The organism is Paenibacillus athensensis (assembly GCF_004514475.2).
Lineage (GTDB): Bacteria > Bacillota > Bacilli > Paenibacillales > NBRC-103111 > Paenibacillus_AL > Paenibacillus_AL athensensis.
The window spans coordinates 1-57,671 of record NZ_MYFO02000006.1 but is presented as its reverse complement, the minus strand read 5'-3'; the positions used below and the strand labels follow the sequence as shown (position 1 = coordinate 57,671).

The following is a 57,671-nucleotide window of genomic DNA, read 5'->3' as shown; positions in this document are numbered from 1 at the left end:
GCTTGAATGTCCTAATCTTTCTTGTACAATTTTAGGATGAATACCTAGCCCTAATAACAATGACGCACAAGTGTGTCTTAGATCGTGAAAGCGGATCGGTTTTAACCCTGTTTTATTGAGAAGTCTAATCCAAATATCTCGAAAGTTTTTCTTTAGGTATGGTCTGCCTTTTTTGGTACAGACTAAATAACCAAGGTCTTCATATTCGTCTCCGGCAGTATTTTTTTCTACCGCTATCCCCGCAATTCGCTGTTCAATTTCTCGGATGACAAATGGGGAGAGGGATATAGCTCGATTCCCTGCATTTGTTTTAGTCCCAATCTGCAAGTTCCGTTCTGAGTCCATAATATGTCTGACCGAAATAATTCCTCGTTCTAGGTCGATATCGGACAAGCGTAGACCGCGTATTTCTCCCATCCTCATGCCGCAGTGAATGGCAAGCATGAATATGATTCTGAGCCTGTGTGGTTGAATGGCTTTGAGGAATGTTTTGGCTTCTTCGGCTGTCCAGTATTTCATTTCTTTTTTTGCAACTTTAGGTTTCGTGACCAGTGCCGCGGGATTTCTCAGTATCAACTGTTTGCGCTCGGCGTCTTTTAATGCCTTGTGAATCATTTTAAAAATGTTTCTTTTAAAACTATCGGAATATTTCGAGGCGTGTACCTTCGTCATGAATCCTTCAACCGTCATTGCGTTAATTTCTGATAACGAGATCTGACTAATCTTATCAGGCATAATGTGATTGCGGATAATGCTGTCATAGCCGATTTTGGTCGATTTTTTAAGGTCAATTCGAGTATCAAGCCATCTAACGAGATATTCCCCCAGAGATAGCTTGGAAGGTTGGACGTAGGTTCCTTTATTAATGGCATCCTTGACGGATATTTCGGCCTTCTCGGCTTCCCTCTTAGTTCTGAATCCACGTTTTTTCTCCGTTCTTCGCTTCCCGTCTGGACTTTTGACTTCAAATGAGTAGTACCACGGATTTGTTTTTACTTTTTCATCTTTGTAGACTGGCATGTTCATTTCTCCTTTGTATAATGTTTCTGAAATGCAAATAAGCAGGAGCAACATACCCCTGCCAATTACATTTTTGTTATTACAGTTGTGATTTTTAATTTAGTCCGTTATGCCGTTTGGGGGAGATCAGGTTATCCCGTTCGTCTCGTATGAGAGCCACTTCTTTTTTAATAGCTTCTTTTCTTCCAACTGTAGTTTCCGGCTCACCGAATTCTAGGACAAGTTTTAAATGTGTTCTTATTAGTTCAAGTAGCCGTGTCTGACAACGTTCTCCTTTTTGTGCTTTTTCAATATGCCTCAATGTGGTTTCGCTCACTTTCCCGTGAAATGAAAATAAGCCGCGACAATGAATGCCGCAGCTTACCAGACTTTTGTATTACTAATTTTGTGAGAACTGTTCGATTTTCATTTTGGCACTGGCTATCACAAACTCTTGAATGCACATTTTAGGAATTCGATATGCTTTCCCTAATTTGAACGATTTTATTTGCCCAGTTTGTAATAGCTCATATGCTTTGTTACGACCAATGGCTAATATTTCACACATGTCATCTACTGAAATCACATCATCGTAATTTTCAAACATACGTTCATTCCTTTCATGGAAATTCTGGTATATAATAAAAACTCTACTAGGTCTCGAAACAGGTAGAAATACGAGGCTTTATTACCTATCAGAATGAATAGTTCCCAAGTTCCCTCGTTCCCAAGTTCCCAATAGCTAGAATTTGTTGTTTTTTTATAGTTGTATTTATAGTCTAAATGCTTATTTTAAGCATCAGTGCCATTGATTAATTCACTTTTTTAAATATTTGTTTAGACGATTATGGTTTATTATTCGTTAAATGCTACCTGATAAGAACATAGAGCGCACGTAAAGTGAAATGAAAAAGCGAGGTATTTACAATGAGCGAAGGTAAATCGTACCCGTTAGATATTTTTATGGAAAGATACGCTTCCTTTACTGACGATTTAACGACTATGGAACAGAACATTGAAAAGCTGAATCGAATCTACGCGAGGGAAAATTTCTGTATTGATCAACATGGGAATCTAGTGGTCAAAGGAGATGTGACTCAGCGTATATGTAACTTCTTTGTTTATCCTACACATAAACTTTATTTCGATCACGGCAACTTTATCGAACTTGAAGGAGTTGCAGTAGTTGCCTATACCAAGCACGAAGAAAAATACAAAAAAGTATACCTGAATCTCACTAATGACTTGATTGAAAGTGGAAGCTGGGTTAGGTCGGAGTATTTGGATACGGAATACGATTTGATGAAAGCATCCCAATACTTCTATCTCAGGTCGGCGCTAAAAATAGCTACTAGACGTATTGGCACAAACGATGTGATGATTTTCGATGGGGAGGATTGGGTAGAAGACGAAGAAGCCGCTGGTCTTTTAAAAGAATATCAAAGCTACATTAAAAATAGGCGCATTTGGGATAAAGTAAAAAATATTGACAGTTTACAAAATACAATTGGTGACTATCTAAAGGCAATGCAAACTTATATTACAGGGAATCAATTGACTACGCATGGAAATGAGCCAATTGACGAAAACACGAATAAAGGATGGGAGAACGACGAATTTTACTTCCTATGGGGTAAGGAATTTTGGAAATGGATGGAGACGAGATTTGCAAGCAAAGATATGACTTTTGACAAGGACAGGTTCATCGATTATCTGGTTGAGCAAAATGTTATCGAGGTAGAGACTGAAAAAAGAGGTAGAATCCGTGTCGAAGTCTGGGAAACGGTATATCCAAAATTTAAAAAACGCTTCTTAAAAATTAATAGGGCAAAATTAGAGCATCTACTAAAGTAGCAAAAAAAGATACACAGACACATGTTAGCGCGTCTGTGTATCTTTTTATTTATATTTCAACACCACATTAGGCTTATGTAATATCCCCCTCACCGACAATAGTCTCTCAGCGTACTAATTTTCTTGATCTGGTGGGTAAGAGTTAGGTGATGTTAGCATGACAATTGATAAGTTATATGTGTGCTATGAAATGACGAAATTAGAATTTAATACGATCTATAAGAAGTTGAATTGTTGCCTAGAAAATCGGCATCAGCTACATAAGGATAAGTACGATAAATCGGCATATGTCACGAATGGATTGTCTCATTTCGGTTTTCAGGAAGTAAGAATGCGCAAAGTCTGGCATACAGATCGTTAGAAATACGACTTCGCCCGGAAATCCTTGCTGATTTGGACGGTTCCAATTATTACGGGTTAACCAGAATCAAAGACTTCAATGAAATCGGTATGAAATTTGATTATGTTCTGAAGGATATACTTGGAATCCAAGTTCCAGTTTTTTTGATTGGCAAGTAAAGCACATCGAATATACGGTTGATCTATTTGTGGGAGAACACCTGCTTCCTATATTATTGTTCTTGTTTAAAAAAGGTAATATACCTGATTATATGTTGCAAAATGAAGTTACACAAAGATACTTTCATTCAGAAATTAACACTTATCTCCATTCAACAAATGTAACCGTTCACTGGTACAATCGATACAAAACTTTACAAGCAAAGGAACGACATGCGGGCAAAGCATTTAAAAATTATGAAATGACAAAGGGGATTTTAAGATTCGAAGTGCAATTGAAGGATTGCCAAAAGAAAGTTAAAGCTTTGTTGTCGGAGGAGCTTTGTCAGAAGCGATTATGGTATTTCTATGACCTGATTGTAGGAAAGGGCAATCATTTTACGCTGGAGAACGCAAAGCAAATTATCCAAAGCAGGGTAAGGAGCCATGTTAAGAAGACTGCGTTAACCAGATTTATCGAGTTTATTGATAGATGCGGTAGTATTTGGGCAGCTAGAGCGCAGTTTCCAAATCAATTAGAATTTAGAAGTGGTAGGCAAAGCACGGCTCAAATCATGGATATCTTTAGCAGCAGATTGCGTAAACTTCGGGAACTGGGTGTTAATCCGATTTGTCTGCCGTTCGGACTGGATATAGACAGGATCGATAATTTAGACAGCAAGATTCGGGAGTATTTTGAACGGCAGATGTAGCATGGAACGAAAGCAGAAGGGGAGATTCCCCTTCTGCTAATTGATCTTGTTAGCTACTACTGCAAGAACCTGCGTTTTTCCTCCTTGCATATTATCGTTATCAAAGATGCCGACTGGAATTGCAGCTATAGTTACAGTATCTCCATTTTTTAAGCTACCGCTTGATACAGTTAAAAGGATATCAACATCAGTCCCGTCTTCTGTACCAATCACAATTTGCGATAAAATCCCGCTTTTTTCAAAGTTGCTTCCTGGCGGATAGTCTTGTACAAATCCAATTTGACCGCTAAACGAGATTGCTTTGCCATAATAATTCCAAGGTGTTTTCATGACATCTGCTGGGGCAGCTTGTGTTGTGTTTTGAGTGACTTCATCGGTTGTTTTTAAAAGCTTTACAGCTAGAGGGATATTGCCGTTTTTCTCAGCGTAAATTTCGCTTGTGTTCCATTGTGGGTTTTTGGCTGCTTCTTCGGTAGCTTTTACTTTGGAGTCTGCGTCTTCTTTAGTTTTTGCATCTTCATTTGCGTTCTCTTTGGCTTGGTCGGTTTTCGCTGTCGCTTCTAAATTAGGTGCGGCCTTGCTGTTTAATTGTTGGGAGGAAGTCGCTGAAGGTGAAGCTACTTCAGTTGTGCCGCCATCTTTACCAGAAGTAACGATGCCGATAGTCATAAAAAGAGCCAAAAGTGCCCAAATGATTCCTACAGTCTTACTGAGCTTACCCACGTTCTTCCATCGAACAAAAATCATGATGTACGGGAAGCAGAGCCAACCTAGAAATTTTAAAAAGCCCATAGCTAATCAATACCTTTCTTTTGTTATTTTTTTAATGATTTAGCGCTTATAGTAGCTTGAAATCGCAGACTTAAGGTACATCCCTTCCTCCCCATGTTATTTTTTCCAAAATACGTCGTGATTCAAGACGATTATACTTAAAGTATCGCTCTTGGTCAACGCCTATAGTCGCTTGTAAAATTACATACTATATCATGTTGTTGGCCTCTGAGAGAACCACTATGGTTTTCATAGAGGTGATTGAAGTGAGCCAAATTTCAATGGTAGTTGGGGAGAATATAAGAGTATTGCGACAAAATCGGGGATTAAGCCAAGAAAAGTTGGCTTTGCGGGCTTCAATAAACACATCTTACATTGGACAGGTTGAACGAGGCGAAAAAAGCCCTACTATAGATACTCTTGAGAAAATTGCTACAGCCTTAGAGGTTACTGTACAAGATTTATTTAAACCAAATGAGGTTGGTTCGATCAAAGTTAATTTTGGTTTTATAGAAAAGGTTACTTATGAGATGCAAAGACGCCCAGCGTGGGAGCAAGAGGAGATATATCATTTTGTGAGAAAGCTCCTATGGTTTCGAGATAAGCAAGAATAAATTAATCAAGATAGGCTGGGAGAGCTGCGGGATTCGCGTTGCTCTACATCAGTCCTTTTTCTCTTAAACTGTAGAAACGATGCCCCGCGATCACTACATGGTCGATTACTTCAATACCGATAATTTCGCCCGCAGCGACAAGTCTGTGCGTTAACTCAATATCCTCTGGAGAAGGTGAAGGATCTCCGCTTGGATGGTTATGAGCGCAGATAATGGAGGCACTTGCACGTTTGATCGCCATGCGAAAAACCTCCCTTGGACAGACAATAGCAGCATTTAAGGAACCTTTGGATACCATTTCCGATGCTACTACATGTTTTTTAGTGTTAAGAAAAAGACATATAAAGTGCTCTTGTTGCAGGTGGCTTAGATCAGGAGCCAGAAGCTCAAATACATTTTGGGGGCTTCGGATAATGAACGGGTCACGGACGGGCTTGGTAAATGCTTTTGAAAGCTTGAGCAGTGCTAGAATTTGACGGCTTTTGCCTTTTCCTATTCCTCGTACAGTTCTAAGTTCTTGCTCAGTGGCTCCGATCAAATCAAAAGCTGAAGGGAACTTTTGAAACAGTTCCTCTATCATGTAGCTGCCTTGTTTTTCACACAAAGACTCTGCGATTAATGCCTTCAAATCATTGTTTTCATTTACGTTCAATACCGATTCCTCCCATTTTAATTTATCGCCAATTCTTACGAAAAGAACATCTCTTTTCGAGTTTAAATAAAACAGCCAAGCGGAGCGCTTGGCTGTTTTATTTAATAAGACTATCTATCAGCATAGATATCCTAAATTAATAATATAGAACTGAATTTGGGAATTTGGCGAGTTCATATTCCTATTTACAATAGTGCTTTTTACTTTTTATCTAACAATATGTATGAAGTGATCTAGTGCCTGAGGATTATAAACAATTGATTTGTTGTGGCGAAATGTGGAAAAACGTCATATAATGGAATAAATATTACGGGTAGTATAATAGTGGAGGTAATATGTCTATATCTGAAGCAAGTTGTTGTACCTCATTTATTGATATCTTAGGAATAAGTGATTTAATAGAAAGAGATCTACCGAAAGCAAGAGACAAGCTAGGATTGTTCCATGATCATATAAAAAAATTTGTTGCTAGTGATCCAAAAGGAATGAAACAATCTATTGTTTTCAGTGATTCAGTTATCATAGTTTGGAATACTGTAGAAAATGCAATTGATGGGTGTGCGGAACTGTTCTCGAATGTATTTGATTCGAACGGGTTTTTATTTGACCAGTACTACGCTGATGATTACAAGTATAGATCATTACTTTTAAGAGGAGCAATTAGTGAGGGCTCTTTAGAAATTGAAGATGAAGAAAATGGAGTAAATATTCATCAAAGATTTATAATTGGGTCAGCGTTATCACGAAGTGCGAAGGGTGAGTCGTTGCTCAAAGGATCAAGGCTGATTTTGCTGGGAGACTGGGACAGCACAACAAATCAATTTTTAGATAATATTAGTTTGAGCCCCAAGTCAAAAAAATGTCGTGAAATACTCTGGCCCAAATATATAACTAAGTTCAATAGCACGGATAGATTTAGATGGATTTTGAATCTATGCGAGCTGTATAGACAAGAACCAGTACCAGTTCTCCGACATTATAGAGACACATTGTGGCTTTTTTTAAGAAGTGCATTAAGCGATCTTGATGAGAAACACTTATTGGAAATAGTAACCCAAGTAATTGATTCAAAATTTATAGATTTAGAAAATTCTTTTTGGGCTCCAATAACCCTTGCTATAAGTGACATTTTTATAAAGTATACTAATTTACAAAATCAAGTTATTCAATCAAAAAAAATACTTGGTAGTGTGCTTAATGTAGCTGCTCTTACAATAATGGAAAATAAATGAAGAGGTAGAATATGGCTAATTTATTGACCCTTGCTTTAACGGAGACAACTCAAACAGAGTACGAAGTAGTTGCTTGGGATTTAGATAATAAAAAATGGGTTCTATTACCAAGACTGCCCTTAAACACAGCTACGGTTGATAATACTCCAGTCTGGGACTTATTTCAAGTTACCAGAGCAGAAATTATGAGAGCGAATGGGGAACAACGTTCGAATGTACACGTTATTTCGCCCCGTACACAGCCGGTTCCCGTTACCACAATTCCTAGAGAAGATCGATTAGATTGGCTGAATTATTTGTCTCATCGTAATTCAGTAGATACACCAAAAGGTACTAATAGCTTTGTAACATTAGTTGAGCCTGATAATATTACTGAAATATATATGCAGAGAAAGGAGCCTGACAATAGATTCGATGAAACTAAGCCCTTTTTTTGGGAGAATAGAATAGAGTTTTTTCATAATAATATATTATGGGAAACTTCTAGAGTGAAGGTCGGCGTTCCCTGTAAAGATCTGAGATGGAAAACATATTGGCACGAAGTTGCTTTTAATAGAGATAACTATTTTTGGACTGCAAGAGAGAAGTGGTTAAATACACTAAGGCAAAATAGAACTTTTTTTGTAATAGAATATTACAACCAACATAAAACGTATGTTATTGCAGGCATACATTCAATCAGAGTTTAGTCCAAGGAGGTTAATAAATGTCTTTATATACGATTGCAAGGCATCCGATTGAACCCAAAATTGTTTTAGTGGCGTATTTTGAAAGTGAAAACATTGAATGGGTTCCTTTACAGTCAAGTGTGCGGATTGACAACGAGTATAGTAATGATTTCAAAGAGATTATCTCTAATTTCAGTGATTCAAGCAAGATAGAAAACTTTATTTGGAATAATAAAAATAAATTATTTGAATCTGTAAAATTTTTTGTAGTGAATCCGAGATCTAAATATACAATTGATCAGGGAAACAAATGGGAACTCAACATTAATAATCGTTATGTTGGTATTTTCACTGATACACCCGGTAATCGTGAGATAGATAGAATTAAAGTAATTACAAAAAATGGAGGAGTTATTTTAGTAGATGCAACTAATCCGAAAGAACCTTGGATAGTAAGGACGTTCAACAAACCTAACGTGTACCAAGATCTATTTGAAAATGAAGCTGCATCAAGGGGAAGGGGTACCACTTATAAGGCTAAAATTGAAGAAACTAATTTTAGTAAAGATTATAAAGACTCAAAAGATGTTAAGGAATCAAAAGATGCTAGAGAGATGAAGGAGACTGTAAAGGATTTGAAAGAACATGCTTCTCTTGAGAGTTATTTGATGAATATGATGGAGAAGCCTGTAGGACCATTAAAGGAAACTTTAGAAAGAATTGATAGGAAAACTAACGAAATTTCTATGGTTAAGGAATTAGTACAGAAGCTTGAAATGAGAGTTAGAAATGCTTTGATAAATCCGTATAATTCCAATCCTCAAACAAGTGGTAATGGTGGTGTTTCCCAGTCTCAACTTGAGTTTCTTCAAGAAAATAATGAAAAATTAAAAAGGGATTTAGAAGAATATCGGCTTCATATAAGTAGTTTAGAAGTATCATTAAACGATACTAAACACAGACTAGCGACTACTACTTCAAGAGTAGAGGAGCAAATTAAGTCTAAGTTTTTAGAGTCATTTTTACATTTGCAAGCTTATTTGGAACCTGTCAATTTTAATCTTGACGAAGAAGTAAGAGTGACCGTTATTGATTACTTAAAAAGGGAAAATATTAAAGATACTGAAAAGATACTTGAAATATTAGATCCTTATTTTGAAAGATATATGCATCAACTGTTTACCTTGAAGATGGTGGTTCAAGTTTTTAAAGAACTTGAATGGCTGAAAAAGAGGTGACTAACAAATGACTGGACTAATTGCACTTGGAATTGATTTGGGTACTACCAATTCGGTTGCGTCCACTATGATTTTAAAATCAAAGGATGATTGGCAACCTAAACTTCTCTCTAATCCAGCTGGTAAAGATTTAACTCCTTCTGTTGTTTTTTTTGATTCGAACGACCAAAGTGTTGTAGTAGGAAACGATGCAGTGCAGCTTTGGAGGGAAGATCCTCACAACGTTGTCAGGTGGGTTAAAAGGAAAATGGGAGATGTTGAGGCTGTATACAAGATTACTGGACCGAATAAAATGGAATACTTTACCCCTCAACAAATATCATCTATCATACTCAATTTTGTAATAAATTATGCCCAACAAAGAGCGCCAGAACTTGAACTAAAAGTGGTAGTAGTTACAATCCCAGCTTTCTTTGGAGATAACGAAAGACAAGCGACAATTGATGCAGCAAAATTATTAAACTTAAATGTAGTACTTATAGAAGAACCTACTGCCGCGATACTTGACTATTTACATGAAAAAATAAATGAAAATTTAATTACCCCAGTACAAGGAAATAGATATTATGCTGTATTTGATTTGGGTGGAGGTACATTTGATATTTCCATCGCTCAACTAACATGGAATAATGGTAATCCAGAGATAAAAATCATTGCAACTGAAGGGCATCGTAAACTGGGAGGTTTTGATTTTGATTTAGATCTCACTGAAGTGACGCTAAAAAAAATTAAAGAAAAGAATGTTAAATACAAAGAAACAGTTGCTAAACTGCTTATTGCTTTAGAAGAACTTAGATGGACAGGTCAGGTTACAGATGTCGAATCGTGGGATGTTCTTGTAGGACTAATTGATAGTGTTGAATCTGCCAAAAAACAACTTAGTGGGCAACTGAATTCAAGAAAAGTCTATGCTCCCCATTCAAGTATGTTTCCAGAACCACTATACATTGAATTAAATAAAACTGATATTACAAAAGTTTTAGAACCAAGGTTATCGGATATTGAAGAACGAGTTAATAGAGCTCTGGTAACAGCTACAGGTAACACAAATGGGGCATTTGATTCTTGGTCAAAATTGGATCGTGTTATTATGGTAGGTGGGTCAACGAGAATTCCAGTAATACGCGACCTAGTAATTCGGCTTTTTGGTCAAGAGCCTTCATTAGATGGACATGAGGATCTTGCTGTGGCGAGAGGTGCAGCAATTTATGCGGGAATTATTGCTGGTATTAATGTAAAAGGTAAATTCCAAAGAAAAACTGTTCATAGCTACGGACTAATGGATGGAAAAACTTTTAAATCGATTATTGATAGGGGAACAGAATATCCACCAGCACAATCAGAAATTGATCACCCTATTTCTTTTGTTTTAAGTCCAAAAGCCAATTTGAAATTTGTTCAGGAAATAAAAGAAAGCAATAATCAAGAAATTTACGAAACTGTAAAAGAAGTAGCCTTTTACCATCCGATTCTTTACACTGGGGACACGATAAAAATTACAATGCAAATCGATGTAAATGGACTTTTGCAGATAAGAGCTGAAGATTACTCTGGTGAGAGGGTTGAAGAAAAAATTCAAAGTATAGCTCTGTCAGACGTTCAACATGAAATTCAAAAGGGGAGCCTAGATAATTGGCCATTAAAGCCTCTTGTATAATGTATTAAAATAAGTACAACTTAAATGGTAGGATTTCTGGTAGGGAACGAGAGATTCGACTTTCTGCGTTGTATTGAAATAAAATTCCTTCATTTTCATAAAACCTCTCAAACTCTTGATATACAAGGCTTTACACTTTAGTTTTCTTTATCGCTTAATCTCTAAAAATTCACCAAAATCCCCGAACCCACGCCCCGTTGGCTGGGTTCCTTTTTTTGTGTTTATTTTTATAAAAGCCCATCCCAAGCCAAGAGGATTCTCATTAAATACCCTATCCACCATGAATACATAAAGCAGATTTGATCGGTTATACCAAAAGCATCTTGACAAAGCAAATCTTTATTAAATCCTACAACGCTGGTATTGCCAAGTTAGAGTATTGAAGTGTTTGCTGGGAATGCAATCGGGCCAGATTTTGATGTAAAGCATCAATAAAAGCTGCGGAAGGTAATGATTCCAATGTATCCACTTTGACATAGGTGGGTAGCCAAATTCGCTGAAGAGGGTGGAGCCAGGACTCCAACGAGTCATTGTACTGATCATCGTTCCATTGTTCATTGTGATAAATGAATTTTTTAAGTAAAGTTACAAAAGTTTCTGCGGGTGAATCAAAATTGACGGACAAGTGATGATCGTTATGGCTTCAACCCCGTCTCTACGAGGCATTCCTGGAGCTGGGATTTCAATAATTGTAAAATCAAGCTTTTTCAAATCGATATTCACCCAAATTCGGGTAAATGCTTGGACATCGTTTACGATGCTTGTGATCTCGGCTAGCATATGGTTTACCTGCTTTGTTTTTTTGGTATTATATCATTTTTTGTACGATTAAGTTTACTGAAGTTTATTGCTGTCGTCCGTGATCACGATATCTTTTTCTAAACCGCTCGGAGACGACGCCGACGTCTGCTGTGTAGAACAGCTTGTTACGATAGCGTGCGTATACGGCCTCGTGTGGGCGCTGCGCGGCGGAAGAGATCTGGGCCGATCGGCCGGGTTCTTTTTGAACGGAGCGGGGCTGGAAATTTTGGTGAATGATTTTATTTTCTTCAAGGACTTGATGAGCGGTGTAGAATTTAGGTAAAATATTGGAAAGGGCATGGCGGATGTTCTGGGCGTAAAGTTTGGGGTCGGCGTTTGATGAAGGTGAATTTGCGACAGGATTGTCGTATATAATTTAAGGGGCGAGTGGAAGACTTGCGTAAGACTTAATCGTATATTGTGGGGGGTAAATAATGGGGATGATAACATGACGAGTTATAGTTCAATAAAGACATCTATTATGCAGGATTTCGTGCAGTACATGGAGGATGGTTTAAATGTAGCACAGGTTTCAGCCAAAACCTTGGAAGAAGACTGGAAAGTAGTAAATCATAGCTTGTTTAGCCAAACCCTATATTTTGTTTCTATCGCCATAGAGAGTTTAAAGCAGAAAGAAATCGCAGATTTTATATATTCTAGATCAGACAGCTATATGCAGAACACTGAATTTGATCAAAATACAGCTGCTGATGATATCCAGAAATTGCTGCAGGATATTTATTGCTGCAAGCAGATGCTTGAACAAAACGAATATAAAGTCAGAGAAACAAGCGATTCTACAAAATCCAGAATAGACTATATTTTGAGTCTCGCTGTTGATTGAAGCTGGCATGAGAGTACGGTAGCAATATTACAAAGGAGAAAATAATGAAAAAAGTAATAGCAACAATAGCCGCGGCAGTCGTGCTGGCAAGCGGAAGCTTGGTGTTTAACGGGGTGCAAGCAGCCACGGAAAATGAAGGACAAATCATGGTCCCAGTTATCGTTAACGGTCATAAGGTCAAGTTTCCCGATACGGAGCCGTATGTCGACAGCAATGGCCGGACAATGGTTCCCGTGCGTTTTGTAAGTGAAAAGCTGGGCGGCAAGGTAGACTGGAATGCTACGACGAAAACGGTCACAATCGCAACGCAGGGTAAAAACATTTCATTAACAATTGGCTCAAAAACGCCAACGGTAAACGGCAATTCAGTCGAACTCGATACGGCAGCGGCAATGGTGGACGGTCGGACGATGGTGCCTCTTCGTTTTGTGAGCGAGGCGTTGGAATCGAAGGTGACTTGGGATGAGGGAGCGCATGCTGTGCAGATTACCGATGCTGCTTATCAGGCAAAGATTGATAACGGAACGGTTAAGTTGGATGCGTGGGGCCGTGAGCTGAGCGGTGAGGAAGACGAGCGGTGGAATAAGCTTGCGGACTTGCCGGAGTTTGTTTATGGGTTGGAAACTAACAGCACATTTTCAAATAAAGAATTTATGAATAAATTCGGTTCAACTTGGGCGGACAAGTCTCACATCGATCTTTGGGCAAGCAAAGTGCGTAACTACTATCAAGCCCAATTGAATGTGGACTATAGGACTATTGATGCGGACAAATTTAGCGAAACACTTATAACGAATATGGGAATTAGTAAGTCTTCCATACCGAGGTTGACGGAGATAGTACATCAATATGTCTCGTGGGTAAAAGCGAATCACGTCGTCGCTAAAGGATATGCAGATCCTGAAAATTCTTTAGTACGTTTGAGTTCCACAGGACCCATATTCTTGACTCATTTTAAATTTATGATCTTGCAAGCAGATGATCCCGCTCAAACCTTTATGGATAATACTCAAGTATCACAATGGTCAGATTCATATAAATTAAAAAAGAATGTTTGGTATGACGGTTATGCGAGTGTGAATATGGGAAGCAGATTTGCTAATTATCAAGAAGAGCACTTTGGTTTAATTGCCAACGAAAACATGTTTGAGAAAGGGACGTATAAATACGAGGAGATGGAGTAGTTAACATCCTCTAGGATGTTTGCATTGACTAATCAAACTGGATGAGAAACAAAGGTTTAAGCAGCAAATAAAATATACTTGGAGGAAAAGATAATGAAAAAAGTAATCGCAACCGTAACAGCGGCAGTCGCACTACTGGCCAGCGGAAGCTTGGCATACAACGGGGTGCAAGCGGCAACGGAAAATGAAGGGCAAATCATGGTCCCGGTTATCGTTAACGGTCATAAGGTCAAGTTTCCCGATACGGAGCCGTATGTCGACAGCAATGGCCGGACAATGGTTCCCGTGCGTTTTGTCAGTGAAAAGCTGGGCGGTAAGGTGGACTGGAATGCTGCGACGAGAACGGTCACAATTGCAACGCAAGGTAAAAGCATTTCATTAACAATTGGCTCCAAAGCGCCAACGGTAAACGGTCATTCGGTTGAACTTGATACGGCAGCTGCGATGGTGGACGGTCGGACGATGGTGCCTCTTCGTTTTGTGAGCGAGGCGTTGGAATCGAAGGTGACTTGGGATGAGGGAGCGCATGCTGTACAGATCACTGACGCTGCTTACCAGGCAAAGATTGATAACGGAACGGTTAAGTTAGATGCATGGGGCCGTGAACTGAGCGGTGAGGCTGACGAGCGATGGAATAAGCTTGCGGACGTGCCGGAGTTTGTTTATGAACTGGCTGCGCCTGCGGATTTAAACAACAAATCATTTATTGCGAAATATGGTTCCTCGTGGGCTGATAAAGCGCATGTCGATAAATGGGCTGATCATGTGCGGGAATATTACAAAGCACAACTGAATGTGGACTATCGTAATATTGATACTGAAAGTTTTACAGAAGCTATTGTTACGAACATGGGGTTGGATGGTTTTGCAACTTCAGAGGCTCGGCAGGAAATGCCAAACTATATTGCGTGGCTAAAACAAAATCATGTGATTTTAAGAGGCTATGCAGATCCAGAAAATTCTTTGGTTCGCTATGCTAGAAGTGGTCCTATTTTTCGGACTCATTTTAAGTTCATGATTGTTGAAGCAGACGATACTACTCAAACAGTAATGGATAATTGGAATGCGTCAGTTTTTTCAGATTCTTTCGAGATGAAAAAAGGAGTTTGGTACGATGGTTATGCTGATGTGTCCTTGACCACTAATTTTGGAAATAACCAAGAAGAACACTATGCATTGCGATATACTGAGAACATGTTTTTAAAAGAACGCTATAAATATGAAGAAAATAAATAAACTAAAATTAGTGTAGAAGGAGGTGGAAGGTCATTAGGGCGAATCTTTGTTATAAATGTTTTGTTTTATTAACTATCTCAATAATACTCTGTACGCTTTTACCGAGTTTAAACACACAAGCAGCACTAGGAAACATTTCTCCAGGGAGCGATGGAGGAAACAAAGTGTATTTCGATAAAGATACTCATGATTTGTTGACAGAAACAGATAGTAAAGCAGCCACCTCCAGCATCAGATATACAACGGTATCTTGGATTGTTAGGCGAGGTGTAACTTGCTCTGACTCAAATGCAAAGAATACTTCACCGAGTGTCCAATGTACGCCTCTAAAAGAAGATGGCAACAAAGATCCAAGTTTTATAGAGTTGAAAATTGGTTCTGATTTTACTACTGAAAGAGATGCAAACACAGTTAAATGTAGTGCAACAGAAGTTACAAACTGTTACTACTATGACAAAGATGGGATTAAAAGATTAAAAAATTTATTTGTCATGAAAGCAGATAAATTAGCTAATAAATTTGGTTTAAATGAGAATTTTAAAAGTGTAGTCCGGGGGACTACGTTATTCTTTAGTGCAGTTTTTCAAGTGCTCGGTGATCCTTCAAAAGAAGGAAAAAGATTTACAACCCTACAAGACATTCGTTTTGCAGAGTCTTGGGCCAAACCAGAAGATTTTCGACAATATTATGATCGGGATGCCGATTTTGAAGGTCTGAACTACCCCCTCAAAGTCGAATCCCGCTTTGAACCCAACAACTGGACGTTGGCTCCCCAGGTGCCGGATGTGACGATCGACAACCCGGGCAAGGCTGACAAGCTCTGGCCGACTGGCCCCTATACGAAAGAGGTCGTGCTGCCTAACACGGTCACCTACAGCGGGAAAATACTCGAATTGTCCTGCTCCTATCAGCAGCCGATCGACGATAAAACCAATGTTCCCTGTAACGGAGATGCGGTGAAGGCTGATGGCACGGTGGTGAAAAAAGGGGACGGTCCGTATTTTGTGCGAGACGGAATCGGCAATGATTTTACCCGCAAGCCCGGCATGGCCATCGGCGGAGAACGCGTCGTTGCTAAATACAACACGGTGGATTGCAAATGCAGCCAAACCGTATCGATTCCCAACATGAGCAGTATTGGCGGTAAGGTGACAGGCAGTAAAATCGGCAAAATCGTGCCGCTGCAAATGAATATGCAGGAGTCGGCGCTTTCGGTGCAGCATTGGGACACCTATCTGTCGGCTAGAAGCAACATTCAGGTGAAGGTGATTTTGTGGCGAACCGATACGGGACCGAATAATACGGGGGCAGCGCCTGTATGGTCGAAGGTGGCCGGGCCTGATTTTACTGTCGGCAGCGGAGCGGAAGTGGTCAATTCGTATACCAAGGAAAAGGTGCTCGATTTGCTTAAAGGCAATGTCGTGCCGTTGTATAACGACAGTCTGCAAAATTATCCGATTCCGGAGGGCGGTAAGGTCAGTTTTCGTTATAATGCTTCCCTGAACATCACCTCCACGGCCTCGGACGGCACGGTCGAAACGAAATCCTGCCCGATGGGCGTTTCGGTGGATGCTCCGCCATTTTACAGACCGCCGGATTTAACGGAATACGGTTCGTTTACGTCGGAGCCACAGTATTGGTCAGAAATCAAGCAAGGCTATCCGCAAATGGCGGGTACGGGCTCCGATGAAACGTTTGAAGCGATGGCGGGGACGCCGACAACGGAGCAGTTGTATTTTTCGTCTGGCGGCTCGGAGTTTATGGTCGATGTGGTGGTGCAATACATGCCCCAAACGACAGCGAATCGTCATTATAAATCGCATTTTACCGGGGTGGTCAACGGCTGGGCGATGGACCCGATTATTGGCGGTTATCAGCGCGATAGCGCTCCCCCTGCGCCGACGGCTCGCACCCGAACGGACGCCTGCGGCGTTCCCAAAACAGAATCGGTGACTTCAAAAAGCCGCTCGTATATTAAAGGCTACACGACAGGAGAGCACCCGACTCCGATTTACGGTACGGAATACGGCTGGGATCAATCCGGCTTGGATTCCCATATCGTCGGCGATTACACCGATGAGTGGGATACAACGGTCACTTTCGATTATATGCGGATCGTTAAAGCAGAGGTGTGGAAGCTGCAAAGCTCCAGAGTCAACGGCATGACGAAAATTATCGGGACGGATGAGATTCAGACTGAGATTAAGCAAGGCGACCCGACCTATTTTGCTCATATTGCTGCTAAAAATACAAGTAAGGACGGCAGGCTCCGTTATAGTCTGGAACCGTATCAATACGACAACGTGGTATGGGAAGAGGGAAATTCCGATAACTGTTTGACCAACAGCAAGGACAGCGGGCCGGTCAACGAGCAAAAGAAGTTCACCGAACGGCGTAATCTGTCCAATCAGGCAACGGCGATATCGGATGTGCTGATTTTGCAAACGTCGACGGGCGACCAGTCGGTAATGTATTTCGAGAAAAAGTCGCAAACCGCAAAAGCTACGGAAAATTTGACGGTTCCGACCTCGGATTTTGCTACGATGTGGACGAATAACCCGTTGAGCGCGGCCAAATGGGACGTTCATCAGATTCATATCGGCGGTTACAACGGCCAATATGCGACGCCGACGATGAAATATTCAGGAGGCAGCCAAGGTACGGTGGCGACGGTTTTTGATACCCCATCTGACGATGTGGATCGCCCGGATCACCCTGCTCCGTATTTTCGCTTGCTGAATAAAGACAAGCTCCAGCCCTTGAACATTGTGAACGGCGAGTATAAGACCGGCACTTCGACCGTGTTTTATCAGCATGTGTATCATTACAATCCGAATAATTGGCCGACGCCGTATGCGACGGGCATCGATCCGCTCTATCAGGCTGTCGGACAATCGTTTATCAGCACGTATTCGAACGCGCACGCCAAGGTGAACGATATTGTCATTCATGATCCTGTTTCCGTCGAGGATGCGCTGGTTGTATCCTTGCCAAGCAGTCTGGATCAACGTACACCGGCTTCACAAAGCATTGGCGGCAATTTACAAAAGCCGGATAAGGAATATGAGCTGCAGCTTAATCCGGATTATAGGCAAAATATTCTCACCAACGGCGATGCAGAGCTGCTGAACGAAGACGGTACGGTCGCTGGTTGGCAAACCTGGACGGCGACGCCGGGTTCGAATGTAAGCTTTACGAGCAGAACCGGCGATTCCTGGGTGATAGCGGGCTCGCATACGTTTGAGATTCATACGACGAGCAATCCCGGTGGTACGGGAACGAACTACATCGGCGTATATTACAAGGATGTGCCGATCAAGCCCAATACGAATTACACGTTTGACGGCAAAATCAGCTGCCACCGTTGTGAAGGTTATTTTTACCTCGATGTTTACAATGGAGATGGCTCGGTGTATCAAAGCGGTATCACGAACGGGACGGTAAAAAGTACGGGAACCCCGGTGACGACGACGATTTCCTTTAAAAGCGGCCCGAGTGTCAATCGCGTGCGCCTTCATATTGTCAAGGGTGCGGGCATGCCCGACTCTTCGTCCGCCATGCCTGAGTATGTATTTGCCGATAGCTTGCGGCTGCGCAATATGGATGCCCAGGAATTTATCGCGACCGATCCGGTATACGTCACCAAGCAGGTGCCGAATCCCGACTACGTTGCATCATCCACGGCAGAGGCGGTTTCCAAGACATTCAATTATACCGGCGATGTGCAGGAGTTTACCGCTGAGGCTGACGGTACGTACACGTTGGAGGTTTGGGGCGCGCAAGGAGGCAAATCCGCGCACAGCGCCAGCTCGGCCAATACGGGCGGCTACGCGAAGGGAAATATCGTGCTGACGAAAAATCAAAAGATCTGGATTTATGTCGGCGGCGCGGGTAGTTCAGGCGCAACGGGAGGCTGGAATGGCGGCGGCAGCGGCTATAACAGCGGCACCGACAGCGCCGGCGGCGGCGGTGCTACCGATATTCGCGTAGGCGGTACGGAGCTGAAGGATCGGGTGATTGTGGCCGGCGGCGGAGGCGGCAACGGTTGTTCGAATGATGTCGGCGGCGTGGGCGGCGGTACGACAGGCGGCGACGGCTCGGGCACCAGTTACTTGACGCCCGGTAAGGGGGGCGGTCAAACCGAAGGAGGAGCTTCCGGCGGCGGCTCGGCCAAACCGGGGACTTTAGGTTACGGCGGTGAAGTTACTGGCGGGTACGGTGCCGGCGGCGGAGGCGGTGGCTACTTTGGCGGCGGGGCAGGCGGCAGCGAAAGCGGCGGCGGCAATGCCGGCGGCGGCGGCTCCAGCTACATCGGCGGCGTAACCGGCGGCGTGACGACGGCCGGTGGCAACACAGGCAACGGCAAAGTTTTGATAACGGCGCCGGCCCATGTCATTCCGGCCAAAGGCACGCCAACCATTGCCGTACAAGTTGTCGCCGCTGGCGGTTCGGCTGCGATTCCTGCCGACGCTTATGTCAAGAAAGAGAAGGAAATCAATTCGAATAACGGAGCGGGCGGGTATATGCCGGGCCATTTTATTTTGCTGGATTACGGTTTTCAGGTGTATTTCCCGAATGTCGGCAACTTTGACCAAGGCGGAGCGAGCGGTATTTCAGCCACGACCTCGATTCGCGGCAAAGGGTTTACGGACCATATGGATACGACGAAGTGGACCAAGACGAAATATGTCAAATTTCAATTCGATGTCATTTATAACAAGATCATGTATAAAGCGGATACGTGGATTGAATTGCCTTTGAAGACAGATAAAGGCGATTACAATTATGATTTTTACGTGCCGCTGGAGAACAAGGAACGCGTCAGTGCGCTGGTGCAGTGGAAAAGCATTGCGATTAATGCGCCTTATGAAGACAATGACGCGCCGACGAACCGGGTTCGCTATGATAATTTGGCGGCGCGGCATAGCGCGTTCAAGCAATTTAATGTGGACGTAGTCGGACGTATCGGCAATGCCGTAATTGAGGATACTGGAGATTTTCGGTTTTCCAATTTATTTAAAGAAGATGCGAATCCCGTGGAATGGTTGATTCCTCAGGTCGTGCGCAAGGTCGATCCCAGTAGGCAAAAAAACATCATGGGCGCAACTGAAGATATTTACGGCAATGTCGCTTCCAGCAACGCCAATCGTTTGGATACATGGGGCTTGCTGTCGCATATGCGCAAAGACCCCGTCTCCTGGCCGTTGTCTCCGGAGAAAAATAACATCGCTGCGCTGCAAAATCAGCCGCTACGCATCGGCTACAATGTCTTGACCGATATTCAGACGACAGGCAATTACTACAGCAGCATGCAAATCATTCCATATTATTACGCCTTGAATTTGTCCAACGGGGATATACAGCCCGTCGATATTTATATGAATGTCGGAGGCGTGTACAAGCCGATCAATAAATTTGGCGCAGCCGTTCCAGGCTGGGACCCGACAAAGATTTATGCCAATGTGGTCAGCATGAATTGGGACGCGGAGGCTGCTCGCCGCAATTATTCGGTGGATGAGCAGATCAATACGGAGGCAGTGATGAATTACGCCGACGGTGCGGGAGCCAATACGGTTGACGGCAAGGCGGCGGGACCAAGCGGTAGCTACTATGTCTACGGGACGAGCCAGATTATGAATTTGACGGGCAAAAACCGTACTTACATCGGACAAACGAGCACTTATGGTGTCAATAGAAATCCCGGCAATACGATTCCGTCACTTCGTTACGCGCAGCAGGCTCAAAGATGGCATTATCATCTCGGACTGCCGTCATCGGCCAAGGCATTGCCCAAGGACGCCAAACCGACACAGGAGAATTTTGACAAGCTGGACAAAAGCAATTACGTGCTGCTGATGGCTGTTGACATCAAAGCCGTGGGGGATACCTACGTATTGCAATACAAGATGCCTAATGGCCGCGTTCACATTGCCGGAACCGATTGGTCGCTGGAGAGTGTACCGTATCCTGTCATTGCCGTATCGTCAGCCAATCGCTCTTCAGCCGACGATTTGAGTGTGTCGGGGACTCACTAAATTGCCGACTCGCTTATGAAGGAGACGAATGTAGGATGAACAAAAGAAAAATCGCAGCAGCGGCGTTGGCCGCCGGCCTGCTTGGAGTTGTTGGCTCTGAGCTTCCGGCATTCCTGCCGACGGTGCCAGCCGTCGCCGCTTCGGCACCGTCCGTTGCGCTCAACAAGGGGGAGACGGTGGACGCCAACGGCGTCATCACGCCGCAAGCTCCGCCCGATATCGGCCTCACCCCTCAGGAGGCGCTGCGCCCACGGCCGGAGGCTGCAATGGATACGACCGTATCATCATGGGCCCGGCAGGATGTTGCCTGGATGATCGGCAAGGGACTGGTGCCCGAGGTGCTGGAAGGCGACTACCGCACGAATATCACGCGGGAGCAATACGCCCGGCTGGTGTACAACACGATCAACTATTTCGTGCGCAAGATAAAGGGCGATAACTACTGGTTTATTTTACCGCGAGACAATCGATTCACCGACGCTGATACACCTTACATCAATACGGCTTATGCGCTTGGGATCGTGAATGGGGTGACGGATTCCGAGTTTCAGCCGGATCAAGCGATTACGCGCGAGCAGGCAGCCGTGATGATGGCGAATATGCTGGGCGCGATTTCGCAACCCGGCTTGTCGACGGCCGATTATGGCTTTGTCGACCGGCTGTCGATTGCCGGGTGGGCGCTGGACAGCGTTAATATATGCGGCAATGCGTCTATTTTCTCCGGAACGGATCAGGGCTTCCGGCCGTCGGATCATTACACCCGCGAGCAGGCTATCGTTACCGTCAAGCGGCTGATTGATGCGGCTGGCGATTCGGTAAGCAGCCTGAGGATTCGTCATCAATTCGAAATCCCGATCAGCCGTTTGATCGGCGGCATCAGCGTCGGGGGGGATTATTTCAACGTCATTGCGCCAGATAACGACGATGACGGCACGTATGCGGAGCTGATCGAAGGCCTGCGCGGACCTTTGTCAGCGGCGACGGTGGAACGCTTGAAGGCCGGGGCGCCGAGCGAAACGCTGCAGGACGGCCCCTACACGATTACGCCCCTGAAAGGCGACTATTTGTTTCGGGTATCGTGGCGGTCGGCTACATGACGGTGAGGTTTATTTCGTACTGCGGGTGATACGCGGCCAGCGAGGCTGCGCTTAGAGCTGCAAGGATGCTTGGCGTGCTGCCGGCATCCTTGCTGTATTTTGCCCACTAGCGATCTCGGGCTTTGTTTCGTCACGCTATTAATGATATATTCGTAATGTAGCGTTTTGCACGGTGTTAGCGTGAATGCCGGGAATTTCGAGATGGAGATGGAAACGATGAAGAGAAAAGCGGTAGTCGTGTTCAGCGGCGGCCAGGATAGTACGACCTGTTTATTTTGGGCCCAGCAGCAGTTCGATGAAGTAGAGGCAGTGACGTTTAACTACGGGCAGCGGCATAAGCTGGAGCTGGAATGCGCCGCCGATATTGCCCGCGATCTGGGCGTCAAGCATCATGTGCTGGACATGTCCCTATTGAATCAGCTTGCGCCCAATGCGCTGACGCGCGACGATATCGCCATTGAAGCTGAAGAGGGCAAGCTGCCCACGACGTTCGTCGATGGCCGTAATTTATTGTTTTTGTCGTTTGCGGCTGTTCTGGCCAAGCAAGTGGGAGCGAAGCATGTGGTCACCGGGGTGTGCGAGACGGATTTCAGCGGCTATCCGGATTGCCGAGATGTGTTTATCAAATCGTTGAACGTTACGCTCAATTTGGCGATGGATTATCAGTTCGTGATCGATACGCCGCTCATGTGGCTGGATAAATCGCAAACCTGGGAGCTGGCCGACCAGTTGGGGGCTTTTGAATACGTTCGGACCCGTACGTTGACTTGTTATAACGGCATCATGGCCGATGGCTGCGGCGAATGTCCGGCTTGCCGGCTGCGCGCTAACGGTTTGCACCAATATTTGAGCCGAAAAGGGGTTGTGGAAGCATGATTCAGCAAATCTATCCGTCCGTTTCACATGCTTACAGCTATGAGCTGAATAAGGATTTGCAATTTGCGGCGGCGCACTATGTGCCAAGCGAGGCTGCGGGTAAATGCCAGCGGGTGCACGGGCACACGTATTTTGCCAATATTACGGTAGCGGGCGACGAGTTGGATGAATGCGGGTTTCTGGTTAACTTTTCGTTGATCAAAAAGCTGGTTCACGATCGGTTCGATCACACGCTGCTTAACGACGATAATGAGAGCTTTGACAGCAGCGACCCGAATCGCTTTCCGACGACAGAGGTCGTTGCGCGGACGATTGCCGAAATCGTCCAGAAGCAGCTTGATACGCAGCCGAATCGACCGACCTGCGTGCAGGTCTTTTTACGGGAGACGCCTACGAGTTATGTGGTGTACCGGCCCAAAGCGGCAAAGGAGTAAGCTGTTGGCCTGCTCGGCTTGAGTCCAGCGGTTTGCTTATAGGGATGATAGCGAAGAGGAAAAAAGCAGCGCTTGCCGGGCGGCGGTCCGACAGGCGCTTGTTTTTTAAAGGAAGCCCTAAGCGTTGATGCGACGTTCGATCGGGCAGGCGTGCCGGCGGGCGTGCAGGATTTTGCGGGATGAACCGCGAATACGATAAAGGTTATTTTCCAGTTTCGGCCAATAGCCGGTTAAGGTGAGCATACGATTTTACCAAATAAATAGAGGTGGTTACGCGCATGTCGAATTTTGATCAGATTCCTTTTGCTGCCGAATTTGCAGAAAATCCGGAGCCGCGTTGTCCGTGCATTTTGCTGCTGGATACGTCGTATTCGATGAATGGCAATCCGATTCAAGAGCTGAATAGCGGCTTGGCGAGCTTCAAGGAGGAGCTGATGTCCGATGCAATGGCGCTCAAGCGTGTGGAGCTGGCGATTGTCAGCTTTGGTCCGGTGAAGGTGCAGACGGAATTTCAGACGGCCGATATGTTCGTGCCTCCGCTGCTGCAAGCCAGCGGCAATACGCCGATGGGCGAAGCGGTGGAGCGCGCGGTCGATTTGCTGAAGGCGCGCAAGGAAATGTACAAAAACAACGGCGTGTCGTACTATCGGCCGTGGATTTTCCTGATTACCGACGGCGCACCGACAGACAGCTGGAGCCGGGCGGCGACGCTGGTGCGACAAGGCGAAGAGACGAAGTCGTTTATGTTTTTTGCTGTCGGGGTGGAGGGGGCGGATATGGGCGTGCTCAAATCGCTGGCGACGCGCGATCCGTTGAAGCTGAAGGGTCTGCGGTTCCGTGATTTGTTCTCGTGGCTGTCCAATTCGCTGCGCTCGGTATCGCAGTCGAATCCGGGCGATCAGGTGCAGCTGCAAAATCCGGCGGCCCCGGACGGCTGGGGGACGATCGGATGACTTCCCCACGCTGGCGGTATGCGTATGGCTCGGTCAAGGGGACGTCCCATGAGCGGGACGGCAAGCCGTGTCAGGACCATTCGGCCTGTGCGCTGCTGACCGACGGAGCGGGGCGCGACGTGCTCGTGGCTGTTGCTTCGGACGGAGCGGGCAGCGCGGCTTGCTCGGAAGCAGGCTCGGCGCTGGTGTGCGCGATGTTTGTGGAAGCGATCCGGTCGTTTTTGAGCGAGGAAGGCGAGATAGGGGGCCTGTCGGACGACTTTTTCCGAGCATGGATCGGACAGGTCCAAGAGGCGCTGCGCCTGATGGCCGATGCTGCGGGCGTCGCGGTTCGCGAATACGCTTGTACGTTTCTGGCTGCTGTCGTTGGCGAGGAGCATGCCGCGTTTGCGCAAATCGGCGACGGGGCAATTGTCGTCGGCTCGACGGAGGAACCGGACACCTACAGCTGGGAGTTCTGGCCGCAGCAGGGCGAATATGAGAATACGACGTATTTCATTACAGAGTCGAAGGCCGCGGACAAGCTGCAGATCAGCTTGCGTGCCGGAGGCGGGGGCGACGAGGTCGCGCTGTTTTCCGACGGCTTGCAGCGGTTGGCGCTGCATTATCAAAGCCAGAGCGCGCACAGCCCGTTTTTCCGGCCGTTTTTCGCGGCGCTGCGCGAGGAAACGGAGCTGCCTTGTTCGGACAAATATACGCGTTCGCTGATAGCATTCCTGAATTCGCGGCAGGTCAACGAGCGGACGGATGACGATAAAACCTTGATTGTCGCCACTCGCCGGCCTGCGGCTCGCACGGCTTTGTCATGAGCGCCCCGACGATGCGGACAATCACCAGCGTCATTGACAGCAAGGGCAAGCTTGTGCAGCTTGGGCGCGAGCTGGGACGGGGCGGCGAAGGCAGCGTTTATGAAGTGGGGGCTGGAGGCGGCCGCACGGTGGCGAAGATCTACCACCAAACCCCGGACCCGCTCAAGCAAAAAAAGATCGCGACGATGGTCGGCCTGCGCACCGAGGCGTTGCTGCGCTTTGCGACTTGGCCGCTGGAGGAGCTGCGGCACCCGGTCACGCGCGATATCGTCGGATTCCTGATGCCGCGGCTCGTCGGCAAGGAAATCCACAAGCTGTACGGCCCCAAAACGCGCCTGCGCGAATTTCCCGCCGCCTCATATCCGTTTTTGGTGCATACGGCGGCGAATTTGGCGCGCGCATTTGCAGCCGTACACGAAAGCGGACACCGGATCGGCGACGTCAATCACGGCAATTTCTATGTTAGCTCGCAAGCGACAGTGATGCTGGTCGATTGCGACAGCTTCCAGATTGCCGCCAAGCGCAGCCAATTCCGCTGCGAGGTGGGCGTGCCGATGTATCAGCCGCCGGAGCTGCAGGAAATCCGCTCGTTCCGCGACGTGATACGCACAGAAAATCACGATAATTTTGGCTTGGCGGTGTTCATTTTCCTGCTGCTGTTCATGGGACGGCACCCGTTCTCGGGACGGTTCGCCGGCAGCGGCGACATGCCGATCGAGCGGGCGATTAAGGAATGCCGCTTTGTCTACGGCAGCGCCGCCGCTTCGCTGCAGATGCAGCCGCCGCCCGCCACGTTGCCGCTGTCGACGGTGCCTGCGTCCGTGGCCGCTTTGTTCGAGCGTGCCTTCTCGCGGCAGAGCGCAGCGAAAGGGCAGCGTCCGCAGGCCCGCGAATGGGTGCAGGCGCTCGATGCGCTGGCCGGCCGCTTGAGCCGCTGCCCGCAGAAGGAGGGGCACCGCTTTGCCGATCATCTGCAGGCGTGCCCGTGGTGCGAGCTCGAGCGCAAATTCCGGCTCGTGCTGTTCCCGTCTGCGCCTGCAGCCGCACCTGCGCCAGCTTCGGCGGCAGCGCCGTCCGCGCAAGCATCCAGCTTCAACCTGGCCGCGGTCTGGGCGCAGGTGCTGGCGATTCCCGCGCCAGGAACCGCCCCCGAGCTGCCGGCTGCCGGGTACCTGGTGCTGCCGCCGTCCGCGCAGGTGTTCGGCCAGCTCAAGCGGACGCGGTACTTGAAGCTGCTGGCGCTGCTCCCGGCGCTGCTTGGCATTGGCGCGGTCACGCTTTTTCCCGCCGGCTGGCTGCCGATCGGTTTGGTCACGCTGATTGCGGCTTGCGGCGTCTATTATTACTTCCATTTCCGGCTCAAGCTTGCCTTGCTCAAGACGCGCAGGCAGGCCCGCGCCAAATGGGAGACGCTACGCCAGCGCTGGTCGAAGGATGGCGGCGCCGAGCCGTTCGCCAACAAGCTCAAGCAGCTGGAGGCCTGCCGCGAGGAGCATCAGCGCTTTGCCGGCTTCCGCCGCGACCGGATTCGCGAGCTTGAACAGCAGCAGCAACAGCGCCAGCTTCTGATGTACTTGCAGCCGATCCGCATTGAAGACGCCAAAATCGACGGCATCGGCCAAAGCCGCAAAGCGACGCTCGCCTCCTACGGCATCGAAACGGCCGCTGACGTGATGGAGAGCGCGTTGCGCCAAGTGCCGGGCTTTGGCCCCTCGTCGACGAAAAAGCTGCTCGCCTGGCGTCAGTCGCTCGAAGCGGGCTTCCGCGCCCCTGCTGCGCAAAGCGTACCGCCTGCCGAATTGGCGGCGCTGGAGCGCGAGCTGGCCGCTCGGCTGAGACAGCTGGAGCAGGAGCTTGCCGACGGTCCGGGCGTGCTGCGCCGGCTGGCGCAGCAGGTGCGGGACGCCCGCGGCGCGCTGCGGCTGGAAGCCGACGACTGCATTCGCACGCTGGCTCAGGTTGAAGCCGACTTGAAGGCGTTATAGCGCTATGCGCGGGCAGTTGGGCCCGCCGGAGCGCATCGCCGCTGCGCGAGCTCAGCCGTATTTCGCCGTGTGCAGCCGATGGCAGCACAGTCTGCCATACGCCGGTCGCGGCGCCGATACCGAGCCAAGCAGTCGCGGTGCGCGTTCATCGCGCACATCCGGCGAAGCTTCGCTGTATGCCTGCCCGGCATGCAAATCAGCCTGCATCCCTTCACAACTTCAGACGGCCCCGGCATACGGGGTTTTTTTGGCATGAAAAAAGCAGGAACCGATATACAAGCTGTAGAACAATTGCATATTATTAGCAGGTTGATCTCTTTTTTGCAGGCTCGGGTTGAACATCGCAGAAAGTGGGAAAGAGGGTGGGGGCGTAATATGTGTTGATCAGCGCGGGCAGCGTCTGTAATTTTGAAAGCGCTACCGCAATGGCTTTTTTCTATATCCCACGCAAGAAATTTCGATTGACGCCGCTGTGCCGTCGACAGATTGACGGATGCGGAGCTTGTTGCCGCCTTCAACATCGCACAAGGGAGATGTCGACTTATGAACCTGACCATCCGCACCAAGCTGACGGCATGCTTTGTCGTCTTGATTGTTTTATTGGCCGCCGTATCCGCCGTCACCTACATCAACCTGAACGGAATATCCAACAAATCGCAGGAGGTCGCCGAGGTCTGGATCGTCGGCATTCTGAAGCTGAATGAAATTAAAGAAAACACCGTGAATATTCACAGCGCTCATTTGAGTCTGCTGGCCGATGGAACGAGCGCGGATACGGAAAAGCAAATTGCCGCTATTTCCGGCGATGTGGCCGAGATGCAAAGCGATCTGCAAGCCTACGAGAAGACCATTATTTCGCAAGAAGACCGCGATCTGTTTGCCGGCTTTACCGCCATCTGGAACGAATACGCTGCGATGCTTCCGGCGATCACGAAAGCTGCCGATGCGGGCCAAACAGATACCGCCAAGCGTCTGATTCGCGAGCTGGACCCGCAATATGAGAAGCTGTCCGGGCAGATCGGCGCGATTCTCAGCCTGAACGACCGCGGGGCGTCCGAGGCGACGAAGCAATCGGAGAGCTTGGCTAAGGTCAGCCGGACCACCGTGCTCGTGGTCAGCCTTGCAGCGCTGCTTGTTGCCGTGGTGCTGTTCGCGGTCATTCATCGCATTATCGCCGATTTGCGCCGTATGGTCGTGAATGTTACGCAAAACGCGCATTCGCTTGCGGCCAGCTCCGAGGAAATTTCTGTCAGCGCCAACGAAGTCGCCTCCGGCAGCATGCAGCAGGCCGAATCGACGGTGTTTACTGCGGAAATGGTTAAGGAGATGACGAAAGCCGTTCAATCGGTGGCGCAAAATTCCGGGCACGCCTCCGAGCTGTCCGACGACGCGGTGAAAATGGCTGCGATTGGTGAAAAAGCGCTGCACGAAGCAATGGAAGGGATGCAGACGATCAGCGATAAAATCAATGAGCTGGCCGGCAAGTCGGCGCAAATTGGCGAAATCATCGACGTGATCGACGATATTGCCGATCAGACGAATCTGCTGGCGCTCAACGCCGCAATTGAAGCGGCGCGCGCCGGAGACGCTGGCAAGGGCTTCGCCGTCGTCGCCGACGAGGTGCGCAAGCTGGCCGAGCGCAGCGGCAAAGCGACCAAGGAAATCGGGCAGCTGATCAAAACGATTCAGCACAATACGCAGCAGTCGGTGGAAGCCGTGCATACCGGCAACGACAAAGCCGAGCATGCCGGACTGGCATTCAATGAAATTACGCAAGCGATCAGAGCTTCTTCAGCCCGTATTTCGGAAATCGCCGCCGCTTGCGAGGAATTGTCCGCCCAGTCTACCGACATTCAAAATTCGGTGCAGACGATTTCCAGCCTCACCCAGCAGGCCTCTGCAGCGATGGAGGAGACGGCTTCGGCTTCGGGCGATATCGCCAAAATGGCCGAAAGCTTGAGCGGGGCCATTGCCAATATCCATGTATAACAAGCCGCTCCCTTTTTGAACACAATTGGAACATGGCTGTTACGCCTACATCCTGCTTTGGACCTGAGCCGATTCGCGGCCGGGTCTTTTTTTTTCGGATCAGGCTCCTGATTGCCGCTATAACAAGGAGATTGATGGGATTTTACCCATTTGCGGAGCTCTACCTGAAAAATATACAAAAAAGAACACAAAAACAGACAAGTTGCTCGGTGCAATACCCAAAAAGTTGACTGCATGAACCGCGAAACTCCAAAAAGTAGTATAAAAATAAACAACATTATCTGAAAAACCGTGCCTAACAATTCCGGTCAGGCTCACATACAATTGGTTATGGTAAGACGACGACCTTGTAATCAAAGGAAAATCAAAAAGGAGGGCACGGTGGAAACATGGCAAGCAGGTGCAAGCATCAAACGCATCTGTCAGCTTTGACGAACACAATGGCAAAAGAGGATGTGTGTGTCGCCCGTCCTAAGGTCTTGGCTTAACATGGCGCTCCGGTAGTGAGCGAGGTGCGGAGAGCTGCAGACGCTAGCGGCGATATCGGGAAGACTTATTTTGGAAGCGCTTTCACAAAAGTCGAACGCCCACAGATTTTTGCAATGCCATGTTAGTCTTGCGCTGGTTCAGCGCCTATTGTTCAGGATATAGGAGGATATTCATGAAAACGTGGAAACATCAAATCAGTTTGCTGTTAGCAGTTTTTTTGCTCCATTCTTCGTTGTTCGGTTTGACTGTATGGGCTAGCGACAGCCAGCCTTCCGCTCCCGCCGCTTATTGGAATAGCGCCAAACCCGTGGAGGAGCGCGTAGCGGATTTGCTTTCGAGAATGACGCTGGAGGAGAAGGTCGGACAGCTGGTGCAAGCCGAACGCGCTTCGGTAACGCCTGAGGAGGTGCAGCAGTATTTCCTCGGCTCCGTGTTTAGCGGGGGCGGATCGTTCCCGAACGGCAAGCAAGCGGACAGCACGCAGGGGAAATGGGCGTCGCTCGTTGACTCTTATCAGTCCGGCGCTTTGTCAACCCGCTTGGGCATTCCGATCCTGTACGGCGTTGACGCCATTCATGGTCACAACAACCTGGTCGGCGCAACGTTATTTCCGCACAACATCGGATTAGGTGCATCGCGCGACACGGCACTGGTCGAGCAAATCGGTCAAGCGACGGCCCAAGAAATCAGAGCGGCGGGAACGAACTGGGCATTCAGTCCGACGATTGCCGATCCGCAAAATGCGATGTGGGGCCGTACCTACGAGGGCTTCAGCGACAATCAGCAATTGGTTGGCGAAATGGGCGAAGCGCTCGTTAAGGGGCTGCAGGGCGAGACGCGCGGACAGTTGAAAAACGGAGATCGCGTCGTGGCCACAGCCAAGCATTTTTTTGGCGAAGGGATGACGGAAAACGGGCTCAACCAAGGCAATGTAACGGGCATGTCCGAAAGCGACATTGTTGAGCTGGATCTGCCGATGTATCGGGCAGCGGTGGAAGCCGGCGTCCGCACGGTGATGGCTTCCTACAACAGCATTCAAGGAATCAAGATGCATGCCAACAAGCGCATGCTGACTGATGTGCTGAAGGGAACGGGCGAAGGGCAGCTCGGTTTCACGGGCTTTGTGGTCTCCGACTACAATGCCGTGCAGCAAATTACGAAGGACTGGAACAACAATCCGGTAAGCGGCTTGAAGGATCAGCTTCGCGTAGCGATCAACGCCGGCGTCGATATGCTGATGATGACGTCGGACTGGAAAGCGTCCATTACGAATTTGAAGGATTTGGTAAATAACGGCGACATTCCGATGGAGCGCTTGAACGATGCGGTCACGCGGATCCTTCGCGTCAAATTTGAAGCCGGTGTTTTCGAGCATCCGATGACGGACAGCAGTCTTGCGTCGGCATTCGGTTCCACCGAGCATCGCGAGCTGGCGCGCAAGGCGGTCAGCGAGTCGCTGGTGCTTTTGAAGAACGATACCGTCAACGGTCAGCCGATCATGTCGCAATTGTCGGGCGCGGGCATGAACCGCATCTTCGTGGCAGGCAAAAGCGCCGATGACATCGGTCTGCAGGCCGGCGGCTGGTCGATCACCTGGCAGGGGGCCAAAGGTCCTACCACGACGGGAACAACGCTCCTTCAAGGCATCAGGAATGTCGTCGGCAGCAGTAAAACCGTCACGTACAACAAGCACGGCCGGGGAGCGGCGGGCAACGATGTCGCGATCGTATTCATCGGCGAAACGCCTTATGCCGAAACGAACGGGGATAACCTGAACAAGCTGAAGCTGGACGCAGAGGATCTGGCCACGCTGGATAATGTGAAAGCTTCCGGCGTTCCGACGATTGTCGTGCTCGTGTCCGGCCGTCCGTTGATGATTGCGGATCGGTTGAATGACTGGGCAGGGCTGGTCGAAGCCTGGCTGCCGGGTACAGAAGGTCAAGGGGTTGCCGATGTGCTGTTCGGAAACCGCGATTTCACCGGAAAGCTGCCGATTCGCTGGCCATTTTATACCGAAGCCTACACCAATCCGGAGCTGGGCCAATCCAATCTGGAGGAACAATATATTCTGTTCAACTACGGGTACGGTTTGACCAAAGCCGAAGAAACGCCGACGCTGCCGGCGATGCCCGATAAGCCGGGGCCGGTGGACCCTTATGTCAAAGTTGAAGCAGAGAGCTACACGAACAAATCGGACGGATTAAAATCGGAAAGCTCGTCTGATGCGGGCGGCGGTCTCGATATGGGATATACAAGCACGGGCGCTTGGCTGGAATATATGATTGATGTTCCCGTTACGGGCACCTACGATGTAGACGTTCGTTATGCGGGCGGCGATTCCAGCATCACCGACTCGGGCATTCAGTTTTTCAATGCCGGCGGTTCGCAAATCGGCGAGCTCAGCGGGATCGGCAACACCGGCGGCTGGCAAACCTGGAAAACAGCCACAGCCCACAATATCGCTTTAACGGCCGGCGTGCAAAAAATCAAGCTGCAATTCATCAAAGGCGGTTTGAATTTCAACTGGTTCGGCTCCACAGGCTTTTCTCCTGTTCCTCCGCAAAGCGGCAATAACGGCGGGGCCGATATCCTTCCGCAGCCAGCGGTTGAGGGTGGCGAAGCGGCTGTAGAAAGCTGGGTGTCGAGCGAGCGCAACAGCCAGAGCATGCAGTGGTATTATGCGCCGCAATGGCAGGCCGGAGATGGTGCCAGACAGCTTACGCAGCAAAGCAGTCTCGATCTTACAGCCATTGGCAACGACCCGGATGCCACGACCATCGCGATCAACCCGGGCAAGAAATATCAGAGCATCATGGGGATGGGTTCATCGCTGGAAGAGTCGACAATCTTCAATTTGACTAAAATGTCGGACAGCAAGCAGCAGGAGCTGCTGACCCGCTTGGCCAGTCCTGACAACGGCATTGGCATCAGCATGACGCGTGTCACCATCGGCACCGCCGATTTTACAGCGAGAAAGTTCTACAGCTACGACGACATGCCCGCCGGTCAAACCGACCCGGAGCTGCAGCATTTTTCGATCCAAAATGATATCGATTTCGGTATTATTCCCACTTTACAAAAGCTGGTGGCCATCCATCCGGACATGAAGTTTTTTGCTTCTCCGTGGAGCCCTCCCGGCTGGATGAAGACAACGGACAGCATGATCAAAGGCGAGGTTAAAGACGAATACTTGCCAATTCTGGCCAAGTATTACGTCAAATTTATTCAAGCCTACCAAGCGCAAGGCATTCACATTTCGGCCATGACGCTACAAAACGAGCCGCTGTTGGAAATTGAATATCCAAGCACCAAAATGTCCTGGCAGCAGGAAGCCAAGCTGGCGACCTTGCTGCATCAAGAGCTTGAAAACGCCGGACTGGATGTCAAGCTGTGGATTTTTGACCACAATTTCAATGACACGATGAACTATCCGGCTCCGCTTTTGGCCGACGCGGCCAATCGGGCGGCTGTCGACGGTACGGCCTTCCATGATTACAGCGGCGATCCTTCGATGATGTCGCAATTGCACGACCTGTATCCGGACGAAAATATTTATTTGACCGAACGCGCAGTTTGGGGAACCGCGGGCGCTGACCGGATGGCGCAATATTTCCGCAACTGGGCCAAGAGCTACAACTCCTGGGTGACGATGCTCGACAGCGACATTTCGACCCATCAATGGGTAGGAACGCCTGATCCGACAATGATCATTCAGGATTCCGGCCACCCGGACGAATACTGGTTGACGCCGGAATATTACATGCTGGGCAACTACTCGAAATTCGTCAAACCGGACTATATCCGCATTGACAGCGATTACGGCTCCAAGGAGCATGTTACCAACGTGTCCTTCATGAGCCCGGATGAAAAAACGATCGTCTCGATCGTGGTCAATCAAACCGATACGGCGCAAAAATTTAAAATGGTCAGCGACGGCACGCAAATAGCCGCGGAAATTCCGGCCAAGTCCGTGGTCACTTACAAATGGGACCGGATTGTATTGGCGACCGAAGAACCGCTGACGCTTACTGTTACGCCAAATTCCCTGCCCTACAATGTCCATCAGCAAGAGCTGAACCTGACGGTAACGGGGCTGACCTATGGTGCGGCGTTGGGGGCGATCAGCCTGAATCCGGAAGCGGCCGGTATGGGCATATCGCTTGGCGACATCACCTATGAGAACGCTGCGCAGGCCAACGTACAATTGCTGTGGGATTCGTCCAAAGCTTATTATGTGAACGCACCGTTGACGGTGACCGCAGCGACTTATTCGGAAACAGGCGCCGGCCAGACGCTGTCGGCCAAGGTCATGCTGACAGGCACCGACCACAAGCCTGCAGGAACGGACATCGGCAGCTCGCTCACGGCCAATGACTACAATCGCTTGCAGGGAGTCGCCATTACCGATGCCGATACTGCGGGAGCCAAGCTTACGGGCTTCAACGTCGGCGATTGGGCCGATTTCCAAATGAGCGTGCCGGCGACCGGCAAATACGCAGTCACGTTAAGTGTAAACTCTCCGAATGGCGGCGGGTTCCTGCTGCAAAATGAAAACGGCGAAACGCTGGGTTCCTATACGATTCCGAATTTATACGGTTCGACTGGCTGGATGGGAGCCAGACTATCCGTGCAACTGCCGCAAGGTACACACACGCTTCGCGTATTGGGAAGCAGCGGCAGCTTTGATCTGCAGCGTATCGCGTTTGAGCCGGTCGCAGCAGCAAACGTCGGAGACGGAGCGGTGAAGATCGAAGCTGAGCAATATACAGCTGCCGGCCAGCAAGTGATTCAGTACGATTCCAATTTCACCAATCTGGGTTACACAGCGGGTGGATCGACATTCGATTATTTGGTGAATGTGGCGCAACCGGGGTACTACAAGGTACAGCTGCATTACGCAACTCCCCAAGGCGGCGTCAGCGCGTCGGTGCTTGCCGACGGTGCGGCCAAAGGCTCTGTGGCGCTGCCATCCACAGGCGGATGGGGCAATTATCAGAACGCTTCCGTTGGCGTTACGCTGAACGCAGGCATGCAGACGCTGCGCATAGTCGACAATGGAGACGGATTTAACTTCGACTATTTGACGATAGAGCCAAGCGTACCGGAAGTCGTCAAGCAAAAAGCGCCAGCGCCTGTCATCACTGCCAATGCGCAATTTGCCACCTTGACCACTCCTGTGCAGGGGGCAGCTATTCACTATACGACAGACGGCTCCTTGCCGACGGCCGACAGCCCGGTATATACGGCGCCGATCAGCTTGGCAGGCGTGCAGGTTATTCGGGCCATAACGAGCAAGGACGATATGCAGACCAGCTTTGTGGCGTTCTTGTCTGCATCTGTCACCTATGTGCCGGTGGCGGGAATCTCCATTAGCCCTGGCGAATTGACGCTGGCTGCCGGAGCCTCGCATCTGCTCAAGGTGACCCTGCAGCCGGAATATGTAAGCAATGATGCCGTGACCTGGGTTTCCAGCAATACCGCGATTGCTACGGTGAACAGCGTGGGCAAAGTAACCGCGATCAAGCCGGGCCAAGCGACAATGACAGCGACAACCGTCGATGGAGGCAAGCAAGCGACTGCTGTCGTAACGGTCATCAGAAACACGGGAGGCAGTCAGACAGGCGGACAGCCTGCCGGTACGCCGGCTACGAAGGCAACAACAGGTCCGGGTAAAGTGCAGCTGCAACCGGCAAGCGACGTCAACGGCCTGGCCCAAGTCAAGGTCCAAGCAGATGACATCCAGGCTGCATTGGCAGCAGCGACAGAGCACAAGCTTTCATTTGTCGTCGCACCAGCTGCAGGAACGAAGCAGGTCAAGCTCGACATCCCGGTGCAAGCGATTTTGACGGACAACCGCATTCAATCTATTGAGCTGAATACCGGCTTGACAACGGTCACCTTCAGCCCTCAATTGATCAGCAAGTTTGGCGGAGCCTCGGCCTCAGCACTCCAGTTGTCTGTGCAATCTGTTGACCCGTCCGAGCTTCCTGAGAGCATTCGCGAACGGATGGAAGGCGGCACCGTGTACAATTTCGATTTAAGCGTTGACGGCACCGCCATCAGCAGCTTTGGCGACAGTCTGGTGCAAGTGGGCATTCCCTATACGCTTCGCGCCGGGGAACACGCCAACAACGTGATCATTTACTACATCAGCGAGACGGGACAACTGGAAATTGTGAAAAACGGTTTGTACAATCCGGTAACCGGCGATGTCGAATTCAAGCCGAAGCATTTCAGCCAATATGCGGCTGCTTATGCCAAGGCGTCATTTACGGACACCTTTGTAACCGCATGGGCGGAAGCGAGCATTAACGCGCTGGCTGCCAGAGGCGCCGTTCAAGGAACGGGCAACGGCTTGTTCGACCCGACCGGACAGGTGACCCGGGCGCAATTTATTCAAATGCTGATCGAAACCTTCGATCTTGCCGACGCTTCGGCTACATCGACCTTTGCCGATGTTCCGCAAGGTCAGTGGTATACGCGGGCCATTGCAAGCGCGCAAAAGCTCGGCATCGTCAACGGCAAGGATGACGGCCGATTCGGCGTGAACGACCCGATCACCCGCGAAGACATGGCTGTCATGATCTATCGGATCAGCCAGCAGCTGCACCTGACGCTGACGGCAGAGGGCGGATCAGCTTCCTTTGCAGATCAAGCTCAGATTGCCGCTTACGCGCAAACAGCTGTGGGCGCAATGAAAGCAGCGGGCATTGTGGACGGTATGGACAATGGCAGCTTTGCTCCGAAAGAGCACGCCTCCAGAGCGCAAGCCGCAACGATGATCTTCAGACTTTTTGCGCAATCGTCAAACGTGGGCTTGTAGGGAAAAACTTCATTTTGTAACACAATTGGAATATTCTTGTTACCTGCTTATCACATTCGTCAGGTATGATGTGTAGTAAGACCCCCTTTTTCATATACTCTTTGGACCCTGTGCCGATTCGCGGCCGGGTCCTTTTTTTATCCGCGGGTTGTGTCCGGTGTCGATGCACGGATTTCTTGACGATCGGCCGAAAATATGCCGAAAATTTCCAAAGGTTGGGATCTGCTGTTGGCGCGTACAAAAAAGGAGACCTGTTTCCATTTGTCGAAATGAGACAGGGGCAGGATTGAAAACCGGGGGAAGCATATGAAGAAACTACATATTGTTGCGGCCGCCGCAGTGTTTTGCCTGCTAAGCGCCGCTATTATATACGTGATCGGATTATATGAAAAATCACTGCTCGGCGAAGCCGAGAGCTCGGCGCAGGCGCAGCTGTCGCTGCGTACACTGGCGCTGCAGTCGGTTGTCGACCGCAATTTTAATCTGATGGCGAGTCTGGATGCTTACGTGCAGAACGGCTTTGCGGGCTCCACAGACCAGGAAATCAACGACTATATGCGAATGCTGTATGAGTCGGCCGGCAATTCGGCGTTGAATTTGTATATCGCTCCGCATGGAGTTATCGATTATTTGTATCCGGTTCAAGGCAATGAGCAGCTGTATCACTGGGATCTGATGAACGATCCGCGGCAAGAGGTTCAGAGTCAGCTGCAGCTCGCTTTGCATACACGGACGATGACAGTGAACGGACCGTTCAAGCTGCTTCAAGGCAATCAGGGAATTGTCGCTCGCAAAATGGTTCAGCGTGACGGCAAGTTCTGGGGCTTTATTGCTGTGGCGCTTGACGTCGACGCTATTCTCAAGCAATCGGGACTGGCGCCGGGAGAGAAGGAGCACTCGGAGCTGGATATGGCGATTCGGGCAGGCTCGGAGCCGGCTTTTTATGGAGACGATACGATTTTCAGGAAGCACGCGCTCGTCTCGTGGATCGATTTTCCCGGGCATAGCTGGCAGGTTGCCGGATTGATGGACCCGGAAGCGCTGCTGCGCATCCGTCACCAGATCGGACTGCTGCGCGCTGTCAGCATGCTGGTGCTGCTGCTTGTGTTTGCGATTTATTTCAGCATTATTTATCAGCGTAACCGGCTGCAGCGCGTCGTCGAATCGCGGACGCAAGAGCTAAGCGTAACGAATGAAAAGCTGATGGCAACCAATGCCCAACTGATGGAGGGAGAAGAGGAGCTGCGCAAGCAATATGCGCTCTTGGGCACCTACACGACGGCGCTGCGCGACTCGGAGAAGCAGCTGAGCTATTTGGCGTATCATGATGCGCTGACGGGACTGGCTAACCGCAATGCGTTCCAGCAGCGGCTGCAGGACTTGCTGGAGAGCGGCGACCGAGCCCAGGCGACGGTGCTGTTGTTTGATCTCGATAATTTTAAAATGGTGAACGACACCTACGGCCATCAGACAGGCGACATGCTGCTGATGGAAGTTGTCGAGCGGATTCGGGCCGCTGAGCTGCCGATTGAAGAACTGGCGCGTTTTGGCGGCGACGAATTTGCGATTTTATTGACGCGGCGCACAGCCGACGACGAGCTGCGGGCCTTCAGCGAGCGGGTGCTGGAGCTGTTCCGCGAACCGTTCCATGTTGTGGACAAGCATTTTTTCATTTCAGCGAGCATCGGCATTGCACCATACCCGAGTGCCGGCACCACGCGCGAAGCGCTGCTGAAAAACGCCGATATCGCAATGTTTTCGTCCAAGCAGGAGGGCGGCAACCGCTACACGTTTTTTAACGCGTCGATGGAGTCAGATTCGCTGGCGAAGCTGGAGATGGGTAATCATCTGCGTCAGGCGCTGGAGCGCAAGGAGATGGAGATTCATTTTCAACCCCAGGTGGACTGCAAGGTGGGCCGGATTGTCGGGATCGAGGCGCTGCTGCGCTGGAAGCACACGTCCAAGGGCTTTATTTCACCGGCGACCTTCATTCCGCTGGCCGAAGAAATGGGCTTGATTATTCCGCTTGGCGAGTGGGTGCTGCGCGAGGCTTGCGCGCGGACCAAAAGATGGCATGAGGAGCTGGGCCAGGAGCTGCGCATTTCCGTCAACCTGTCGGTACGTCAGCTGCACGACGACAAGCTGATTGACAAGGTGCGCGCGATTTTGCGGGAAACGGGGCTGGCGCCGCAGTTTCTGGAAATGGAAATTACCGAAAACGTGGCGATGAAGGAAGAGCAGTTGGACACGCTTCGCGAGCTGCGCGAAATGGGCATTGCCATTTCCGTGGACGATTTCGGCACCAAATATTCCTCGCTTAGCTACTTGAAGCGGTTCCCGGTGACCAAAATCAAGCTGGACCAATCGTTTGTGCGCGGCGTACAGTCCGATGCCAAGGACCGCGCGATGATCAAAGCGATCATTTCCGTAGCGGAGTCCTTTGAGCTGGAAATTATTGCCGAAGGCGTCGAAACGGAAGAACAAGCCGCCTTCCTCGTCGAGAATGGCTGCGTGCATATTCAGGGCTACTATTTCTTCCGGCCGATGCCGGAGGCTGCGCTGCTGGAAGTGATCGGTGCGGGCCGGCAAGAGAAGCTGGCGCGCTGGTCGGCGCCGTCCGGTTCGTAAGTAAACCGCGGCCAAATGCAAAAAACATCTCCGGAAGAAGCGGCGGCTTCGACGGAGATGTTTTTGTTTATTAGAGCGGCACAACCTGCTTTTGCAGCTGCTTGTAGTAGACCCACTCGCTAAAGCCGATTTCACGCAGCCGTTTGCGCACCAGCTCCCACTCGTCGCCGACCCGTTCGGGAACGTGAGCGTCCGAGCCGAAGGTCACTTCTACGCCGTGGTGCAACGCGCGTTCGAGCATATCGTCGGACGGATACCAGCCGCCGACCGTTTTGGTTTTACCGGAGGTGTTGATTTCAATCGCCACGCCGCATTCGCCGATGACGCGCAGCGTTTCGTCAACCTTGGGGGTGGGAATATCCGAGAACGGCGGATAAAAGCCTTTCATGGCGTCGATGTGCCCGAGAATCTGGAACATCCCGGTGCGCGCTGATTCCTGAATGAGCCGATAGTATTCTTCTTTTTGCGCGATCTGCTCCTCTTCGCTCAAGCCCTTCCAGCGGTTGCGGTTAAAAATGCTGACGCCGCCGGACTGGTGTACGGAGCCGATGATGTAATCGAACGGATATTTGGCATATTCGGCGCGATACGCGTCAAACACGTCGGGAAAATAGTCCGATTCAACGCCAAGCAGCACGTCGATGCGTCCGGCGTATTCCTCTTTTAACCGTAGTACCTCCGCGACATAGCGGGGGAACTCGCTTTTGGCCATCGTAATGCCCGGTTGGGCGTGGTCCAGCGGACTGCCGAAGTAGGGAGAATGATCGGAGATGCCAATGACAGACAAGCCTGCAGCCAGCCCGGCTTCAATGTAATCGCGGATGTCCCCTTGGGCGTGACCGCAGCGTAGGTGGTGCGTATGTACATCGAATTTCATGAGAGCCTCCTTAATCGCAGCAAGTTACTCCGAGCCGAGAAACTGCGTTTCCGGCATGCCCTTCAAATCCAGCAAAAACTGCTGCATCGCCGAGCTTAAATAACGTCCTGACTTATATACTACTCCGACAGGATGAGTAATATCCAATTCGCTTACTTTGACCATTTTGAGTGTGCCGTGGCGCAGCTCATCGGTCACTGACAGCTTGGAAATGATCGCGGCGCCGAGGTTCAGCTCGACCATGCGCTTGACTTCCTCGCTGCTCGACAGCTCCATCACGATATGCGGATTGACGTCAAACGATTTGAACACCTGATCGACGAACCGGCGTCCGGCTGTTTCGGGCGACAGCATAATGAACGGGATATTACGCAGCTTTTCAATCGACAAATGCGAAAAACGGCTTAGCGGGTGGCGCGCGGATACGATCAGCTCATACGTGTCGTAGTATAACACCGACGTTTCCAGCGACGGATTTTTCTCCAGCAAATAGGCAATGCCGATATCGACGTGGCCGTTTTCGACGCTGTTCATGATTTGCGAGGAGGTCATGGAGTGAATCGTTGTTTTGATCAGCGGGAACTGATCCTGAAAATAAGACAGCACCCGGGGCAAAATCTGCATGGCAATCGACGTCGTCGTGCCGATGTGAATATGGCCCTGCGGCGTCTGATTCAGGTCGGACAGCCGCTGCTTGAGATCGTCGACCGTGCGCAGGATGCGCTCGGCGTGCTCCAGAAACACCTTGCCGCTATCCGTCAGCGTCACGGGCTGGTTGCGGTCGATCAGCACCGTGCCGAATTCGTCCTCGAGGCTTTTGATTTGCGCAGAGACGGCCGGCTGGGTCAGGTTGAGAATTTCCCCCGCTTTGCGGAAGCTCATCGTTTTCGATATCGTCAGCAGCGTCTCCAACTGGTTGATATTCAAGAAACCACCTCCTGCCGCAGCGAGATTGGGTACAAATAAAATTTATCGATTTTGTAAAGGGAATAAAAAGCTTTTCTAAGCTTATTATAGCCAACTGGTCCGGGATGAGCAATGCCTGTGCGGCAGGTGAGTTGGTTACTTGGAGGTAAGGAGGGCGAAAAAGACGGGCGCCGCTGAAGGCCAATCGGAGGGCGGATCGGGCGGCGAATGAGAAGTGATGGCCAAGCAATCAGCCCTGACGGTCCGAATCTGCGGAAAACCGCCGCTGCGTTGCGGCTCTGCACGGATACGCGATTCAGTGTCCGTCATGGCAACTGCGGGGGCAGGGCAGGGGCTTGAGGCAGGAGCGGCGTAGCGGGCAGGAGAGCGCGACGTGTCGACGTGCGGTGCGGGAGCGGCGCAGTAGGCGGGGAGAGCGCGACGTGTCGACGTGCGGTGCAGGAGCGGCGCTACGCGCCGCCCGGTTCCGCCGGAAGCTCGACGTCTAGCACCTGCGCGGCAAAATCGCGCAGATCGGTGCAGACGAGGTCGGGCGTCACGCCGGCCGCTGCCAGCTGCTCGTGGACGTTGGCGGGCGTCGCCACGCCCGTCAGCACGAGCGCTGTCCGGCAGCGACTGATTGCGCCACCGCGGATGTCGGTGGCGGCGTTGTCGCCGATGACCCAGACATCGGCGGGGCTGAGGCCTAGGCGCGCAATCGCGTAGGCCATAATAATCGGTGACGGCTTGCCGATCGTCACCGGCTCCACGCCAGCCGCTGCGCGGATGGCGGCTGCGAGCGAACCCGCACCAGGCTGCAGCCCCCCGTCGCCGGGGAGCAGCAGATCCGGGTTCGTGAGCACATACCCGGCGCCGCCGCGCAGGCGCCGCACCGCTTCCGCAAGCTTCCCGTACGTGAAGCTGCGGTCAATGCCCTGCACGACGAACGCTGCGTCGTCGTGCTCGGTCACGGCAAAGCCGGCTGCGGTCAAAGCGTCCCGCAAGCCGGCTTCGCCGATCACATACGCCCGCGCCCCCGGCTGCCGGGCGTGCAAATACAACGCCGCCGCTTGCGAGGAAGTAAACACGCGGGCGGCGGGGACGGCGATGCCGAGCGCTTGCAGATGCTCGGCCACCTGCTCCGGGCTGCGGGATGAATTGTTCGTCACCAATTGATACGGCAGCCCGCGTGCTTCCAGCAGGCGGAGAAAAGCGCCCGCATAAGGGATCGGCTCGTGTCCGCGGTACAACGTGCCGTCCAGATCAATCAGGAATCCGTACATGTGCGGCTTTCCCCTTTCTTTGTGCGTGTCTACAGCGCCGGATGCAGACGCTCCTGCATGAACGGCAGACTGATCTCGACCGTCGTGCCCTCGTCCAGCTTGCTGCGAATGCGCATGGTGCCGCCGTGCGCTTCAATGATGCGAAAGCAAACCATTAGCCCGAGGCCCGTGCCTTTTTCCTTGGTGCTGTAAAACGGCTCGCCGAGCTTGGGCAGTCGCTCCGGAGCGATGCCGCAGCCGTGATCGATAAAGCGGATCACCATCTCCCGGCCGTCGGCCGCGGCATACGCGGCGATACGCATGGTGCCCCCGCCTGTCATCGATTCCAGAGCATTTTTCAGCACGTTGATAAAGACCTGCTTGAGCTGGTGCTCATCGCACGATACGAGCGGCAGGTCCGGCTCAACCTCGGCTTCAATCTCGATATTGCCCAGCAGCGCTTGCGGCTGCATCAGCTCGACTGTGCTGCGGATGATGGCGCCGGGATCGCGGGCTTCGAAGTGAATCGCCTGAGGCTTGGCGACGAACAGAAATTCGTTGACGATAAACTCGATGCGCAGCAGTTCTTTTCGCATGATTTCTATATAATATTGTTCTTTCGGACTCGGCGTCTTGAGCAGCTGCAGGAATCCCTTTAGCGCCGTGAGCGGGTTGCGGATTTCGTGCGCGACGCCGGCGGCAAGCTGGCCGACAGCCGAAAGCTTGTCGGATTTGAACAGCAGCTCCTCGGTTTTCTTTTGTTCCGTCATGTCCTTGAACGTAATAACGACGCCAAGCAGATGGCGGTCCCCTTCCAGAATCGGACTGCTCATGTATTCGACGGGAAAGCTGGCGCCGTCCTTACGCCGAAAGCATCCGTCCTTGATCACCTTGACCTCGCGCTCAAGCATCGTGCGCAGCAGCTTGGCATCGGCCTTTGCCGCCTGTTCCGGCGATTCGTCTTCGGGGCGGCTGTGGCGGATCAGCTTGCCGATTTGTTTGCCCAGCATATCGTCGACCTTCCAGCCGGTCATGCGCTCGGCAGCTTTATTCCAAAAAATCGTACGACCGTTCGTGTCGATGCCGTAAATTCCCTCCGATACAGAGTTAAGGATCAAGCGATTTTGCCGGTGAAGCTTGTCGATTTCTTTTTTCTGCTCCTTGGACTCGGTCAAATCCTTCAAAATGGCATACAACCCAACAACCTGCTCGCCGACCACGGTAGGCACCAGCGTAACGTTCGTCGGAATCGGCTGCCCCTGCTTATGCAGGAAGCTCGCTTCAAAGTGCTGCGGCGTTCCCGCAGCGGCCGCTTGAAAATGATGCAACGCTTTGAGCAAATCAGGCGGATGGAGCATCGGGATAAAAGAAGTCGTCTGCGCCTCTTCGGCGTCAAAGCCGGTCAGCGTCGTCAAGCTGCGGTTGGAGTCGAGCACTTCGCCTTTGAGGCTGAATAAGACAATGGAATCGGGGTGATGCACATATAGTGATTTATAGCGCTGCTCACTGGCCATCAGCCAACGTTCCCGCCGGCGTACCAGCCGGAAAAACAGCGCAAGCGCCGCAGCAAATAACCCGGCAAACAACAGTGCGACGCCGTATCGGGCCAAGGGAGAAGCGACAAAGCCGCTCTGGCGGCACAGCAGCCAGTACGTCAAACCAAGCGCGGCGGCAAAGGCATGGTACGCAAGCGCCGCTTGCACCAGCGTCCAGCGCCGGCTGGAGGGATTCAGTTTGGGCGTGCACAATGTGAAGCGCTCCTTGTGTGAGGAATGATCTCCCATTAGTTTAACAGGATTCGACATAAAATCATATCATTTGTCTGGGAGCTTTGTAAAAAAATGCGATTTCCAGCACTTCCATTATTTCAACGCCGCCATCGTGCAAAAAAGTGTTGCGGTCGAATCGGGGAGGGACTATGATGAACATAAGGCTAAAATTGGTCATCAGCTGCAGAGATGAGCATTTTGCACCAATTAAACGCGAAAACCAGTATACTTGTCCCAAGAATTTAGGTATAATGTAGAAAAACGTCGTATGCCGTGAACTATTCACAAAGGAGATCTTAGCTTATGAAGGCGGAATACATCAATCCCTTTTTGGAGTCAGCCCGCATCGTGATCGAGCAAGTAGCGAATGTTCGGCCTACGACAGGCCAACTGGGCATTAAAGATGTCAAATTCGTGGAGAATTATATTTGGATTCAAATCGGAATGACGGGACAGATGGAAGGGGATATCGTCTTCGGGCTGGCGGAAGAGGTCGCTTTGAAGGTGGTTTCGGCCATGATGGGCGGTTTTATCGTCACGGAAATGGATGAAATGGGTAAGAGTGCGATTTCGGAGCTGGGCAATATGATCAGCGGCAACGCCAGTACGATGCTCTTCAATCAGGGCGTTCGCGTCGATATTACGCCGCCCAAGCTGATTCAGCATGCCAATGCAGCAGGGTTCACGCCTAAGAAGGCGCTGACGATTCCGTTGATTATGGATTCCATTGGCGAACTGGACATTCAGGTGCTGCTCACCTAGTCGCAGACGCTTGCCGGAAGCGCGAGTAACACGAATAAGCTATCATAGAGTGGATCGCTTGTCTAACCGATAGGCATCCGCTTTTTTATTGTTTGGAGGGAAGTGACGTGAAGCTTCAGGGAAAAATCGCGCTCATTACCGGCGCGTCGAGCGGGCTTGGCGCGCTGCTGGCGCAGCAGCTATCCGCGCGCGGCGCGACAGTCGCGCTTACGGCGCGGTCTGCAGGCAAGCTGGAGCAGGTTGCGGCGGGGCTGAACGGACCGGCCGTTGTGTATCCGATGGATGTGCAGCAGACGGAGCAGGTCCGGTTGACCGTGGAACAGATCATCGAGCGCTTCGGCCGGATCGACCTGTTGATCAACAACGCCGGTTACGGCAGGTTCGAGACGTTTCTGAACATGTCGCAGGAGCAGTTTGCCGATATGATGGATGTTAATTATATGGGCATTGTCCGCTGTACGCAGGCGGTGCTGCCGCATATGCTGCGCAACGGCAGCGGCCACATCGTCAATATCGCTTCTATGGCAGGAAAAATCGGCTCGGCCAAGTCTACGGCATACGCCGCCAGCAAGCATGCCGTGCTGGGCTTGACCAACAGCCTGCGGCAAGAGCTGAGCGGTACGGGAATCGCCGTGACAGCGATTAATCCGGGACCGATCAAGACGCCGTTTTTCGAGATCGCCGATCCGGAGGGCAACTACGTCAAGAAGGTCGAGTGGTTTATGCTGAATCCCGACAAGGTGGCCCGCGCGATCGTCCGCGCGATTGAAAGCGGCCGGATCGAGAAGGATATGCCGTGGAGCGCCAGCCTCGGCGTCAAGCTGGTGCAGCTGTTTCCGGGCTTGTTTGACCGCATTGCCGCCAAGGTGCTGAACAACAAATAAAAGCGGAGCCCGGTCGTCCGGTTCTCCGCTTTTTTGTACGCGCTGCGCTTACACGCTTTGTTTGACGCTGCGCTCTACCTGCTCGACGACCTGAGTTGCCGTCAAACCGTCGGCGTTGATCACCGCGCCCTTGGATACCGCGTCGGCGACGCCAAGCACATTTTTGTCCTGGCCGGAGATTACGCAGCATGCAACGTTCTCTGCCTGCTCGATCGAAACGACCTCAAAACCGCTGCTTTGCAGTGCTTCTTTTACATCGCCAAGCGTTTGTTCCACTGCGACCTTTGCCATGTACAACATCTCCTTTATAATCGGCTGTCGGATTGTAGTCCCGGCTTAGTGTCGCACGTTCGGCGCTTTCTTATTCCTGCCGTTCGGACCGCGCGGCCTGCAACGCCTGATTCGCGCTGCGGATTTCCTCGAAGATGGCGCGAATGTCGGCCTTGCCTTCGGGATATTGCTGCGCCCAGTGTCCGGTCAGGTGGGGCAGCGCTTTATGGGCATGGTTGTATACCGCCCAAATTTTCACTTTTTCCAGCATTTCGGGGGACGTATCGCCTGTGACCAGCTCGGCCATTTTTTCAATCAGGCTGTCAAATTGCTTGGCAAATTCGGGATTCATAAGGTCCGCCTTTCCGTAGAAACCTATACGCGATGAGCAACAACCTTAGCTTAGCCTACGACAACGCTGGTGTCAAAGATGAGAGGAGTGAATCGCGATGGACAACACGCTCGTGCGCGACGGTCAACTGCTGGAGCAATTGACGCTGCGCTGCTATACCCGCCACGTATCGCTGCACCTGATTACTTACGGCAGTCAAGGTCTGCGCGTCAAAGGTTATTTGGCTATGCCTGAGGGTGACGGCCCGCATCCGGCCGTTATCTACTGCCGCGGCGGTATTCGCCGGGTCGGCATGGTGCGCAAGCGGCGCATTATTTCGATGGCGCGCCGGGGCTATGTCGTGTTCGCGCCGTTTTACCGCGGCAATGAGGGCGGCGAAGGGCGGGAGGACTTTGGCGGCGATGACCGCTACGATATCATTAATGCGATTCCGCTCGTGCAGGCGTTATCTGAGGTGCGGCCCGGTCCGGTGCCGCTGATCGGCTTTTCGCGCGGGGCGCTGATGGCGCTGCTGGCGGCCAAACACAGCGATGAGGCCGGTCCGGTCGTCGTGTGGGGCGGAGTCAGCGACCTGCTGCACACCTATGAGGAGCGGGTTGATTTGCGCCGGATGCTCAAGCGTGTCGTCGGGCACCCGAAAAAGCAATCGGACAGCTACATGGAGCGTTCGCCGGTGTTTTTTGCCGGAGAACTCAAGCAGCCGGTGATGATTGTGCACGGCACAAAGGATACCCAGGTCAGTGTCGAGCAGGCTCGCAAGCTGGCGCGGGCGTTGGAGGCGGCCAACAAGCACTATGCGATGGAATTGTACGACGGACTGCCGCACCGTTTCCCCAAAGAAGACGACGAACGCGCGCTGGACGCGGTTTTTGCGTGGCTGGATAATCAGCGGCAGCGTGCCGGCGAGCACGCAAACGAATGCACAAACGGGAGTTGACTTCAGCAAGTTTTGCGTGAAATTGCCATTTTTTTTCGGTTTAATATTGTTTACTTCACAGTAATGCCCTAATATAAGGAGGTAAAAACAGTTCGCGTGCAGTTGATCCGGTTTGTGCTGGGGGGCTTTTATGTCGAAGTATTTGATGCACTTGTTCATAAGCGATTTTTATACTTTGGATAAAGGCATACAAGAGCACGTATATCAGGAATTTTATATATTGGTGTACCCGATGATATATTTTATTCTGCGTGATCATGCAGGCGTCGAGGATATCATTCAGGAAGCGTTCCTGCGGGCCGTGCGCAAGGCGCCGATGCTCAAGGAGCGGGACAAGTATGAAAGCTGGCTGAAAAAGCTCACCCGCAACGTTACGCTCAACCATTTGCGGAAGCATAAGCGCAATCGCGACGAGCTGGACGCGGAGATGATTTTTGTAATGAAGGAAGCGGCCCCGGCCTCCGATTATCTCGTTCCGCTGGAAAAGGAGGTCGAGCTGAAGCTGATGCGCGAAGCGATCGTCAAGTACATCAATCAGCTCAGTCCTTCATACCGGCAAATTATTGCGATGAAATGGATTCATAATCTATCTTATAAGGATATGGCAGCTGAGCTTGGGGTGACTGAAGGCGTGGTGCGTCAACGGCTATATCGCGCCCGCGAAGCGGTTCGCCAGAAGCTGATGGAAGAATGGGGCGTGGCCCATGAGTAGCGCAGCGATCAAGCAGCCAATTCCGCAGGTTTCGTTTCATACCTGTTCTGCAGCTTGACGAGCTGGGCGGGAATCTCCGACCTCAGGCTGCGGCTGGACGAGGGGGAGGCGCGCGGCAGTAATACGTTGCAGCTTTGCAGCGTTGCAGACAACCTGCGTAGGACGGCGTGAACCTGCCGCGATCCGGCGAGCAACGGTGCAGTCTTCTTATTTGGTCTGAAAATAGCGTACATAATTCAAGCCGACGAGCGTCTCCAGCGGGCAGCCGTCGGCTTTTTGCTTGCGTAAGAAAGCGGTCCGACGCAACGCATGCTCCGGGCGGCAGACGCGCAAGCGCGCAGATCAGCGGGATCGCTTGGATTCCTGCCCGCATATGGCAGGGGAGGTTGACGCGCTGCCCGCCATTGTGCCATGCGGCAGGGTCGCTTATAATGAGGACAAAGGAAGCTGACGAAAAGAGGTCATGACGTGGACATAAGCTTTGAACAATTGTTGAACGGCTCGGGATATGCGGCGCGACTGCGTGAGCTCGGTCTGACGCAGCCGACGCCGATTCAGGCAACGGCCATTCCGGCGCTGCGGGCCGGCAAGGACGCCATCGTGCAATCGCAGACCGGCACGGGAAAGACGCTGGCTTACGTGCTGCCTGCGCTGGAGCGGATCGATCCGCAGCAAAAGCAGCTTCAGGCGCTGGTGCTGGTGCCGACGCGCGAGCTGGGCATGCAGATTTTACAGGACATCGAGCGGCTGACCGCGGGCGGCCCGCTGCGCGCGCAATCGCTGATCGGCGGGGCGGCGTTGTCGCGGCAGGTGGAGAAGCTCAAGCTGCATCCGCATATTGCCGTCGGCACTCCGGGACGGGTACTGGAGCTGCTCAAGCTGCGCAAGCTCAGCTTGCACCATGTACGCACAGCCGTCGTTGACGAAGTCGATCAGGTTTTTGATTTGGGCTCGATGCATGAGGTTGAGGCATTGTTCAAAAGCATGCAGCGGACAAGCCAGATCGTCTTCGTGTCGGCGACGATTCCCGATTCGCTGATCGAAACAGCCGGTCGCTGGCTGAAGGAGCCGGAGCATCTGCACATCGATCCCGAGCAGCGGACCGCCCAGACCATTGAGCACCTGTCTTTTGTGTGCGAGGAACGGGACAAAATCGACACGCTGCGCCGGCTGGTCCGGCTGATTAATCCGCCTTCGGCGATTGTGTTTATTAACGCCACGGACGACGTCGCCGAGGTGCTGGGCAAGCTGCAGTTTGTCGGCTTGTCCATTGAGGCGCTGTATGGCGAAGCGGGCAAGCAGGAGCGGGCTCGCGTGATGAATGCGTTCCGCGAGCGGCGTTTCCAGCTGCTGCTGGCGACCGATATCGCGGCCCGCGGATTGGATATCGCCGGCGTGACGCACGTGTTTCACCTGGACCCGGCTCCGAACGCGGATTATTACCTGCACCGCGTCGGCCGGACAGGTCGGATGGGCCGCAAAGGAACGGCCATCTCGATTATTACGCCTAGGGAGCAATTTATCCTCGACAAGTTTCAAAAGCAGCTTGGCATCGTTATTGCGCCTAAGGCGATGTACGAGGGCCGGATCGTCGACCCGGCCCAAGACCGCAGCGCGGCCGCGATGCGCAGCCGCCGCGAGGCGCGCCAGAGCGGCGCGCCGGCTTCCGCGCGCGTGCACAGCCACGCGCGGCCGGACGCCGCGCCGTCTGGCGCGGGAGCTGCCGCGGCCGATGCGGGCCGCGGCCGGTCTAACGCCGCTGCGCCCGCGGGCAGCGGCGTTGCGGGTTCGCCCGCGCGCGGCGGAGCGGCACGGGCGAACGGGCGGAGCGGCGGACCTGGCGCCGCTCCCCGCGCGGGCGCTCCGGCTCCGCGCAAGGCGGAGCGCGAGCGCGACCGCAAGAACAAGGGCGCGCCGAAATGGCTGAAGGACAAACAAAGCCGCGACTAGCGCGCTTGCGTAATCACGTTGCTCATGGGAGATGGGGGCGTCTGTGTTGATCAGGAAATGGATCGTGTTACTTGGCTTGCTGGTCCTGCTGCTCGCTGCAGCATGCGGCGCCGCGGTCTGGTTCGTCAAGCCGCAGCAGCAGCTGGATTTGACCTACAGCGAGCTGCGGCTTGGCGATAAGCTGATGGATATGCTGCGCGCTTTGTCGCTGCAGGTGACGCTGAACGAGCGGGACATCAACGATCTGGCCAAAAAACAGCTGGCTGCGCAGCCCCAGCTGCCGCACGGTCTGCTGCTGGAAGGCGCGCGATTTGAATTGCGCGGCGACGAGCTGGCCGCCGACGTCAATCTGCGCTGGCACAATGCTGTGCCCGTCGGGGCGCGGCTCCTGTTTCAGCTGAGCTGGCATGACGGGCGCTTGCTGCTGACGCATCGCCAGACGACGATACGCGGCGTTGCGCTCCCCTCCGGCTGGCTGAAGCTGCCGGAGCTTGAAGTGCCGCTCGGCGAGCAGCTGCCGCCGCATGTTGGCGTCAAGGACGTCGTCTTCGAGCCGTCAGACGTTCGAATTGCGCTCAAGCTGCAATAAAAGCCGGTCAGCCCAGATCACCAACGAAAAAGGATGGCGTTTTCCGCCACGGCCGGTCCGTGGAAGGAAACGCCATCCTTTATTCGTGTGGGCTGAGCGTTCCGCGGGACAGCAGAAGCAGCAGCAAAGCGAGCAGCAGTCCGCCTGCGACGACGGTCAGCGAGCTGCCGACGCCCCAGCGGTCCATAGCCGGACCCGTGGCAAGCGGCAGCAGCGAGCCGCCCAGACCGCCGGCCGCAATCAGCAGGCTCGTCGTTTGCTCTGTGCGTCCCGGCAGCATCGCGTTGGCGTAGATGATCCCGATCGCGAACATCCCGGACATCAACAGACCGAGCAGCAGCACGAGCGCAAAGCTCAGCCCGATGGAAGCCATCGGCATCCACAGCAGCACGATGGCCAAGCTGCCCGCATAAGCGATGAACAGATACCGCCAATAGCTCACCTTTTCCGCCAGTCTTCCGGCAAACAGCCTGCCGACCACCATCGTCAGCCAGTAGAAGCTGACCGTTAGCGTGGACAGCGATGTGGAAGCGTGCAGCCGGTCGCGGAACAGCGAGGGCAAAAAATTGACGAGGACATTTTCGAGCCCGACATATAAAAAGAAAACAAGCAGCAGTAAAGCGAAAAACAGCGCCGATCGCCGCGTCCACGCCGGAGCTGCTGCCATTGTCCGGGCTTCTGCCGGCCGATACGCCAGCCGGGCGTCATGCGGTCCGAAGGAAAGCCGGGACCAGAGCCAGGCGATGACCAGTGTACCTGCACCCAGCGCCAGAAAGGAGCCGCGCCACAAACCACCGGCAATCAGCAGGCTGGACAGCAGCGGCGTCATCATTGCCCCGGCGCCGTATGCGACCTCCAGCTTGCTGAAAGCATCCGCTTGCTTCCGGTCGGCGGCCAGCAGCACAAAGGTGCTGACGCTAGCCTCCGTCAAGCCAAACGCAAAGCCGGCCGCAAACGGCAGCGTCACCGCTACAGGCCACGGCGGCAGCAAGGCGGTGGTCAGCGCCGCTGCCGCAAGCAGGGCGTAGCATCCGCTGATGGATGCCCGGCTGCCGATCCGGCGTGCCAGCAGCGGCATGGACAGCACGCCGCTCAAGAAGCCTAAGAACAGATTAAACACGAGCAAGCCTCCGCTGCTGTAGCTTTTGCCGTAATGAGCCAAAAGCTCGGTCAGAACGGCTCCCCAAGCGACGTAAGTGGCTCCGTTGATCCAATAGGATGCTGCGCCTATGGCGACAATCCGTTTTAGCGGGTCCATATCACGGGCGGCCTTCGGCGGGGGCTGCTGCTGCGCGGTTCAGCTCATGCACGTCGGCCAGCGCCGCCGCCACGGATTCGACCTCGCGCGCCGCTGCTTTTTTCACATCCATATGAGCCCAGGTCATAGCAAAGCTGTGCGGCGTAAGCTCCAGCATCGATACATCGTTGAACGAGTCGCCGATGCAGGCGATTTCGTGCGCCTCCAGCCCAAGCCGGTCGATCAGCAGCCGCAGCGCGTCGCCTTTCGATACGCCAAGGGGCATCACATCCAGACAGTCGTGGTCCGCGTAATACATCGTGACCCGGTCTCCAAAATTCGCTTCGTAAGCCTGGCGCAAACGGCTCAGCCGCTCCATCGGGCCAAAAAACGAAAATTTGCACGCCGGCAATTCGTCCTGCAGGGCATCGGCTGCGTCCGGTCGTTCCACAAACGGCTTGAACATTCGCGCCTGTATGGCGTCGGAGGCTGCCGAGCGCTCCGTCAGGCAGTTCATGTCGCCGGAGCATATCAGCTTGACCAGCTCGGCATCCTTGGCTACCTGGTACAGCTCGTAAGCCAGCTCGGCCGGAAAACGCTGCATGTGCAGCAGCTCGCCGTTTTTATCGTGCATAAAAGCGCCGTTTTGCGAGACGGAATAGGCGGCAAAGCCGATTTCCTCCATCACCTGCACCATCTCCGTATGCATGCGCCCCGATGCGATGCATAGCTCCATCCCCGCAGCCTTCATCCGCTGCAGCGCTTCGCGCTCGCGGAGCGACACCTTTTTGCTGTGATCCAGCAGCGTTCCGTCCAAATCAGTTACAAACAATCGAATCATCGTTCATCCCTCCGGCTATGACTAATTCTACGTTGCAGGCTTGCAGCTTCTCGCGAATGTCGGCATCGGGCTCCCGGTCCGTCACGAGCACATCGATTTCTTCAAAATCCGCTAGTCGATGAAACAGCTTTTTGCCGAATTTCGAGTGGTCGACCAGCACAATGACCTGATCGGCCCGGCGAATCATTTCGCGGTCCAAATAGCTGTCTTCTTCATTGGGAGAAGTCAGTCCGTCCGACGTAATCCCGCACGTGCCAATCAGCACCTTGTCCACATGATAGTCACTGAGCATCTGCATGGCTTTGGCGCCGGTGACGCAGTGATGCTTTTTGTTCAGCAGACCGCCGAGCATGTGAATCGTCGTGTCGGCCCGGCTCGTCAGCGCAGCTGCGATTTGAATGGAGCTGGTCACAACGACATTGTTGACCGAGCGCAGCGCCAGCGCCGCTTGCAGCACGGTCGTGGACGCGTCCATCAGCACGTAGTCGCCATCTTGAACCAGAGCGGCGGCAGCTTGACCGATCGATTTCTTGGAACCGGACTCCTCCTGCAAACGCTGCTCGTAATCGCCGACAACCTTGGATAAGGTGGGCAAAATCGCCCCGCCGCGCGTGCGGATAATCCGGCTTTGCTCCTCCAGCTTAACCATGTCGCGCCGCGCTGTATCGCGTGAGACGCCGTACAGCTCGCAAATTTGCTCAATGGTAATGCGTTTATGCGATTTTAAGTACTCCTCAATCAAAATCAGCCGTTCCTCTTGAAACATTGCGGGTCATCACCTCTTTATGCGTAAGTGATAGTAAGTATTTATAAGTCAATGCGCTAATTATAAGTCTTTTGATAAGTGTTTTCAAGTACATTCAGTTAAAAATACACATACGACAACACAAAAACGCTTCAGCTCAATGAGACGAGCCAAAGCGTTTTCAAACGGTTTATTGTGCGTCAGGTGCAGGTGCAGCGGAAGGCGTCGGCTGCGTTTGTCCATCCGGTTGTTTAGCAGGCTTGTCAGGAGTCTGCTTCTTGCCGGCTGCTGCCGGAGCAGCGGACTTCGAGCCTGGCGTCGCATGCGCCTGCGGACTTGCCGAAGGCTGCTGGGACGGACGAGGCGATGGGCTTGGCGTCGGAGGCGGGGACGGATTGTGATGCTTATATGTGGTATAAATAATCGCGCCGTCGTTCAGCTTGCCGATTTCGTCTGCGCTCCAGCCCACCAGCTTGTTCGCGCCGGCAATGCCTTCCAGCTGAATATGGTCGTGAGCGGCTAAATATTCATGCAAGGCGCGCATATCCTGCGGCTGTAGGTCGCGCAGCGTCTGTTTGCCGTGAATCCGGCCCAGGATCACGCCGATCGACTCCGCTGCCAGACTTGTGTTCGGTTGGATGCGCGCGCTGCCGAAGGCGATAGCCGAAGCGCCGACATTTTTGCCGGCTGCAATGACATTGTCGTACCCCTTGAGCAAAAAGCTGCGCAGCGGCATGCCGTATTTGTCGGGGCGGCCCATTTCGATGCCCCATTTGTTGGCGCTTGTGCCCTGCAGGTCTATCGGATAGCCGGCGATGCTTACGTCGTCCCAGTTCATTTTGCCGGAAAGCAGGTCCGACATTTGCAGATCGTAATCCATCTCATAGTGATTGTATTCGCGAATATACGGATAAGCTGGCAGACCGTTCAATTCGGCATGGGCCCAGCCGGGCAGTGTTTTGCGGAAATGCTCCAGAATCAGCGGCGTTTCGCGCTGGCCGAGCTCGACCGCTTCAGCCACGGACTTGTCGTCCGACGGGTCGACGGTGTAGACGAGCAGGGCGTTGATCAGCACCTGACCGTCCTTTTGGTTCACGGCATTCAAGCCGCGTAAAAACACCCGCTCGTTCGTCGGCTTATACGCTTGCGTCATGCCGCTTAGTCCGATCGCAAACGAATCGTTGACGTACCCGCCGCCAAAGCGGGCTTTTTTCTCCCCCGCGCTCAGGTCGTTGAACGTGTGGTTGAAGGCGGCCCAGTCGACGTTTTTGAACGCCATCATCATACCTGCGCCCATGTATTCGATGTGCTGCTGACCGTACAGCTTTTCCAGACCCGGCAAGCGTGTCGTTTTCAAGCGGCTGAGCAGTGCGGCGAAATCGGTGTTGTCGACCCAATAGGTAGCAGCAATGTGCTTCTGCTGTCCATCGGCGGTTGTGTAATCCACGGACGTAATGGACTGGCGTGCGGCAGCGGTGTCCGTGGTGTGAATCGCTTGAATGTGAATGCCGGATTCGAGCGGAATGCCCGCAGCCAGCTTGTTCATATAAGCGGTGAATTCGGAAAGCTTGCGGATTTTGCCGCTCTTGAAGCCGTCAAACAGCTCCTTGGCCCGACCTTGCACGAGCGATTTGCCTTTCTCGTCGCGCGTTTCGTCCAGGAACAGCATCTGTCCCTGCAGTAATTGCCCGCCGAATGCGGATCGCGGATCGAGAATCTGTACCTTCAGCCCTTCGTCCGCTGCGGCCCGGGCCAAATACAGCCCCTCCAGCTCGCTGCCAAAGACGACTACATCGGCTTGCTCCTGACCATATACATCGGAAGTGACGCTGGCGGCGGGAACGGCCTCCGGCGTGGCTTGAGGCATCGCTGCCGGTGTTGCGGCCGGCGTTGCTGCAGCAGGGGTTGCAGGCGGGACCTGCGTGCGAACGTGCTCTGAGCTGCTGGGTCCGCTGCTTGCAGGGCGGTCGCGGGGCCATAGCTTGCCTGCCGGAATTGCTGCTCCGGCCAGCAGCGCCAGCGCCACGGCCGGCACCAATAAGCGTTTGTTTACAAATCGCATGGGCAGCCTCTTTTCCGCTTGAAATAAAAGGATTCTATGATTCTCTTTTAGTTTATCACGTCTGCCGGAGAGGATGTTAATAGAAAGGTGAGATTTTTTTCAGGCGCACCCCCTCAAAAAAACAGGCTTGGGCGAACCTTGTAGCATGAACACAGGAACCCTTCGCGAAGGTCCTTATCTGGCACTACTTGTTATTAAGTATAACGATGAATAAGGGAGAGGGAACTTGATGAAAACCATGTGGAAACCGATTGTAACCGGTAGTTTGGCGCTTTCGATGCTGCTTGGAAGCAGCGCAGCGGCTTTGGCCAAGGACAATGGACACGGTCACGGCAAGGATTTTGAAGGAATGAACAACAAAGGGCGCAACGAAGCCCCGATCAAAGCAAATGGGAACGCAACAGTCAATTTGCGGTTATCGTTTGAGGATTTGAAGGGCGGCGACGTGGAATGGGCAGCCCGGTACATAGCCAGCTTGGCCTCCAAGCGGGTATTCGAGGGCTACGAGGACGGCAGCTTCAAACCGCGGAATGCGATTTCCCGGATCGAAGCGATTACGGCCGCCGTACGGCTGATGGGCTTGCGCGATCAAGCCGAATCCTCAGCAGAGATGGCGACGCAGCTTAATTTCAAAGACGCCAATAAAATTCCTTCCTGGGCGGTTGGCTATGTGGCCGTAGCCTTGGAAAACGACCTGTTCAGCGAAAGCGATGACGCCGTTCAGCCGCAAAAAGACGCCGACCGTCTCTGGGCAACGACGTTGCTCGTCAAAGCGCTCAAGCTGGAGTCGGAAGCCAAGGCAAAAATGAATACCAAGCTCAGCTTCAGAGATGCGGACAAAATTCCCGCCGGCTCGGTCGGTTATGTGGCCGTAGCTATTGACAAAGGACTGATTGACGGCTTTGAAGACAATACGTTCCGGCCGAACCAGGCGGTGACCCGGGCGCAGCTTGCGGCATTGCTGGACCGCACTGGGGACCAGATGCCGGACAAGGATACCTCTAGCGGTACCGTAAGCGCAGCCGTTTACGGCAATGCGCTGACGCTGGTGAAAGCTGGAGTGACCACGCAGCTGGTTCTTAACCCGAACGCGTTTATTTTCCGGGATGGCGTGCAGGTACCTGCAACGGCGCTGCAAGTCGGTGATGTGGTCAAGGCGCGTTCCTACAACGGTCAAGTCATTTTTGTCGAAGTCGTGAAAAAAGGCCAGTCTGTCGATCCCGCCTTTAGCGCAACGGGCTTTTTGGCCGCCACAACGATGAACGCCAGCGGTAAGATCGCAACGATTTCCTTGACGCAAACCGTCAACGGTGCTGTGCAGACGACGGTGTACAACGTTTCGCCTACTGTGGCCATTACCGGCGACCTTTCGCAATTTGTTACCAACCATCTGATCGAGGTCCGCGGCACCAGCCAGCTAGTTACTTCGATCGACATTAAATAATACAGATAAGCGGTTCACTAGAGAAAAAGGTTAGAATCAAGCAACGGGCTCCTTGCTGAATGACGGCAAGGGGCTTTTGCTTTTCTTTTGCATAAAATGGCGCTCCTTGGCACATAGTAACCATCATTCATGCGGGAGGTGCGTTATGGAAGAGACACTCATGCACACATTCAAAAGATACTACGCCGGCTATCGCGCTGCGGAGAATGCAGCGACCAGCTTTGACGATGCGCTGCAGGCGCTTGCTCATTATGTCATTGACCGGACCGAAAGCCTGGCGCAAGAGGGGCGGCTGGATGAGGTGAAAAGCTTGACCCGCGAGTTTATTCGGATTCGCGAACAAAGCGGAGGGAGCAACGATACGTTGAAGGAACGGCTGGAGCGGGAGCTTGTGGAGGAAGTACTTAACGAAGTTCATTAAGCTTGACAAGCGGGCTTTGCAGTTTTTTATAAAAACATTTGCATTCCCTCTCGGAATTTGTTATATTACTTTTTGCCGCTTCAAAAGCAGCACGATTCGACAAACAAGTTGAAAAAAAGTGCTTGCAATCAGATAGGCAGATATGATATATTAATCAAGTCGCCTTCGAGAGTCGGCGCGGCAATGAAACACCGATTGCTCTTTGAAAACTGAACAACGAGTGAAGAAGCACAACGGTCGCGCAAGCGGCCACAACAAGAGATTGCAAAATCTCGCTAGCAGTAAATTTTGAGCTATTTGAGCTTAACAATAACGGACAAGCAATTGTCCACACCTTATTGGAGAGTTTGATCCTGGCTCAGGACGAACGCTGGCGGCGTGCCTAATACATGCAAGTCGAGCGGATTCTTTCCTTCGGGAAAGGGTTAGCGGCGGACGGGTGAGTAACACGTAGGCAACCTGCCCTTGAGATCGGGATAACTATCGGAAACGATAGCTAAGACCGGATAGCTGGTCTCTCTGCATGGAGAGATCATGAAACACGGAGCAATCTGTGGCTTGAGGATGGGCCT

At 51.6% G+C, this 57,671-nt stretch carries 44 protein-coding genes and 1 rRNA gene (1 of these 45 running past the window's edge); 29 read left to right on the top strand and 16 right to left on the bottom strand.

The window, feature by feature from the left end:
• Both B5M42_RS12945 and B5M42_RS12940 read right to left on the bottom strand, forming a co-directional pair.
• Positions 1-1,020: the 5' portion of a site-specific integrase gene (locus B5M42_RS12945; RefSeq protein ID WP_167689708.1), read on the bottom strand. The gene continues 87 nt to the left of window position 1, outside the view; 1,020 of the gene's 1,107 nt are visible here — the first part of the coding sequence; the start codon lies at positions 1,018-1,020; the stop codon falls past the left edge of the window.
• Between the two features lie 379 nt (positions 1,021-1,399).
• Positions 1,400-1,606, bottom strand: coding sequence for a helix-turn-helix domain-containing protein (locus B5M42_RS12940; RefSeq protein ID WP_134751098.1), 207 nt, complete (start codon positions 1,604-1,606; stop codon positions 1,400-1,402).
• A 320-nt stretch (positions 1,607-1,926) separates the two neighbouring features.
• On the opposite strand from B5M42_RS12940, the gene B5M42_RS12935 reads away from it, so the two are divergent.
• Positions 1,927-2,853, top strand: a complete 927-nt coding sequence (locus B5M42_RS12935) for a hypothetical protein (protein WP_134751100.1) — start codon at positions 1,927-1,929, stop codon at positions 2,851-2,853.
• Positions 2,854-3,401: 548 nt separating this feature from the next.
• A complete protein-coding gene (locus B5M42_RS12930; RefSeq protein ID WP_134751102.1) occupies positions 3,402-4,064 on the top strand; it encodes a hypothetical protein in 663 nt (220 codons plus the stop codon).
• Between the two features lie 36 nt (positions 4,065-4,100).
• Here the strand turns inward: B5M42_RS12930 and B5M42_RS12925 are convergent, their stop codons facing one another.
• Positions 4,101-4,856: a hypothetical protein gene (locus tag B5M42_RS12925; RefSeq protein ID WP_134751104.1), complete on the bottom strand. Its 756-nt coding sequence runs from the start codon at positions 4,854-4,856 to the stop codon at positions 4,101-4,103.
• Positions 4,857-5,077: 221 nt separating this feature from the next.
• Between B5M42_RS12925 and B5M42_RS12920 the strand changes: the two genes are divergently transcribed.
• Complete coding sequence (locus B5M42_RS12920) at positions 5,078-5,449, top strand: helix-turn-helix domain-containing protein (protein ID WP_167689710.1); 372 nt, start codon at positions 5,078-5,080, stop codon at positions 5,447-5,449.
• Positions 5,450-5,492: 43 nt separating this feature from the next.
• On the opposite strand, the gene radC is transcribed toward B5M42_RS12920, so the two are convergent.
• Complete coding sequence (gene radC / locus B5M42_RS12915) at positions 5,493-6,101, bottom strand: RadC family protein (RefSeq protein ID WP_230632885.1); 609 nt, start codon at positions 6,099-6,101, stop codon at positions 5,493-5,495.
• Between the two features lie 335 nt (positions 6,102-6,436).
• On the opposite strand from radC, the gene B5M42_RS12910 reads away from it, so the two are divergent.
• From B5M42_RS12910 to B5M42_RS12895, 4 genes are read left to right on the top strand one after another with little or no spacing between them, the layout of a single operon-like run.
• Complete coding sequence (locus B5M42_RS12910) at positions 6,437-7,333, top strand: hypothetical protein (protein ID WP_134751108.1); 897 nt, start codon at positions 6,437-6,439, stop codon at positions 7,331-7,333.
• Positions 7,334-7,344: 11 nt separating this feature from the next.
• On the top strand, positions 7,345-8,022 hold the full coding sequence (locus tag B5M42_RS12905; RefSeq protein ID WP_134751110.1) for a hypothetical protein: 678 nt from the start codon (positions 7,345-7,347) through the stop codon (positions 8,020-8,022).
• A gap of 17 nt (positions 8,023-8,039) precedes the next feature.
• Positions 8,040-9,239 carry a hypothetical protein gene (locus B5M42_RS12900; protein WP_134751112.1) on the top strand — a complete coding sequence of 400 codons (1,200 nt, stop codon included), beginning with the start codon at positions 8,040-8,042 and terminating at the stop codon, positions 9,237-9,239.
• 7 nt (positions 9,240-9,246) lie between these two features.
• A complete protein-coding gene (locus B5M42_RS12895) occupies positions 9,247-10,896 on the top strand; it encodes an Hsp70 family protein (RefSeq protein ID WP_134751114.1) in 1,650 nt (549 codons plus the stop codon).
• A 585-nt stretch (positions 10,897-11,481) separates the two neighbouring features.
• On the opposite strand, the gene B5M42_RS12890 is transcribed toward B5M42_RS12895, so the two are convergent.
• Entirely contained in the window at positions 11,482-11,676 is a 195-nt protein-coding gene (locus tag B5M42_RS12890) for a hypothetical protein (RefSeq protein WP_134751116.1), read from the bottom strand.
• A gap of 523 nt (positions 11,677-12,199) precedes the next feature.
• On the opposite strand from B5M42_RS12890, the gene B5M42_RS12885 reads away from it, so the two are divergent.
• From B5M42_RS12885 to B5M42_RS12840, 10 genes are all read left to right on the top strand, one after another.
• On the top strand, positions 12,200-12,541 hold the full coding sequence (locus B5M42_RS12885) for a hypothetical protein (protein ID WP_134751118.1): 342 nt from the start codon (positions 12,200-12,202) through the stop codon (positions 12,539-12,541).
• Positions 12,542-12,585: 44 nt separating this feature from the next.
• Complete coding sequence (locus B5M42_RS12880; protein ID WP_167689712.1) at positions 12,586-13,725, top strand: copper amine oxidase N-terminal domain-containing protein; 1,140 nt, start codon at positions 12,586-12,588, stop codon at positions 13,723-13,725.
• Between the two features lie 93 nt (positions 13,726-13,818).
• Positions 13,819-14,961, top strand: a complete 1,143-nt coding sequence (locus B5M42_RS12875; RefSeq protein ID WP_134751120.1) for a copper amine oxidase N-terminal domain-containing protein — start codon at positions 13,819-13,821, stop codon at positions 14,959-14,961.
• A 785-nt stretch (positions 14,962-15,746) separates the two neighbouring features.
• On the top strand, positions 15,747-20,996 hold the full coding sequence (locus tag B5M42_RS25530; RefSeq protein WP_167689715.1) for a glycine rich domain-containing protein: 5,250 nt from the start codon (positions 15,747-15,749) through the stop codon (positions 20,994-20,996).
• Between the two features lie 35 nt (positions 20,997-21,031).
• A complete protein-coding gene (locus tag B5M42_RS12865; protein ID WP_134751124.1) occupies positions 21,032-22,093 on the top strand; it encodes an S-layer homology domain-containing protein in 1,062 nt (353 codons plus the stop codon).
• Positions 22,094-22,300: 207 nt separating this feature from the next.
• The gene (gene queC / locus B5M42_RS12860) at positions 22,301-22,969 is read left to right on the top strand and encodes a 7-cyano-7-deazaguanine synthase QueC (RefSeq protein ID WP_407946122.1); all 669 of its coding nucleotides are present in this window, start codon (positions 22,301-22,303) and stop codon (positions 22,967-22,969) included.
• The gene (locus B5M42_RS12855) at positions 22,966-23,403 is read left to right on the top strand and encodes a 6-pyruvoyl trahydropterin synthase family protein (protein ID WP_134751128.1); all 438 of its coding nucleotides are present in this window, start codon (positions 22,966-22,968) and stop codon (positions 23,401-23,403) included. Before queC ends, B5M42_RS12855 begins: the two co-directional genes overlap by 4 nt.
• 278 nt (positions 23,404-23,681) lie before the next feature.
• Positions 23,682-24,356 carry a vWA domain-containing protein gene (locus tag B5M42_RS12850; RefSeq protein ID WP_134751130.1) on the top strand — a complete coding sequence of 225 codons (675 nt, stop codon included), beginning with the start codon at positions 23,682-23,684 and terminating at the stop codon, positions 24,354-24,356.
• Positions 24,353-25,165: a PP2C family serine/threonine-protein phosphatase gene (locus B5M42_RS12845; protein ID WP_134751132.1), complete on the top strand. Its 813-nt coding sequence runs from the start codon at positions 24,353-24,355 to the stop codon at positions 25,163-25,165. Before B5M42_RS12850 ends, B5M42_RS12845 begins: the two co-directional genes overlap by 4 nt.
• 11 nt (positions 25,166-25,176) lie before the next feature.
• Complete coding sequence (locus tag B5M42_RS12840; RefSeq protein ID WP_134751134.1) at positions 25,177-27,150, top strand: hypothetical protein; 1,974 nt, start codon at positions 25,177-25,179, stop codon at positions 27,148-27,150.
• Between the two features lie 51 nt (positions 27,151-27,201).
• Here the strand turns inward: B5M42_RS12840 and B5M42_RS12835 are convergent, their stop codons facing one another.
• Positions 27,202-27,357: a hypothetical protein gene (locus B5M42_RS12835; protein ID WP_167689717.1), complete on the bottom strand. Its 156-nt coding sequence runs from the start codon at positions 27,355-27,357 to the stop codon at positions 27,202-27,204.
• 336 nt (positions 27,358-27,693) lie between these two features.
• On the opposite strand from B5M42_RS12835, the gene B5M42_RS12830 reads away from it, so the two are divergent.
• From B5M42_RS12830 to B5M42_RS12820, 3 genes are all read left to right on the top strand, one after another.
• Positions 27,694-29,139: a HAMP domain-containing methyl-accepting chemotaxis protein gene (locus B5M42_RS12830; RefSeq protein ID WP_134751136.1), complete on the top strand. Its 1,446-nt coding sequence runs from the start codon at positions 27,694-27,696 to the stop codon at positions 29,137-29,139.
• A 661-nt stretch (positions 29,140-29,800) separates the two neighbouring features.
• Positions 29,801-36,451: a glycoside hydrolase family 3 N-terminal domain-containing protein gene (locus B5M42_RS12825; protein WP_134751138.1), complete on the top strand. Its 6,651-nt coding sequence runs from the start codon at positions 29,801-29,803 to the stop codon at positions 36,449-36,451.
• Between the two features lie 306 nt (positions 36,452-36,757).
• Positions 36,758-39,079 (top strand): bifunctional diguanylate cyclase/phosphodiesterase, encoded by a 2,322-nt coding sequence (locus B5M42_RS12820; protein ID WP_134751140.1) that lies wholly within the window; start codon positions 36,758-36,760, stop codon positions 39,077-39,079.
• A gap of 70 nt (positions 39,080-39,149) precedes the next feature.
• Here B5M42_RS12820 and B5M42_RS12815 read toward each other — a convergent pair whose 3' ends face one another.
• The 4 genes from B5M42_RS12815 to B5M42_RS12800 form a co-directional block, all read right to left on the bottom strand.
• On the bottom strand, positions 39,150-39,956 hold the full coding sequence (locus tag B5M42_RS12815) for a histidinol-phosphatase (RefSeq protein WP_134751142.1): 807 nt from the start codon (positions 39,954-39,956) through the stop codon (positions 39,150-39,152).
• 24 nt (positions 39,957-39,980) lie between these two features.
• Positions 39,981-40,883, bottom strand: coding sequence for a LysR family transcriptional regulator (locus B5M42_RS12810; protein WP_134751144.1), 903 nt, complete (start codon positions 40,881-40,883; stop codon positions 39,981-39,983).
• A gap of 449 nt (positions 40,884-41,332) precedes the next feature.
• A complete protein-coding gene (locus B5M42_RS12805) occupies positions 41,333-42,145 on the bottom strand; it encodes a TIGR01457 family HAD-type hydrolase (protein WP_134751146.1) in 813 nt (270 codons plus the stop codon).
• Positions 42,146-42,174: 29 nt separating this feature from the next.
• On the bottom strand, positions 42,175-43,872 hold the full coding sequence (locus B5M42_RS12800) for a PAS domain-containing sensor histidine kinase (RefSeq protein WP_167689719.1): 1,698 nt from the start codon (positions 43,870-43,872) through the stop codon (positions 42,175-42,177).
• A gap of 324 nt (positions 43,873-44,196) precedes the next feature.
• On the opposite strand from B5M42_RS12800, the gene B5M42_RS12795 reads away from it, so the two are divergent.
• Positions 44,197-44,655: a chemotaxis protein CheX gene (locus tag B5M42_RS12795; protein ID WP_134751150.1), complete on the top strand. Its 459-nt coding sequence runs from the start codon at positions 44,197-44,199 to the stop codon at positions 44,653-44,655.
• Between the two features lie 107 nt (positions 44,656-44,762).
• Positions 44,763-45,539, top strand: a complete 777-nt coding sequence (locus tag B5M42_RS12790) for an SDR family NAD(P)-dependent oxidoreductase (protein WP_134751152.1) — start codon at positions 44,763-44,765, stop codon at positions 45,537-45,539.
• 48 nt (positions 45,540-45,587) lie between these two features.
• Here B5M42_RS12790 and B5M42_RS12785 read toward each other — a convergent pair whose 3' ends face one another.
• Both B5M42_RS12785 and B5M42_RS12780 read right to left on the bottom strand, forming a co-directional pair.
• Entirely contained in the window at positions 45,588-45,830 is a 243-nt protein-coding gene (locus tag B5M42_RS12785; RefSeq protein WP_134751154.1) for a YkuS family protein, read from the bottom strand.
• 70 nt (positions 45,831-45,900) lie between these two features.
• Complete coding sequence (locus B5M42_RS12780; RefSeq protein WP_134751156.1) at positions 45,901-46,161, bottom strand: DUF2573 family protein; 261 nt, start codon at positions 46,159-46,161, stop codon at positions 45,901-45,903.
• A gap of 97 nt (positions 46,162-46,258) precedes the next feature.
• Here B5M42_RS12780 and B5M42_RS12775 point away from each other — a divergent pair, with 97 nt between their 5' ends.
• The 4 genes from B5M42_RS12775 to B5M42_RS12760 all read left to right on the top strand — a co-directional run bounded on the left by B5M42_RS12775 (position 46,259) and on the right by B5M42_RS12760 (position 50,349).
• On the top strand, positions 46,259-47,098 hold the full coding sequence (locus B5M42_RS12775) for an alpha/beta hydrolase family protein (protein WP_134751158.1): 840 nt from the start codon (positions 46,259-46,261) through the stop codon (positions 47,096-47,098).
• 130 nt (positions 47,099-47,228) lie between these two features.
• Positions 47,229-47,810 (top strand): RNA polymerase sigma factor, encoded by a 582-nt coding sequence (locus tag B5M42_RS12770; protein WP_134751160.1) that lies wholly within the window; start codon positions 47,229-47,231, stop codon positions 47,808-47,810.
• 468 nt (positions 47,811-48,278) lie between these two features.
• A complete protein-coding gene (locus B5M42_RS12765) occupies positions 48,279-49,760 on the top strand; it encodes a DEAD/DEAH box helicase (RefSeq protein WP_134751162.1) in 1,482 nt (493 codons plus the stop codon).
• Between the two features lie 43 nt (positions 49,761-49,803).
• Entirely contained in the window at positions 49,804-50,349 is a 546-nt protein-coding gene (locus tag B5M42_RS12760) for a hypothetical protein (RefSeq protein WP_167689721.1), read from the top strand.
• A gap of 79 nt (positions 50,350-50,428) precedes the next feature.
• Here B5M42_RS12760 and B5M42_RS12755 read toward each other — a convergent pair whose 3' ends face one another.
• The 4 genes from B5M42_RS12755 to B5M42_RS12740 all read right to left on the bottom strand — a co-directional run bounded on the left by B5M42_RS12755 (position 50,429) and on the right by B5M42_RS12740 (position 55,234).
• The gene (locus B5M42_RS12755; protein ID WP_134751166.1) at positions 50,429-51,607 is read right to left on the bottom strand and encodes an MFS transporter; all 1,179 of its coding nucleotides are present in this window, start codon (positions 51,605-51,607) and stop codon (positions 50,429-50,431) included.
• A gap of 1 nt (position 51,608) precedes the next feature.
• Entirely contained in the window at positions 51,609-52,427 is an 819-nt protein-coding gene (locus B5M42_RS12750; protein ID WP_134751168.1) for an HAD family hydrolase, read from the bottom strand.
• On the bottom strand, positions 52,405-53,193 hold the full coding sequence (locus B5M42_RS12745) for a DeoR/GlpR family DNA-binding transcription regulator (RefSeq protein ID WP_134751170.1): 789 nt from the start codon (positions 53,191-53,193) through the stop codon (positions 52,405-52,407). Before B5M42_RS12745 ends, B5M42_RS12750 begins: the two co-directional genes overlap by 23 nt.
• Positions 53,194-53,362: 169 nt before the next feature.
• Positions 53,363-55,234, bottom strand: a complete 1,872-nt coding sequence (locus B5M42_RS12740) for an FAD-dependent oxidoreductase (protein WP_134751172.1) — start codon at positions 55,232-55,234, stop codon at positions 53,363-53,365.
• A gap of 229 nt (positions 55,235-55,463) precedes the next feature.
• Here B5M42_RS12740 and B5M42_RS12735 point away from each other — a divergent pair, with 229 nt between their 5' ends.
• The 3 genes from B5M42_RS12735 to B5M42_RS12725 all read left to right on the top strand — a co-directional run.
• Positions 55,464-56,678, top strand: a complete 1,215-nt coding sequence (locus B5M42_RS12735) for an S-layer homology domain-containing protein (RefSeq protein WP_134751174.1) — start codon at positions 55,464-55,466, stop codon at positions 56,676-56,678.
• A 145-nt stretch (positions 56,679-56,823) separates the two neighbouring features.
• On the top strand, positions 56,824-57,099 hold the full coding sequence (locus tag B5M42_RS12730) for a hypothetical protein (protein ID WP_134751176.1): 276 nt from the start codon (positions 56,824-56,826) through the stop codon (positions 57,097-57,099).
• A 335-nt stretch (positions 57,100-57,434) separates the two neighbouring features.
• Positions 57,435-57,671, top strand: a 16S ribosomal RNA gene (locus B5M42_RS12725); the annotation flags it as partial.

What these genes read in the sequence shown, in the direction of transcription:
- B5M42_RS12940 (WP_134751098.1), bottom strand. Translation starts at nt 1,606, where the DNA reads ATGTTTGAAAATTACGATGATGTGATTTCAGTAGATGACATGTGTGAA.
- B5M42_RS12935 (WP_134751100.1), top strand. Translation starts at nt 1,927, where the DNA reads ATGAGCGAAGGTAAATCGTACCCGTTAGATATTTTTATGGAAAGATAC.
- B5M42_RS12925 (WP_134751104.1), bottom strand. Translation starts at nt 4,856, where the DNA reads ATGGGCTTTTTAAAATTTCTAGGTTGGCTCTGCTTCCCGTACATCATG.
- B5M42_RS12920 (WP_167689710.1), top strand. Translation starts at nt 5,078, where the DNA reads ATGGTTTTCATAGAGGTGATTGAAGTGAGCCAAATTTCAATGGTAGTT.
- B5M42_RS12910 (WP_134751108.1), top strand. Translation starts at nt 6,437, where the DNA reads ATGTCTATATCTGAAGCAAGTTGTTGTACCTCATTTATTGATATCTTA.
- B5M42_RS12905 (WP_134751110.1), top strand. Translation starts at nt 7,345, where the DNA reads ATGGCTAATTTATTGACCCTTGCTTTAACGGAGACAACTCAAACAGAG.
- B5M42_RS12900 (WP_134751112.1), top strand. Translation starts at nt 8,040, where the DNA reads ATGTCTTTATATACGATTGCAAGGCATCCGATTGAACCCAAAATTGTT.
- B5M42_RS12895 (WP_134751114.1), top strand. Translation starts at nt 9,247, where the DNA reads ATGACTGGACTAATTGCACTTGGAATTGATTTGGGTACTACCAATTCG.
- B5M42_RS12890 (WP_134751116.1), bottom strand. Translation starts at nt 11,676, where the DNA reads ATGCTAGCCGAGATCACAAGCATCGTAAACGATGTCCAAGCATTTACC.
- B5M42_RS12885 (WP_134751118.1), top strand. Translation starts at nt 12,200, where the DNA reads ATGGAGGATGGTTTAAATGTAGCACAGGTTTCAGCCAAAACCTTGGAA.
- B5M42_RS12880 (WP_167689712.1), top strand. Translation starts at nt 12,586, where the DNA reads ATGAAAAAAGTAATAGCAACAATAGCCGCGGCAGTCGTGCTGGCAAGC.
- B5M42_RS12875 (WP_134751120.1), top strand. Translation starts at nt 13,819, where the DNA reads ATGAAAAAAGTAATCGCAACCGTAACAGCGGCAGTCGCACTACTGGCC.
- B5M42_RS12865 (WP_134751124.1), top strand. Translation starts at nt 21,032, where the DNA reads ATGAACAAAAGAAAAATCGCAGCAGCGGCGTTGGCCGCCGGCCTGCTT.
- queC (WP_407946122.1), top strand. Translation starts at nt 22,301, where the DNA reads ATGGAAACGATGAAGAGAAAAGCGGTAGTCGTGTTCAGCGGCGGCCAG.
- B5M42_RS12855 (WP_134751128.1), top strand. Translation starts at nt 22,966, where the DNA reads ATGATTCAGCAAATCTATCCGTCCGTTTCACATGCTTACAGCTATGAG.
- B5M42_RS12850 (WP_134751130.1), top strand. Translation starts at nt 23,682, where the DNA reads ATGTCGAATTTTGATCAGATTCCTTTTGCTGCCGAATTTGCAGAAAAT.
- B5M42_RS12845 (WP_134751132.1), top strand. Translation starts at nt 24,353, where the DNA reads ATGACTTCCCCACGCTGGCGGTATGCGTATGGCTCGGTCAAGGGGACG.
- B5M42_RS12840 (WP_134751134.1), top strand. Translation starts at nt 25,177, where the DNA reads ATGCGGACAATCACCAGCGTCATTGACAGCAAGGGCAAGCTTGTGCAG.
- B5M42_RS12835 (WP_167689717.1), bottom strand. Translation starts at nt 27,357, where the DNA reads ATGCAGGCTGATTTGCATGCCGGGCAGGCATACAGCGAAGCTTCGCCG.
- B5M42_RS12830 (WP_134751136.1), top strand. Translation starts at nt 27,694, where the DNA reads ATGAACCTGACCATCCGCACCAAGCTGACGGCATGCTTTGTCGTCTTG.
- B5M42_RS12825 (WP_134751138.1), top strand. Translation starts at nt 29,801, where the DNA reads ATGAAAACGTGGAAACATCAAATCAGTTTGCTGTTAGCAGTTTTTTTG.
- B5M42_RS12820 (WP_134751140.1), top strand. Translation starts at nt 36,758, where the DNA reads ATGAAGAAACTACATATTGTTGCGGCCGCCGCAGTGTTTTGCCTGCTA.
- B5M42_RS12815 (WP_134751142.1), bottom strand. Translation starts at nt 39,956, where the DNA reads ATGAAATTCGATGTACATACGCACCACCTACGCTGCGGTCACGCCCAA.
- B5M42_RS12805 (WP_134751146.1), bottom strand. Translation starts at nt 42,145, where the DNA reads ATGTACGGATTCCTGATTGATCTGGACGGCACGTTGTACCGCGGACAC.
- B5M42_RS12795 (WP_134751150.1), top strand. Translation starts at nt 44,197, where the DNA reads ATGAAGGCGGAATACATCAATCCCTTTTTGGAGTCAGCCCGCATCGTG.
- B5M42_RS12785 (WP_134751154.1), bottom strand. Translation starts at nt 45,830, where the DNA reads ATGGCAAAGGTCGCAGTGGAACAAACGCTTGGCGATGTAAAAGAAGCA.
- B5M42_RS12780 (WP_134751156.1), bottom strand. Translation starts at nt 46,161, where the DNA reads ATGAATCCCGAATTTGCCAAGCAATTTGACAGCCTGATTGAAAAAATG.
- B5M42_RS12775 (WP_134751158.1), top strand. Translation starts at nt 46,259, where the DNA reads ATGGACAACACGCTCGTGCGCGACGGTCAACTGCTGGAGCAATTGACG.
- B5M42_RS12770 (WP_134751160.1), top strand. Translation starts at nt 47,229, where the DNA reads ATGTCGAAGTATTTGATGCACTTGTTCATAAGCGATTTTTATACTTTG.
- B5M42_RS12755 (WP_134751166.1), bottom strand. Translation starts at nt 51,607, where the DNA reads ATGGACCCGCTAAAACGGATTGTCGCCATAGGCGCAGCATCCTATTGG.
- B5M42_RS12750 (WP_134751168.1), bottom strand. Translation starts at nt 52,427, where the DNA reads ATGATTCGATTGTTTGTAACTGATTTGGACGGAACGCTGCTGGATCAC.
- B5M42_RS12745 (WP_134751170.1), bottom strand. Translation starts at nt 53,193, where the DNA reads ATGTTTCAAGAGGAACGGCTGATTTTGATTGAGGAGTACTTAAAATCG.
- B5M42_RS12740 (WP_134751172.1), bottom strand. Translation starts at nt 55,234, where the DNA reads ATGCGATTTGTAAACAAACGCTTATTGGTGCCGGCCGTGGCGCTGGCG.
- B5M42_RS12735 (WP_134751174.1), top strand. Translation starts at nt 55,464, where the DNA reads ATGAAAACCATGTGGAAACCGATTGTAACCGGTAGTTTGGCGCTTTCG.
- B5M42_RS12730 (WP_134751176.1), top strand. Translation starts at nt 56,824, where the DNA reads ATGGAAGAGACACTCATGCACACATTCAAAAGATACTACGCCGGCTAT.